The organism is Pseudomonas citrullilanati (assembly GCF_030580855.1).
GTDB classification, from domain to species: Bacteria; Pseudomonadota; Gammaproteobacteria; order Pseudomonadales; family Pseudomonadaceae; genus Aquipseudomonas; species Aquipseudomonas citrulli.
In genome coordinates, this window is record NZ_JAUQOP010000043.1 from 1 (window position 1) to 41,493 (window position 41,493).

The window sequence follows — 41,493 nt, forward strand, 5'->3', positions numbered from 1 at the left end:
AATGTGATCTTTGGTCCGGTGATCCTAGGCCACGTCAACGCCAGGGACGCTAAAAACGGCTATGTTTCAATCAAAGTGTCACCTATGTGAATGCACTTTTTTGTAACCCATGTGGTTGTCCCGTACATGCCCCACCACTCGGTGCCTCGCCTACGCTCGGCATGCCTGAACGAAGGCATCGCTCCGTGGGCCGCCGCGAAGGGCCCTCCATGGCCCAGCGCGGCTAACCCGGCATCCATGCCGGGTTACCCACTGCGCAATACCTTCGTTCAGCCATCGTGGTTGATGGGGCGTCTAAGATCAAAAGCCAAAGCAAAAGCCAAAGCAAAAGCCAAAGCAAAAGCAAAAGCAAAAGCAAAAGCAAAAGCCAAGCAAGGCGGTCTGAGAGCTGGCCTGGTTTGGGGTGATCGCGTTTCTCCTGTGGGAGCGAGCTTGCTCGCGATGGCGGAGTGTCAGCCGCCGAATGTATTGCCTGGTATATCGCTTTCGCGAGCAGGCTCGTTCCCACAGTGGGGGGGCGGTGTGTATGAGTTTGTGACTGCCTGAGATCAAAATGTGGGAACGAGCCTGCTCGCGATCGCGGTGTTTCAGTGACATGCTTGTTGGGCTTGCTGGCCTCATCGCGAGCAAGCTCGCTCCCACAGGGTTTTTTGGTGTTTATGCATTTTGTGGTTGCCGAAAATCCAGTGTGGGAGCGAGCTTGCTCGCGATAGCGGCGGTCCAGCTAAATAGATGTGTCATGTACCCCGCTCTTGCTCTTGCTCTTGCTCTTGCTCTTGCTCTTGCTCTTGCTCCGCTTTTGATCTTGCTTTTGATCTTGATCTTGATCTTGATCTTGATCTGAACGCCCCGTTAAACCACGCTGGCCGAACGCCGGTATTGTGCAGTGGGTATCCCGGCATGGATGCCGGGATAGCCGCGCTGGGCCATGGATGGCCCTTCGCGGCGGGCCCACGGAGCAATGCCGGCGTTCGGGCACACCGAGCCATAGGCGAGGTGCCGAGTGGTGGGGCACAGACCTTTTGGTTACTTTTGGGGCGTCTGCCAAAAGTAACCCGCCGTAAGGGCGGAACCATAAGTGGCCGTTACACAAAAAAACGAATACACACACAAGCAAGCGACAACTCGGGAAACCCATGGCTCAAGCCCTAACCCCCCATCACCCCGTCCCAGCCCTCCCCCCCGAAGGCCTGATCGCCGTGATCGCCCCCGCCGGCCCCGCCCCGCTGGACACGGAAAAGGCCATCCAATGGATGCGCGCCCAGGGCCATGAGCTGCGAATATTCCCCGGCGTCCACGAAAAGGACGGCTACCTCGCCGGCAGCGACGAGGTAAGGCTGACCGACCTGCACGCCGCCTTCGCCGACCCGCAAGTCAAGGCGATCATCTGCCTGCGCGGCGGCTACGGCACGCCGCGCCTGCTGGATCGCCTCGATTTCGACCTCCTACGCCGCAATCCCAAGCCCTTTGTCGGCTACAGCGACATCACCGCCCTGCACCTGGCCATCAGCCGCTACGCAGGCTTCGTGACCTTTCACGGACCATTGCTCAACGCCGACCTGCTGGGCGACAAAGCGCCCCCGACGGTCGCTTCATTGTTCAGCCTGCTGCGCGGGCAGTTGAAGGCCGGCAGTGGGCTGAGCCATCCCGCGGCCTATCCCTTGACCACCGTTGAGCCGGGCATCGCCCACGGCCGTCTGCTGGGGGGCAATCTGTCGATCATTGCCGCGACCATGGGCACGCCTTACCAGATCGATGCAGACGGCGTGATCCTGTTCATTGAAGACGTCAACGAGCCGCTGTATCGCATCGACCGGCTGCTGACCCAGCTGCGGCTGGCCGGCACGTTGCAGAAGCTGCGTGGCGTGTTGGTGGGCGATGTGGCAGGGGTGGATGTCGAGGCGTTGAACCGGTTGCTCAAGCAGACGTTCGAGCCTCTGCGCATCCCGGTGTTGTCCGGCTGGCGCAGCGGGCATTGCGATCCGAACCTGACCTTGCCGATGGGCGCGTTGGTGACGCTGGATGCGGGGGAGAAGCGGTTGGTGCTGGAGCAGGATGTGGTGGTCGGTCGCTAGTTTTTCGTCGCCTGACAGGCCGTCATCGCGAGCAAGCTCGCTCCCACAGGTTGATAAACATGATCACCCTGTGGGAGCGAGCCTGCTCGCGAAGGCGATAGCCGCCACAATCTGATTCAGTGGCTACGCAACGCGTCGAGCAACTGATGCGTCGGATAGCCGTCCGCCGGCCAGCCGAACGATTGCTGGGCGCTGCGGATCGCCTTGCGAGTGTTGGCGCCGATGATGCCGTCGGGGTTGCCCGCGTCGTAGTTGTGGGTGCTGAGCAGGGTCTGCAATTCGATGCGTTCGCTGCGGCTCAGGGGCAGGTCTTCCTTTGGCCATTGGCCGAAGACCAATCCCCCACCGGTGAAGCGCTTCGACAACAACCCGACCGCCAGCGCGTAGGACGATGAGTTGTTGTACTTGAGGATGGCGCGGAAGTTATCGAATATCAGGAACGCCGGGCCGCGGTGCCCAGCCGGCAGGAGCAGGGACGCCGACAGTTGCTTGTCATCGGGAGCGATCGGCAGGCCGCCATATTCTGAAACGCCCAGCCGCTCCCACTCGGAGACGGGCTTGCGGATCGTGCCATCGGCCAGTGTGTAGTCGAAGCCTTCGCTGAGCGAGACCTCGAACCCCCACGGTTGGCCCCGTTGCCAGCCGGAGCTCTGCAGGTAATGGGCGGTCGAGGCCAGGGCGTCGGTGGAGCTGCCCCAGATGTCCCGGCGGCCGTCTCCATCGAAGTCCACTGCATGGGTGTTGTAGGTGGTGGGGATGAACTGGGTCTGGCCCATGGCGCCGGCCCAGGAGCCAAGCATTTTTTCCGGTGCGATATCACCCTGTTGCAGGATTTGCAGGGCGGCGATCAGCTGCGCGTGGGCGAAGCCCGGACGTCGCCCCTCATAGGCCAGGGTGGCCAGGGAATTGATCACGGACTTGCTGCCCTGGAACTGGCCGAAGTTGCTTTCCATGCCCCACACCGCCACCAGCGCCTCGCGATCGACGCCGTAGCGCTGCTCGATGCTTTGCAGGACCTGGGCGTTCTGCTGGATCAACGCCTTGCCTTTGCTGACCCGCAACGGCGACAGCGCGCCATCGAGGTACTCCCACACCGGGCGGGTGAATTCCGGCTGGCTGCGATCGGCCTTGATCACGCTCATGTCCGGGCTGACACCGATAAACGCCCGGTCGAACAGGTCGGCACGGATCCCGGCGGCCAGGGCGTCCTTGCGAAACCCGGCCTGCCATTCGGCGAAGGTCTGGGTGGGCACGATGTCCAGGTTCTCGCCGCTCGGCACCACAGGCGGCACCACGGCCGGCGCGGTCACGGCAGGCACGGTCTGGAGCGGTTGGGCGTCGGCGGCGGTAGGTTTTTCAGCGCAGGCGACAAGCAGGGCGATGCTTGTGGCGACGATCAGCTGGCGCAGGGGCAAACGACGGGAAAGACAGAAGGGCATGCACGGGTCCAGAAATACAAGATCAGGTGCTGACCTTAACATGCGAAAGGGCTGTAGGGCTTGTCCAGGTGTTTCAAGCCGCCAGAAAGCAAGAAGCCTCCCAGTTGTCAGACTGGAAGGCTTCGCGGCGGTAGCTGCCCTTGCCCTTGGCGGGTCGTTCCTGGCGGCTGCGGAACAGGGGTTGGGCGACGATGGACTTGGCCTTGTTGGGGCCATGCCTGGATGGCTTTTTGCTCATGTCTGGATCTCTCATGGGGTGGTTTTAGCGGGGCAAATCATGGGACAGCGTCGAGGGCTTGTCCAGTCCCCGCATCGGTACAAAAAACATCAGCTAATGAGTGCGCAATTGTGGCGAGGGGATAAATCCCCGTTGGGCTGCGAAGCGGCCCCAAGAGAGGCGGATGCGATTCGCCCGGTACACCAAGGCGCCTGGTTCAGGGCCGCTTCGCAGCCCAGCGGGGATAAATCCCCTCGCCACAGGTACTGCGGTGAGCTTTCAAGGAAGGTTTATTCGGCAGGCAAGGCCAACCGCTGGCCGGCCATCAGCAACGACAACCGACTGAGGCTCATCCAGGGCGAGCCGGCCGCCTGGCCCTTGATCTGCGCGTCGATGCGCTGGGCTTCGAGCAGCAGTTGCGCCCAGCGCGGCGCCGAATAGCGTTGCAGGGCCTTGCTCATCAGCGGCTTGCGCTTGTCCCACACAGGCGGGCGGGCCTGGCTGAAGGCCTTGTCCAGCGGTACGCCCTGGCTGTACTGCAACGACAGGTTGGCCAGCAGGCGCAATTCCCGGGACAGGGCCCAGAGGATCACCGGTGGCTCGACGCCTTCGCCGCGCAGGCCTTCCAGCATGCGCAGGGCGTGGGCGGCCTCGCCGTTGAGGATCGCATCGGTCAGTCCGAAGACATCGAAACGGGCGCTGTCGGCCACGGCGGCCTGCACCGTTTCCACGGTGATCTGCCCGCCTTCGGCCATCAGCTTGAGCTTTTCGATTTCCTGGGCCGCGGCCAGCAGGTTGCCTTCGACCCGAGCGGCGATCAGTTCCACGGCGTCCTGGCTGGCTGACAGGCCGGCCTGGGACAGCCGTTGGCGGATCCAGCTCGGCAGCTGGCTGACGTCCACTGGCCAGATTTGCACGAACTGGGTCTGCTGGCCTTCCACCAGGGCCTTGCCCCATTTGGTCTTCTGCGCAATGCCATCGAGTTTCGGCAGGCTGATGAGCAGGACCGTGTCTTCGGCAGGCCGCGAGCAATACTCGATCAGCGCGGCGGCGCCCTTGTCCCCCGGCTTGCCGGACGGCAGACGCAGTTCGAGCAGGCGTTTTTCGGCGAACAGGGACATGCTCGCCCCGGCCAGCAGCAGCGTGCCCCAATCGAAATTGGCGTCGGCGGCGAATACCTGGCGTTCGTCGAACCCTTGCTGGCGAGCGGCGCTGCGAATGGCGTCGGCGGCTTCCTGGCACAGCAGCGGGTCATCGCCGCTGATGATGTAGACCGGCGCAAGGGCACCTTGCAGGTGCTTGCCGAGTTGGGCGGGGGCCAGTTTCATGGAACGCAGCTCATGGGCGCAGGTGAGCGGGGCGCCGGAGCGCCCCGCACGGCTTATTCAGCCGGGACTTCCAGCGGCGACTGTTGCGGAGTCTCCGCCTCGGCCTTGCGTGCCGCTTCCAGCGCGTCGGCTTCGGCCTTGGCGCGGGCGTTGGCGGTCTGTTGCAATTGCTCCAACTGGGCAGGGCTCAGTTGTTGCAGGCGCAGCATCATGCGCTGAACCATCTCGCGACGCATTTCGCTACGCACTTCGATGGATTCCTGGTCGGAACCGGTGATGTTGTTGCCATCGTGCAGGTAGACCTTCTGCACTTGCAGCTTGTCGTTCAGCAGCGACAGGTCGTTCTGGCCACGGATTTCGTAGCTCAGCACGTTGGTCAGCTCGTACTCGGCCGAACGCCCGGCGCCGGCATAGCTCAGGCTGCGCTGGCTTTGCTGCTCGTTGGTCAGCACAAGCTTGTAAGGCGCGCCACTGGCGATCCTTACGCCGCTGTTCTCCAGTGTCTGGCGCAGCGCCTTCACGGTTTCGCCGTAGGCGTCCCGCGCGCTGAGGTCCAGCTCCTTGATAGCCAGCTCGGTGGTGCCGGTGCCGCGCAGCTGGAAGCCGCAGGCGCTCAACAGGACCGCCAGGCCCACGACCAGCAGATTACGTTTGATCATCTTGTTGCTCCCCTTGAAACCCCATGGGCCGACAAGGCGGCCCCGCAGGTCATATTCGGCGCCCGGCCCGCGGCCAGGCGCCCGATCCAATTAGCTTGCGACGATGTTGACCAGTTTGCCGGGCACGACGATCACTTTGCGAATCGTCAGGCCATCGACGAAGCGCAGCACGTTCTCGTTGGCCCGTGCGGCGGCTTCGACTTCCTCGCGCGTCGCGGTGGCCGGCATGTCGATCTGGCCGCGCAGCTTGCCGTTGACCTGGATGACCAGGGTCAGGCTGTCCTGCACCAGCGCGGTTTCGTCCACCACCGGCCAGCGAGCGTCGATCACCGGGTCGGCGTGACCCAGTCGATTCCACAGCTCGTGGCTGATGTGCGGTGTGATCGGCGCCAGCAGCAGCGTCACGGCTTCCAGGCCTTCGTGGATCAAGGCGCGATCCTGCTCGGTGCCTTGCGCGGCTTTTTCCAGGACATTCATCAGCGTCATCACCTGGGCAATGGCGGTGTTGAATTTATGGTTCTGGCCGACGTCATGGCTGGCCTGCTTGATGGCCAGGTGGATCGAGCGGCGCACGGCTTTCTGTTCGTCGTTCAGGCCGCTGACGTCCAGCTTGCCCGGCAGGCCCTGGGTCACGTGGGCCTGGGCCAGGCGCCAGACGCGCTTGAGGAAGCGGTGCGAGCCTTCGACGCCGGAGTCGGACCATTCCGCGCTCATTTCCGGTGGCGAGGCGAACATCATGAACAGGCGGCAGGTGTCGGCGCCGAACTGGTCGATCATCGACTGTGGGTCGACGCCGTTGTTCTTCGACTTGGCCATCTTCTCGGTGCCGCCGATTTCCACCGGCAGGCCATCCGCGATCAGCTTGGCGCTGATGACCTTGGCCTTGCTGTCGCGTTCGAGCTCGACGTCGGCCGGGTTGAACCAGGTGTAGGCCCCGTTGGCTTCGCGACGATAATACGTCTCGGCGACCACCATGCCCTGGGTCAGCAGGTTCTTGAAGGGCTCGTTGGAGCTCACCAGGCCTTCGTCACGCATCAGCTTGTGGAAGAAGCGCGCGTAGAGCAGGTGGAGAATGGCGTGCTCGATACCGCCGATGTACTGGTCCACCGGCAGCCAGTGGTCGGCGGCGGATTTTTCCACCAGGCCGCCGGTGTAGTGCGGCGAGGCGTAGCGGGCGTAGTACCACGAGGACTCGACGAAGGTGTCCATGGTGTCGGTTTCACGCTTGGCCGGGGCGCCGCATTTCGGGCAGTTGCACTCGTAGAACTCGGGCATGCGGGCCAGGGGCGAGCCGGCGCCGTCGGGTACGACGTCTTCCGGCAGGACCACGGGCAACTGGTCTTCCGGCACCGGTACGTCGCCGCAGGTCGCGCAATGCACGATCGGGATCGGGCAGCCCCAGTAGCGCTGGCGGCTGATGCCCCAGTCGCGCAGGCGGAACTGGGTGCGCGAGGCGCCGAGGTTCTTCTTGATCAGGGCCACTTCGATGGCGTCGAACGCCCCTGCGAAGTCCAGGCCGCTGAATTCGCCGGAGTTGATCAGCTCGCCGTGTTCGCCGTAGGCGTCCTGCCAAGGCGCCGGGGTCTGGTCACCGGCGCTGGTGCGCACCACGGGCTTGACCGGCAGGTTGTACTTGTGGGCGAACTCGAAATCGCGCTCGTCGTGGGCCGGCACGGCCATGACGGCCCCGTCGCCGTAGTGCATCAGCACGTAGTTGGCGACCCACACCGGGAGTTTCTCGCCGGTCAGCGGGTGCTCGACGAACAGCGAGGTCGGCAGGCCTTTCTTCTCTTGGGTGGCGACGTCGGCTTCGGCAACGCTGCCGCCCTTGCATTCGGCGATGAACGCCTGCAGGTCCGGGTTGTTGCGGGCAGCCAGGGTCGCCAGCGGGTGCTCGGCGGCCACGGCCACGTAGGTGGCGCCCATCAGGGTGTCCGGACGGGTGGTGAAGACCTTCAGCGTGCCGGCTTCGCCGATCGAGGCGACGTCGTAGGGGAACTGGACTTCCATGCCCCGGGACTTGCCGATCCAGTTGCGCTGCATGGTCTTGACCTGCTCGGGCCAGCCGGTCAGCTCGTCGAGACTCTCCAGGAGCTCATCCGCGTAGGCGGTGATCTTGAAGTAGTACATCGGGATCTCGCGCTTCTCGATCAGCGCCCCCGAGCGCCAGCCGCGACCGTCGATCACCTGTTCGTTGGCCAGCACGGTCTGGTCCACCGGGTCCCAGTTCACGGTGCCGTTCTTGCGATAGATCACGCCTTTTTCGAACAGGCGGGTGAACAGCCATTGTTCCCAGCGGTAGTAGTCGGGCTTGCAGGTGGTGACTTCGCGGGACCAATCCACCGCCAGGCCCAGGCTGCGCAGCTGGGACTTCATGTAGGCGATGTTCTCGTAGGTCCACTTGGCGGGCGCCACGTTGTTCTTCATCGCGGCGTTTTCCGCCGGCATGCCGAAGGCGTCCCAACCCATGGGTTGCAGGACGTTCTTGCCTTGCATGCGCTGGTAGCGGGAAATCACGTCGCCGATGGTGTAGTTGCGCACGTGCCCCATGTGTAGCTTGCCGCTGGGGTAAGGGAACATCGACAGGCAGTAGTAGGTCTCCTTGCCTGGCTGTTCACTGACTTCAAAGGACTTTTGCGCGTCCCAGAACGACTGGGCGGCGGCTTCGATCTCACGGGGCTGGTAGTGTTCGTGCATGGCTACTTTTGTACTGAATGGGGTGGCCCAATCCTCTTCATTGCCATGCTGGACGCAGACGACGCCGGATGCGGCGTTTTCGATGCCCAGCCAAGCTGGAAGTGGAGTTACAGGAAGCGCCGTAGCATACATGACCGTGCTCTGCCGAGGGAAACCCTGATTGCATGCCGGGCATTGCCGACCACCGCCAGGTCCGGGCGTTCAGGGCCGTTGGTCGCGGCGGCCTGCCGGTTTGCCAAGCGAAGCTAAGCTTCTCAATGGGGAGTGAGTCTTATCTTCAATGAGGTGAGGGATGGTTGAATCACAGCGAAAAGTAACGACACCTGAGTTGTACGAAAAACTGATCGATCGTCTCGGGGTGGCCCTGGACGCTGCAAGAACCGCCGGTCGTTTGCGCGACGAGCGCCCGGCAGAGCTGGAACTGCGCGGCCTGAGCCCCGCAGAGTTCGAACTGGTCAAGGCTTACCTCGAACAGGTCGGGCATCCGGCCCGCCTGAGCGGAGCCCAGGTACCCCAGCGTCACGATGCGCCCCGTTCGGCCAAGGTGGTATGGCTCAAGGACCGGACGCCGGACAAGGAAGCCGCCAGGCGCCGGTCAATGTAGTTGAACCTAGAACCGGACCCACCCAGGTCGCTCTTTTGATTCAAGGTCCTTTCGAATCTGTTGTCGCTTTGCGTCAACCCACTTAGGCTTCGGGCATCTATGGAGATGCCCGATGCCGTTTCGCTATTTCATCAAACAACTGCTCATGCCGCCGGGCATCCTGCTGGTGCTGCTGGCGCTCGCCTGGTGGCTACGCAATTCCCGGCCACGCCTGGCTCGCCTGTGCTTCATCATCGGGCTGGGCGGTTTCTGGTTGCTGAGCCTGCCGGTGGTGGTGCAATGGAGCGCCAAGGCCCTGGAGCAGGAACCGCCGCTGGCGCCCGGCGAATGGGCGAGCCTGGCCCAGCGCGCCGACGCCATCGTGGTGCTCGGTTCCGGCCGCGAGCGCGGCGACCTGGCCTGGGGGGCCGACCAGCCCACCGGCGTCGGGCTCGAGCGCCAGCGTTATGCCGCCCGGCTAGCCAAGGCGTCGGGGTTGCCGGTGCTGACCTCCGGTGGCTTGCACTACGGCACTCCGCCCAGCGAGGCCAAGCTGATGGCCGATTCGATGCTGGATGATTTCGGGGTCACCGTACGCTGGCAGGAGGGGCGCAGCCGCACCACCTGGGAAAACGCCCGGATGAGCGCCGAGATCCTCCTGCCGGAAGGCGTCCGCCGGGTCGTGGTGGTGACGCAGTCCTGGCATATGCCGCGGGCGGTCATGAGTTTCGAGCGGTCGGGGTTTGAAGTGGTGCCGGCGCCGGTGGGTTTCCTGGGAACGGACAACGCCCGGCCCCTGGGCGGCTGGATGCCGGAGTTCAAGTCGATCTGGCAGTCGGGGCAATTGATGAACGAGGCGGTGGGGCTGGTGGGGTATTGGTTGTTCTACCGCTGAGCATCGAGGATGTGGATGAGTTGTGGGAGCAAGGCTTGCCCGCGATGAGGTCAACGCGGTCCTGCCTTGGAAGTCAGGGCGCCTGCATCGCGGGCAAGCCTTGCTCCCACAAGAAGCTCGTTGACCTCAAGGTCGTTCACCCGCCCGTGGTATCAAACGGTCTTGGCCATCCGCCCCGCCATCAACGCCCAGCCCAGCAGCAACACGCACAGGATGATCAGCGGCCACGAGCGCCATTGCAGGTAAGGCGTCAGGTCGTGCATCGGCACCACTTCGCCATACAGGATGCCGCGCTCGAACTGCGGGATCTGCGCGGTGATCTGGCCGAAAGGGTTGATCAGGCCAGTGACGCCGTTGTTGGTGGCGCGGATCATCCAGCGTCCGGCTTCGAGGGCGCGCATCTGCGCCATCTGCAGGTGCTGCAACGGGCCGATCGACGTGCCGAACCAGGTGTCGTTGCTGATGGTCAGCAGCAGGTCGCTGCGCGCCGAAAGGCCGGCGGCGAACTCCGGGTAGACCACTTCATAGCAGATGAACGGCGCGATCTGGTAACCCTTGGCCTGCAGCAATGGTTGGTCGGCCGGGCCCCGGGCGAAGTCCGACATGGGCAGGTCGAAGAACGCGATCAGGCCGCGCAGGAGATCCTGCAGGGGCACGTATTCGCCGAACGGCACGAGTTTCTGCTTGAGGTAGGTGCCGTCGCCTTCGCCGGTGACGGTGATGCCGTTGAAGTAACGCTTTTCATGACGCACCAGTTGGCGGATCGGCACCCCGGTGATCAGCGCCGAATGCCGCTCGGCGGCGAAGCTGCCCATCATGTCGAGGTAGCCCTGGGCCGATTCCTTTAGCACCGGCACGGCGGTTTCCGGCCAGATCAGCAGGTCGACGCGCTTGGAGGTGAAGCTCATGTCGCGGTACAGCGCCAACTGCGCGTTGAGCTGCTCCGGGTCCCATTTCATGCTTTGTTCGATGTTGCCCTGGATCGCCGCGACGCTCAGCGGGTCACCCGAAGGGCTGGTCCAGGCGTGGCCCTTGAGCGCCATGCCGGCCACCCAGGGGCCGACCAGCAACACCGCGCCGGCCGCGATGAAGCCCTTGCGGCCGGTGCCCACCAGGCGGCGCGCGTTGTACAGCAGCGCGGCGGTCAGGGCCAGGGTGAAGGAAATCAGCCACATCCCGCCCAGTGGCGCGAGACCGGCCAAGGGACCGTCGAGCTGGCTGTAGCCGGAATAGAGCCAGGGGAAACCCGTGAGGAACCAGCCGCGAAAGGCTTCCTGGCCCAACCACAGCGCCGCGAACGCCAGGGCATCGGCCAGCGGGGCTTCGTTGCGCCTTAGCCAGCGTGCCCACAGCCAGGCGGGCAGGGCGAAGAACCAGGCAATGGCGGCGATGAACAGCAGCATCAGGAAACCGGCCAGCAGCACCGAGGCGCCGCCGAAGTTGTGGATGCTGACGTAGATCCAGCTGGTGCCGGCGCCGAACAGGCCAAAGCCGAAGCACCAGCCCCGGCCCAGGGCCTGGCGTGGCGACAGCTCGCGCAAGCCGGCGTAGAACAAGCCGACCGCCAGCAATGCCAGCGGCCAGATGTCGAAGGGTGCCAGGGCCAGGGTGGTGATCGCGCCGGCCGCCACGGCCAGCAGGTTACCGGGCCAGCCGGGGCGGTTTATCCAGCGCATGTGTGTCCTTAGCGGGGCTCGCAGGGGTTATCGGGCAATGGGCGTCAGGCGCAGCAGGTGAATCCGGCGGCTGTCGGCGTTCAGGATGCGAAAGCGCCAGGCGCCGATCTCCGTGGTTTCGTTGCGCTTGGGCAGGTGCCCGAACGCGCTCATCACCAAACCGCCAACGGTGTCGAACTCATCGTCGGAGAATTGGCTGTCGAAGAATTCGTTGAAGTTCTCGATCGGCGTCAGCGCCTTGATCAGGAAGTCGCCGCTGGGCAGGGGCTTGATGTAGCTGTCTTCCTCGACGTCGTGCTCGTCCTCGATGTCGCCGACGATCTGCTCGAGCACGTCCTCGATGGTGACCAGCCCGGCCACGCCGCCGTATTCGTCGATGACGATGGCCATGTGGTTGTGGTTGGCGCGGAATTCACGCAGCAGCACGTTCAGGCGCTTGGACTCAGGCACGAAGGTGGCCGGACGCAGCAGGTCCTTGATGTTGAAGCTGTCGCCGTTCTCCTGGAGGATCAGCGGCAGCAGGTCCTTGGCCAGCAGCACACCCATGACGTCGTCATGGCTTTCACCGACGACCGGGTAGCGCGAGTGAGCGGAGTCGACCACGGCGGGCAGGAACTCGCGGGGTGTCTGGGTCGCCTTGATGCTGACCATCTGCGAGCGCGGGACCATGATGTCCCGGACTTGCAGGTCAGCGACCTGGATGGCGCCTTCGACGATGGCCAGCGCTTCGCTGTCCAACAGTTTGTTCTGGTGTGCGTCGCGCAGCAGCTCCAGCAGCTCCTGGCGGTTTTTCGGCTCATGGGCAAAAGCCTGGGTGAGCTTGCCCAGCCATGACTTCTGCCCGTTGCTCGATCGATCTTCGCTCATAGCGATTACTCTGAATCCTTTGTCGTTACAGGTTGATGTATCAGTGTTCGTCGCCGGCGTAGGGGTCGGGATGACCCAACTCTGCAAGCAACGTTCGTTCCAGTGCTTCCATTTCCTCGGCTTCGTCATCTTCCATATGGTCGTAACCCAGCAGATGCAAGCAGCCGTGAATCACCAGATGGGCCCAGTGGGCCTCGGACGATTTGCCTTGTTCGAGCGCTTCGCGCTCCACCACGGGGACGCAGATCACCAGGTCGCCCAGCAGCGGGATGTCGAGCAACTCGTCGGGCACGTCGGCGGGGAACGACAACACGTTGGTGGCGTAGTCTTTGTGGCGCCAGGTGTGGTTCAGTTCGCGGCCTTCGGGCTCGTCCACCAGGCGGATCGTCAGCTCCGAATCGGCGCTGCGCTGGCGTAAGGCCAGTTCGCACCATTGGCGGAACCGGGCTTCGCTGGGGGCCGGCGAGTCGCTGGCCAGTTGCAGGTCAAGTTCAAGCATTGTGGCGATTGCCCTTGCCTTCGGCCGTGTCTTCCTCGGCGCGGCTCTCGAAACGCTCGTAGGCTTCGACGATGCGCTGCACCAGCGGATGACGCACCACGTCCTTGGGCAGGAAGTGCGTGAAGCTGATGCCCGGCACATCCTTGAGCACCTGGATCACGTGGTTCAAGCCGGACTTGGTGCCCCGGGGCAGGTCGACCTGGGTGATGTCGCCGGTGATGACGGCCGTGGAACCGAAGCCGATCCGGGTCAGGAACATCTTCATCTGCTCGACCGTGGTGTTCTGGCTCTCGTCGAGGATGATGAAGCTGTTGTTCAGGGTGCGACCGCGCATGTAGGCCAGCGGCGCGACCTCGATGACCTGGCGTTCGATCAGCTTGGCGACGTATTCGAAGCCGAGCATTTCATACAGCGCGTCATAGAGCGGGCGCAGGTACGGGTCGATCTTCTGGGTCAGGTCGCCAGGCAGGAAACCGAGCTTTTCCCCGGCTTCGACCGCCGGGCGCACCAGCAGGATGCGGCGCACCTGTTCGCGCTCCAGCGCGTCGACGGCGCAGGCCACGGCCAGGTAGGTCTTGCCGGTGCCGGCCGGGCCGATGCCGAAATTGATGTCGTTGCCCAGGATTTCCTTCACGTAGCGCTGCTGGTTCAGGCCGCGCGGGCGAATCATGCCCTTTTTCGTGCGCAGGGCGACCGCCGGTTCCGAAGGCGCAGGGTTGTCCAGCTCCTCGACCGCCGATTCCTGGAGGAACAGGTGCACGGTGTCCGGCGACAACTCGCTCCCCTTGGTTTCCCGGTAGAGGCGGCGCAGCAGGTTTTCCGCGGAGGTGGTGTGCTTGGGTTCGCCGATCAGCTCGAATTGGTTTCCGCGGTTGCGGATCTCGATGGCCAGGCGCTGTTCGATCAAGCGCAGGTGCTCGTCGAATTGCCCGCACAGATTGGCGAAGCGGCGAGCCTCAAAGGGCTCGAGGATGAAGCGATGAGGTTCGATGGGTGCGTTCAAGGTCGTTTTTAGCCGCCCAGGGGCAATTGAGATGAAACCAAGGATAGCGCCAGTAGGCTGGGTGCGAAAGCTCTTAAACAGGCGAATCTGATGACAGGGTTGGCACACCCCCTGTGGGAGCAAGGCTTGCCCGCGATCAAGGCGCCGCGGTCCTTCAGTAAGATTGCGGTGCTTCCATCGCGGGCAAGCCTTGCTCCCACAGGTCTTGCTTTCACAGGCAATGGTGCTTTTGAGCAGGTTACTGGACCAGCGAACCCCGCAGGGAGTGCGGTTGCGCGGCGTCGATGTGCACGTCGGCGAACTGGCCGATCAGGGCCGGGGTGTCGCAGCGGAAGTTGACGATGCGGTTGTTTTCCGTGCGTCCCTGCAATTCGCCGGGGTCTTTCTTCGAATAATCGGTCACCAGGATCCGCTGGATGGAGCCGACCATTTGTCGGCTGATCTCGAAGCCTTGTTGATTCAAGCGGTGCTGCAAGGCGTTGAGCCGTTCCTTTTTCAGCTCCTCGGGGGTGTCGTCCGCCAGGTCGGCCGCCGGGGTGCCGGGGCGCTGGCTGTAGACGAAGGAGTAGGAGAAGTCGAAGCCGACATCCTCGATCAGCTTCATGGTCTGCTGGAAATCCTTCTCGGTTTCGCCGGGGAAGCCGACGATGAAGTCCGAACTGATGCAGATGCCCGGCACGGCGGCGCGCAACTTGCGCAGCTTGGACTTGTATTCCAGGGCCGTGTGGTTGCGCTTCATGGCGGCGAGAATCCGGTCGGAGCCCGATTGGACCGGCAGGTGCAGGTGCTTGACCAGCTCCGGGACCTCGGCATGGGCCTGGATCAGGCTGTCGGAGAATTCCAGCGGGTGCGAGGTGGTGTAGCGGATGCGGTCGATGCCGTCCACGGCGGCCACGACGCGGATCAGCTCGGCGAGGTCCGCCAGGCGGCCGTCATGGGTCAGGCCGCGATAGCCGTTGACGTTCTGGCCCAGCAGGGTCACTTCGCGCACGCCGTTTTCCGCCAGGTGGATGATCTCGGCGATCACGTCGTCGAACGGCCGGCTGACTTCTTCGCCGCGGGTGTAGGGCACCACGCAGAACGTGCAGTACTTGCTGCAACCTTCCATCACCGAGACGTAGGCGCTCGGGCCGTCGATGCGGGGTTCGGGCAGGTGGTCGAACTTTTCGATTTCCGGGAACGAAACGTCCACCTGCGGCAGCTTGGTCACGCGCGCGGCGTCGATCATCTCGGGCAGGCGGTGCAGGGTCTGCGGGCCGAAGACCACGTCCACGTATGGCGCGCGATCGCGAATGGCGGCGCCTTCCTGGCTGGCCACGCAACCGCCCACGGCAATGACCATGTCCGGGTTGGCCAGCTTCAGTTCGCGCCAGCGGCCGAGCTGGGAATACACCCGGTCCTGGGCGCGCTCACGGATCGAGCAGGTGTTGAGCAGGATCACGTCCGCGTCCTCGGCGCGGGCGGTGACTTCCAGGGCCTGGTGATCGCCCAGCAGATCGACCATGCGCGAGCTGTCGTACTCGTTCATCTGGCAACCGTGGGTTTCGATGTAAAGCTTCTTGGCCATGGACGGATCATCACGTGATTCAAAGAACCGCGCATTATAGGGAACAAGTCACTGGCTTCCTACCGTTGCCCGAGCAGTGGCTATGCTATAGTTTGCGCCCTCATTTTTACCCGCCGATGTCTCTCGCCAGCCATGACCAAACGTGAAGCTCCAATCTACAAGGTGATTTTCCTCAACCAGGGCCAGGTGTTCGAAATGTACGCCAAGCAGATCTACCAGAGCGATCTGTGGGGCTTCCTGGAGGTGGAGGAATTCGTCTTTGGCGAGCGCACGCAAGTGGTCGTCGATCCGAGCGAGGAAAAGCTCAAGGCCCAGTTCGAGGGCGTGGTCCGCAGTTTCGTACCCATGCACTCGATCGTGCGTATCGACGAGGTCGAACGCCTGGGCACCCCGAAAATCAGCGAAGCCCGCGGCACGGTCGGCAACGTGATGCCGTTTCCGATGCCGATGCCTGAGAAGTAACTGACTGTCACTTGAGGAATAAAGCCGAGCACAGTTCCTGTGGCGAGGGGATTCATCCCCGCTGGGGCGCGAAGCGGCCCTGAAACCTGGCACCTCGGTATCAGAGATTGATTAGGTTGACTGCTTTGGGGCCGCTTCGCAGCCCAACGGGGATAAATCCCCTCGCCACAGGGACCTGCGGTGGCTTCAGGGCAGCGGCGAGAACGGCGTGCGGCCGTCGGCGTTCTGCAGTTCCATCAGGTATTTGCGGAAGATCTGCCCGAGCACCTGGGTCGCGACTTCAAGTTCGTCACGGGGCATTTGTTCGGCGACTTCGTCGGCGGTGTCCAGGGCATCTTCGGCACCGTTGACCGCGGCCATCTTCAGCACGATGTAGGCCTGGACATTGTTGGCAGGTACGCCTTCGCCATGGAAGAACATGCCACCGAGCTTGAATTGCGCCTGGGCATGGCCTTGCAGCGAGGCTTTTTCGAAATAGTCGAGGGCTTGCTTGAGGTCGCGCGGCGCAGCCTTGCCTTCGTAGTAGAACTCGCCCAACTCGTATTGTGCTTGTGCATCGCCTGCATCCGCCGCTTTTTGACAGGCGTCGAGTGCCGGTGCGAGATCTTGTGGCTGGGTGTTGAGCGTGCAACGGCCCAGCGCCGGGATCAACAACGAGTTGCCGCCTGCCTGGGCATTCGCCAGCAGGGGCTGAAGGAGCAACAGGCAGCCCAAGGCAAGGGTGCGGCCGGTGCGGTTCATGGGAATCGACTTACCTCTGAGGGGCGCGCGGACCCTCCGGGGGATCCAATAAGCGCGCATTATGAAATAAGCGGGGCCATCCTTACAAAGTCTTTACTCGTTTTTCTGCTGCGAGGGAATGCCAACGGCGACTTCGCGGCGAAATCCGTAGGAAAAGGCTAGGAGGTTGTCGGCGATCACTGACGCCGGCGTCAGCCAGCGTCAGTTATCCACAGGCTTATTTCAAGGCCGCGAACGCCCGCTCGGCCGCATCGAGGGTGATCTTCAACTCCGCCTCGCCATGGGCGATGGAGGTGAAGCCGGCTTCGAACGCGCTTGGCGCCAGGTACACGCCGCCTTCGAGCATCAGGTGGAAGAAACGCTTGAAGCGGTCGGCGTCGCTGGCCATGACGTCTTCGAACGTGACGATGTCATCGGCGCCACTGAAATACAGGCCGAACATGCCGCCGGCCTGGGTGGTGACGAACGGGATGCCGGCCGCGTCGGCGCGCACCTGCAAGCCGTCGAGCAGGCGGGTGGTGTAGTCGGTCAGTTCGGCATGGAAGCCTGGCCGGCTGATCAGGCGCAGGGTGGTCAGGCCGGCGGCCATGGCCAGCGGGTTGCCCGACAGCGTGCCGGCCTGGTAGACCGGGCCCAGCGGGGCGATGCATTCCATGATGGCGCGCTTGCCGCCGAAGCAGCCCACTGGCATGCCGCCGCCGATGATCTTGCCGAAAGTGCTCAGGTCCGGCGTCACGCCGTAGTGGGCCTGGGCACCGCCGAGGGCGACGCGGAAACCGGTCATCACTTCGTCGAAGATCAGCACCACGCCATGCTGGTCGCACAGGCGGCGCAGGCCTTCGAGAAAGCCTGGCGCCGGTGGTACGCAGTTCATGTTGCCGGCCACCGGCTCGACGATGATGCAGGCCACTTCCTGGCCGACCTCGGCGAGCATCTTCTCGACTTCTTCGAGGTCGTTGAAGGGCAGGGTCAGGGTGTGCTTGGCGAATGCCGCCGGCACGCCGGCCGAGCTCGGGACGCCTTGGGTCAGGGCGCCGGAACCGGCCTTCACCAGCAGGCTGTCGGAATGACCGTGGTAGCAGCCTTCGAACTTGATGATGCTGTCGCGGCCGGTGAAACCCCGCGCCAGGCGGATCGCGCTCATGGTGGCCTCGGTGCCGGAACTGACCATGCGCACCATTTCCATCGACGGCACGATGGAGCAGACCAGGTCGGCCATTTCGGTTTCCATCGCGGTCGGCGCACCGTAGGACAGGCCGTGGACCAGCTGCTGGCGCACCGCGTCGAGCACCTCCGGGTGGCTGTGGCCGAGGATCATCGGCCCCCACGAACCGACGTAGTCGACATAGCGCTTGTCGTCTTCGTCGGTCACGTACGCGCCTTCGGCGTGCTTGAAGAACAACGGCGTGCCGCCGACGCTCTTGAACGCCCGGACGGGGGAGTTCACGCCGCCGGGAATGTGTTTCTGGGCGCTGGCAAACAGGGTTTCGGAACGGGACATGGTTGGGCTCTCGAAATCGAAAAATGGATTATTGGATCTGCAGCAGGGCGTTGAAGGCGCGGGCGCGGCGCGTCACTTCTGCACTGCTGTCGGCGCCGAACAGGCCATGGACCACGGCCAACAGGTCGACACCGTGGGCCACCAGCGGGGCGGCGTTGTCCAGGGTGATGCCACCAATGGCGCAGACCGGGACGTGCAGCCGGGCATGGGCCTGTTCGAGCAGCTCAAGCGGTGCGCCAGGGGCGCCGGGCTTGGTGCTGGAGTTGAAGAAGCGCCCGAACGCCACGTAGCTGGCGCCTTCGGCGGCGGCCTGTTCGGCCAGCGCCAGGCTGGCATGGCAGGTGGAACCGATGATCGCCTTGCTGCCCAGCAGTGCGCGCACGGGGGCCAGCGGGCCGTCGGTCTGCCCCAGGTGCACGCCGACGCCCAGGCGCGCGGCCAGTTCGGCGTCATCGTTGATGATCAGCTGGGTGTTGTAGCGCTCGCACAGGTTGCGCAGCGCCTCGGCTTCGCGCAGGCGCCGGGCCTCGTCGCTGCTCTTGTCGCGGTATTGCAGCAGGGTGACGCCACCTTCCAGCGCCGCTTCGACATACGCGAGGAACTTGCCGGCCAGCAACTGGCTGTCGGTGATGGCGTAAAGGCCACGTAATTTCATTGCACAGGCCTCCGGAACTATGAGCAGAAATCCAGCGGCAGGCGACGCGGTACGAACTGGCCTTGGCCCAGTCGTTCGGCATCGCGCAAGGTGCGCCAGGTGTAATCCAGTGCGCTCTTCACGGCGCTGGCCAGTTGTTCGCCCTGGGCCAGGCGGCCGGCCAGGGCGCTGGCGAGGGTGCAGCCGGAACCGTGGTAACTGCCGGGCAGGCGCTGGCAGGTGAAGGTGTCGCGGCGGCCATCGCGGCTGTACAGGCGATTATGGACTTCATGTTCATCGCCATGGCCGCCGGTGATCAACAGGTGCTTGACGAAAGGCAGCAGTTTTTCGGCGCACTCATCGGCGCTGCCCTCGGGCAGTTCGGCGAGGATGCGTGCCTCGGGCAGGTTGGGCGTGGCGATGATTGCCAGGGGCAGCAGGCGTTCGCGCATGGCGTAGCCGACCTCGTCCTTGCCCAGGCGACCGCCACCGCCGGCGCGCAGCACCGGGTCGCAGACCATTGGCAGGTGCGGATGCGCCTGGAGCAGTTCGACCACGGTGTCGACCATGTCCAGCGAGCCGAGCATGCCCAGCTTGACCGCCGCCACCGGAGAATCGTTGAGCACGGCGTTGGCTTGCGCCAACACCCACTCCCGGTCGAGCACGCGGAAATCGCTGACGTTGACCGTGTCTTGTACGGTCAGCGCGGTAACCGCCGGAGCGGCGTGACAGCCCTGGGCGAGCAGGGCTTCGATATCTGCCTGCAAGCCGGCGCCACCACTGGGGTCGTGGCCGGAGAGACAGAGGACAACGGGACGAGAGCTGTAGATATTCATGGTGCGCGAGCTTACCACCAAACCTTTCGGTCGGCGCGTACCTGTGACGCGGCCCCGAGGGTTGTCCGCTAATCTGACCGAAGCAACAGCTCTATCTCAATGCTTTCCCCTGAAACGCCCGTTCTAGAGCCTTCTGTGGGAAAAATTTCAATGGTGCATATTGGCCATCAACGGCTATGCTAGGCATGGATCCAACTCATAACAGGTAATGCCGGTTTTACGTCTACTCAGGGAATGGGGGGCTTCCTGACTCAACCGGACAAGCCATGCTGGGGCTTAAATGCGCTATTTGTTGATGTTGCTACTGTGCTTGTCCCCCTTGGCAAGTGCCCTTGAATTCGATGAGTTCACCCAAAGCCTGCCGTTGGGCCAGGCCCTGCAAGTGTTCGAGGACGCGAGCGGCAATGCCAGCCTCGATGACGTCCTCGCCCAGGCCGCGGCCGGTGGCTTCAAGTCCCATGACAAGGCCACGCTGAATGCCGGCTATTCGCGCTCGGCATTCTGGTTGAAAGTCGATCTGCAGTACCGCCCCGCGAACCCGGACGCCCAGCGCACCTGGCTGCTGGAGTTGGCGTACCCACCGCTGGACCACCTCGACCTGTACCTGCCCGATGCCGCCGGGACCTACCAACGGGTGCGCCGGACCGGCGATGCATTGCCCTTCGCGAGCCGCGAGATCCGCCAGAACAACTACCTGTTCAGCATCGATTTCAAGCCTGGACAACAGCGCACCGTCTACTTGCGCCTGCAAAGCGAAGGCTCGATCCAGGCACCGCTGACGCTGTGGTCGAGCACCGCCTACCTGGAGCAGCAGCCGGTGCGCTTGTACGTGCTGGGAATCATTTATGGCGTGCTGCTGGGGATGCTGGTCTACAACCTGTTCATCTACCTGAGCGTGCGCGACACCAGCTACCTCTATTACATCGTCTACATCGCCTCGTTCGGCCTCTACCAATTGTCGGTCAACGGCGCGGCCGTGGAGTATTTCTGGCCGGACAACCCCTGGTGGACCAACGCCGCGACGCCGTTCTTCATTGGCTGCGCGGGCCTGTTTGGCAGCCAGTTCGCCCGCAGCTTCCTGCAGACCGCCCAACACAGCCGCTGGCTCGATCGCTTGCTGTTGGCCCTGGTCGCCTACAGCGCCGTGGTGATCGGCCTGTCGTTGATGGCCAGCTATGCCTTGGCGCTGCGCCTGGCGACGGCGCTGGCCTTGGTGTTCACCGTGGTGATCTTTACCGCCGGGCTGTTTGCCTGGTGGCGTGGCCTGCGGGTGGCGCGGTATTTCATCATCGCCTGGTCGGCGTTCCTGCTGGGGGGCGTGGTCAATACGCTGATGGTGCTCGGCTACCTGCCCAACGTGTTCCTGACCATGTACGCCAGCCAGATCGGCTCGGCCATCGAAGTGGCGCTGCTGTCCCTGGCCCTGGCGGACCGCATCAACGCCATGCGCGAGCAGCAGGCCCAGATCCTGCTCGACGCCGGGCAGAAGCTGGAGGTCCTCAACCAGCAACTGGCCCAGGGCAACAAGCTCAAGGATGAATTCCTCGCGACCCTGACCCATGAGCTGCGCACGCCGATGAATGGCGTGATCGGTTCGCTGGAATTGATGGAAACCGTCGAGATGGACGAGGAATTGACCCAGTACCAGCAGACCGCCGCCGGTTCGGCGCGGGACATGATGCGCATGGTCAACGGCATCCTCACCCTCACCGAGTTGCAGGCCGGCAAGCTCAAGGCCAGTTCGACGCCCTTCAGCCTGCGCGAGGTGATCGACGCGCTGCAAGTGCAATTCGGCGCCAATGCGGCGGCCAAGGGCCTGGACTTCAAGGTCGATGTGGCGCCAAGCCTGGCGGACCGGCTGCTGGGCGACCGTTGCAAGCTGGTCCAGTGCCTGGAATGCCTGCTGGACAACGCCATCAAGTTCACCCGGGTAGGCGGGCTGGCGCTGCGGGTCAGTGGCCGGACGACGGAGCTCGAACGGCAGGTGTTGTCGTTCGCGGTGATCGACACCGGTATCGGCTTTACCGACCTGGGGGAAGCGACGCTGTACCAGCGGTTCTTCCAACTGGACGGCTCCATGACCCGCGAGTACGGCGGCCTCGGCGTAGGCCTGGCGATCTGCCGGCAACTGGTGGAGTTGCTCGGCGGGCGCCTGACCCACACCTCGGAGCCGGGTCGCGGCAGTCGTTTCCAGTTGGACGTCGAGTTTGACATCGCCTTGCCCATGCCTGGCCCGGCGTCGCTGTCGTTCGCGCGCCAGGATGCACGCCTGCCCCAGGACTGCACCGTGCTGCTGGCGGATGACGACAGCATCGATCAACTGGTGATGCGCGGCATGTTGCTCAAGCTCGGCTATCGGGTGCGCACGGCCGACAGCGGTCGCGCGGCGCTGGAGGTGTTGCAGGGTGAAAGTTTCGACGCCGTGTTGCTCGACTGCCAATCGCCGCCCTTCGATGGCGTGTCGGTCTGCTGCCAGATTCGCTCGCTGCCCGGTTGCGAGGAACTGCCGGTGCTGGTGGCCAGCCCGAACCTGGCACATGAGCGCTGCGCGTCGGGCGCCCTGGTCGATTACCTGGCCAAACCGGTGAAATTCGAGGCGTTGCAGGCCGTTCTCCAGCGCCGGGTGCTGTGTCCCAAGCAGGGTGAAAGCGCCGACATTTAGGCGTTTATGACACTTTGTTCGGCCGGGAGGCGGTGCTTAACTGAGCGTCTGCTGGCTGACCGAGGAGCCCCGTCATGAACCTGCACCAGTTCGCCGAAACCCACGACGTGACCAACCAGCCGCCGTCCCTGGATGGCGTCAACCTGTATCGCATCGACTTGCCATTGCAGCAGTGGGCCCAGCGTTTCGGCGCCGGTTGGGCGCAGGCGCGCATCGATGCCTATGGCGCGCTGGCCGGCGGGCCGCTGATGGAAGCGGGGTTCCTGGCCAACCAGAACAAGCCGGTCTTCGCCAGCCATGACCGCTACGGTCACCGCATCGACCTGGTGGAATTCCATCCCGCCTATCACCAATTGATGCGCACCGCCGTCGAGCATGGGCTGCCCAGTTTGCCCTGGGCCCATCCGCAACCGGGCGCCCACGTGGCGCGGGCGGCGATGACCTATCTGCACAGCCAGGCCGAGGCCGGCACCGGCTGTCCGCTGACCATGACGTTCGCCAGCGTCCCGGCGCTGCGCTTGCAGCCCGACCTGGCCGAGCGTTGGCTGCCGAAGGTGCTTGCCACCGAGTACGACCCGCGCAACGTCGGCATGGCCCACAAGGCCGGAGTCACCCTGGGCATGGCGATGACCGAGAAGCAGGGCGGCACCGATGTGCGGGCCAACACCACCAAGGCTTACCCGGTCGGCGCCAGCGGACCTGGCCAGGCCTATGAACTGGTGGGCCACAAGTGGTTCTGTTCGGCACCGATGTGCGACGCGTTCCTGACCCTGGCCCAGACCGACAAGGGCCTGACCTGCTTCCTGCTGCCGCGGCATCGCCCGGACGACACTCGCAACCAGTTCTACATCCAGCGGTTGAAGAACAAGCTGGGCAATTGCTCCAACGCCTCCAGCGAAGTCGAATTCCGTGGGGCGCTGGCCTGGATGATCGGCGAAGAAGGGCGCGGTGTGCCGACGATCATCGAGATGGTCGCCATGACCCGCTTCGATTGCATGGTCGGCTCCAGCGCGCTGATGCGCCAGGCGCTGACCCAGGCCAGCCACCATTGCGCGCACCGCAAGGTCGGCGGCAAGCCGTTGAGCGAACAACCGCTGATGCAGAACGTACTGGCCGACCTGGCGCTGGAAAGCGAGGCCGCGCTGGCCTTGAGCATGCGCATGGGCCGGGCGCTGGATCACCTGAGTGACGAGCATGAGGCCCGGTTCGCCCGGCTGGTGACGGCGGTGGGCAAGTACTGGATCTGCAAGCGGGCCCCGGCGATGATCAACGAGGCCGCCGAATGCATGGGCGGCGCCGGCTACGTGGAGGACAGCATCTTGCCGCGCCTGTACCGGGAGGCGCCGGTCAATTCGACGTGGGAAGGTTCCGGCAACGTGCAGTGCCTCGACGTACTGCGGGCCTTGTCCAAGGAGCCGGGGGTGCTGCAAGTGCTGTTCAACGAGCTGGGCGACGGCCACGGCGACCGGCGCCTGGCGGACCATATCGCCCGGTTGCAGGCGGCGTTCAAGGACACCGGCGACATCCAGTACCGCGCCCGGCAGCTGACCGAGGACATCGCCGTCGGGCTGCAAGCCAAGCTGTTGCTCGAAGCGGGCAACAGCGAGGTCAGCGATGCCTTCATCGCCAGCCGCCTGGGTTCGGCCGGCCGGGTGTACGGTGCCTTGCCCCGGGGCTTGGAGGTCGAGGCGATCGTGACGCGCTCCACTCCGCAGGGTTGCTAGCTGCACCGAATCCTTGTGGGAGCGGGCTTGCCCGCGAAGGCGTTGGCACATCCGGCATCTGTGACTGATACCCCGCTTTCGCGAGCAAGCCCGCTCCCACAGGGAATCGATCGAGTCCATTACGCCACTGTTCCCGTCGGGCGGCGATGCAGGCAAGATGAAGGCCTGCAAGTCAGAACACAGGAAGCTGATCGTGACCGAAGCGTTTATTGTCGTTCAAACCGCCGAGCAAGCCGTGGATCGCCTGGCGGCCCTGCACGAGCGTGCAACCACTGCGCTGAACCAGGCGCTGATGCGCTACCTCAAGGACCGCATCGAGCCGGATGCCGAGCAACGTGCGCTGTTTCGCTACCCCGCCCTGCGCCTGACCTATCACTGCCACGGTGAAGTGCCGCAAACCACCCGCGCCTACGCCAAGGTCCAGTTGCCGGGCACCTACAGCGTCACCGTCACCCACCCTGCCGCGTTCCGTAAATACCTGCTGGAGCAACTGGTTCCGCTGATGCACGACTTCACCGTCACCGTCGAAGTGGGCGTCAGCGAGCAGAACATCCCCTATCCCTATGTGGTGGAGCATGGCGACGAGCTGGCCGGGTCCGGCGTGACCGCCGCGGTGCTGGCGCGGGTGTTCCCCAGCACCGACCTGTCGGCCGCCACCGATGGCATCGCCGATGGCCTGTACGATTGGGAAAACACCGACCCGTTGCCCCTGGCGCTGTTCGACGCCGCCCGGGTGGATTTTTCCCTGCGCCGGCTGGTGCACTACACCGGCAGCGATTGGCGCCATGTGCAGCCTTGGATCCTGCTGACCAACTATCACCGCTATGTCGACCAGTTCATCGTCCATGGCCTTGAGCAACTGCGCAGCGACCCGCGTTTCGTGCGCATGGTGCTGCCGGGCAACGTGATCATCGACAAGCACATGGACCACAGCGAAGCGTCGGCCATCGCCGCCGGCGTGGTCTGGCACCGCTACCAGATGCCCGCCTATCACTTGCAGGCCAGCGATGGCCACGGCGTCACGCTGGTGAACATCGGCGTCGGTCCGTCCAACGCCAAGAACATCACCGACCACCTCGCGGTGCTGCGCCCTCATTGCTGGCTGATGATCGGCCACTGTGGCGGCTTGCGGCAGTCCCAGACCATCGGCGACTACGTGCTGGCCCACGCCTACATGCGCCGCGATGGCATCCTCGACCGGGTGGTGCCGCCGAACATCCCGATCCCGGCCCTGGCGGAGGTGCAGCTGGCGCTCCAGCAGGCCGCGGCGAACATCACCGGGGAAAAGGGCGACGAGCTGAAGAAGCGCCTGCGCACCGGCACCGTGCTGACTTACGACGACCGCAACTGGGAGCTGCGCTGGGCCCAGGAACGGCCCTTGATCAACCTGTCCCGCGCCGTGGCGGTGGACATGGAAAGCGGCACCATCGCCGCCCAGGGGTATCGCCTGCGGGTGCCCTATGGCACCTTGCTCTGTGTCTCGGACAAGCCGTTGCACAGCGAGATCAAGCTGCCGGGCTCGGCCAACGCGTTCTATGAGCGGGCGGTCAACCAGCACTTGAAGATCGGGATCGCGGCGCTGGACCTGCTGCGCACGGAACTCAATTCGCTGCATTCGCGCAAGTTGCGCAGCTTCGACGAGCCGCCGTTCCGCTGATTCGACGGTGGTCATTTGCCGGTCGGGCCACTAGCATGGGTGGCCCTGACCGCTAGATGTTGTATTCGCCATGCCCCGTCCGCCACGCCCCGTTTCCCGCCGCCCGGGCGCGAAGCATTCCGCCAGTGCCCCGCGCCGTGTCGCCAAGGCGCCACCGGCCGAGCCGAAGCTGATCCTGTTCAACAAACCCTTCGATGTGCTGACGCAGTTCAGCGACGGTGAAGGGCGGGCGACGCTCAAGGATTTTATCGACGTGCCGGGCATCTATCCGGCCGGGCGGCTGGATCGCGACAGCGAAGGCTTGCTGTTGCTGACCAACGATGGGCAACTGCAGGCGCGCATCGCCGACCCCCGGCACAAGCTGGCCAAGACCTATTGGGTACAGGTGGAGGGCGAGCCGAGCGCCGAGCAATTGCAGCGTTTGCGCGATGGGGTGGTGTTGAACGACGGCATGACGTTGCCCGCCGAGGCGCGCCTGCTGGACGAGCCTCAATTGTGGCCGCGCAACCCGCCGGTGCGCTTTCGCCTGAGTGTGCCGACGCGTTGGCTGGAACTGGTGATTCGCGAAGGGCGCAATCGCCAGGTGCGCCGGATGACGGCGGCGGTAGGCTTGCCGACGTTGCGCCTGGTGCGGGTCAGGATCGGCGACTGGACGCTCGAAGGGCTCGATCAGGGCCAGTGGAAGGAAGTGCTGGCGCGGTTATAGCGCGCCGGTTTCGATCAGGCCGATGACCACGCTCTTGATGACGAAGGCCGCCACGCCGAGCCCGAGCACGAAGAACAGGATGAACGAGCCGAAACGCCCGGCCTTGGATTTCTTCGCCAGGTCCCAGACGATGAAGCCCATGAAAATGATCAGGATGCTGACCAGCCCGGTCATCATCCATTCTTCGAAAACGGCAGGATCCATCGAGACACTCCGGCGTGAGCGGGGTTGAAAAGGCGCGGCGAGTATACGGCATGGGGCGCGGGCGAGGGATTGACCTGCGGCGGTGTGTCGCAGCTATTCATCGGTTGGGCGCAATCCAATGTGGGAGCGGGCTTGCCCGCGAAGGCGTCGGCACTGCCAGCATCAGCGCCAGCTGATCCACCGCCTTCACGAGCAGGCTCGCTCCCACAGGAGATTGCGGCGTTGGCCTTCACTGCGGTTTTATAGGAGCGAGCCTGCTCGCGATGGCGGTTTCAACTGCGCAGATGGGTCAACGGCAGTTCCGTGCTGTTGAGCACCTGGTTCAGCACGAAGCTCGAACGCACGCTGGTGACGCCGTCGATCCGGGTCAGGTGCCCCAGCAGCAGTTTCTGGTAGTGGTCCATGTCCGGCACCACCACCTTGAGCTGGTAGTCCGCGTCCATGCCGGTCACCAGGCTGCACTCCAGCACCTGGGGCAGGTTGCGGATCGCCGCCTCGAAGTTTTCGAAACGCTCGGGGGTGTGGCGGTCCATGCCGATCAGCACGTAGGCCGTGAGGCTCAGGCCGAGCATCTTGCGGTCGAGCAGGGCGACCTGGCGGGTGATGTAGCCGTCGTCTTCCAACTGCTTGACCCGGCGCGAGCAGGGCGAGGGTGACAGGCCGATGCGTTCGGCCAGTTCCTGATTGGAGATGCGCGCATCGCGCTGCAATTCCGCCAGAATACTCAGGTCGTAACGGTCGAGTTTGCTCATCGGTCAGGCCTTTGTCTGGATAATTGCGGAAGATTATCTATCCAAGGGTAAAAATTGCGCAAGCCATGTTTATTTGAGCAATATTCGCAATCATCTGTCGGCGCCCCAAGCCTATCCTTATCACCAAGATCACTGCTCGGACAAACAGTCCAGTGCAGCCCGCCCAATCAGGCCGGCTGCGGCCGCAGTACCCACCGGTACTGGCAGGCCCCCGAGCTGCACACTGTCCAGAAGACGGCGTGAGGTGAGCCGACGTCAAAAGCGTCGAGCACGGACTAGATTCTCAAGGGGAGGCCGACGGGCCTCCCTTTTTTATGCCTGCGAAATAAACCCCGTGGCTGATAACCTGTCGCAGAACCGGCCTGGGGGTTTCCCAGTCTTATCATCAGGCCCCGAACCGTTGTGAGGAATAACATGAAGTCGCGCATCTGGCGTTTGGCAGGTGTTGGTCTGTTGTGGGCAAGTGTCAGTGCGCAGGGGATGGCCGATGACCAGCAAAACCGTGGTGGCCCGGACGGCGGTCGCGGCCAGAACGGGCGAGGTGGCGAGGGCCAGGGGTATCCGGGCCAGCCGCGGCCGCAGAGCAACGAGATCATACGCGGCGACAACAGTCGTCAGTTCGAGGTCCGGCCGCAGCCGCCGTACCCGGGCGGCCAGCACTATGATCGCGGGCCCCAGGACCCCAACGGCCAGGGCCGTCCGCAACCGCAGCCCGGCAACAACCTGCCGATCCAGGGCCGGCCCGACAGCGTGACCCAGACCCGCGAACCGCAACCGGGGTATTACCGCGACATTCCACGTCGCAACGACGGTTATCCGAATGGCGGCCCGCGTCCCGATCATGACAACCGTCCCGACCCGCACTGGCCCGGTCGCCCGGGCGGTCATGGCAACGGCTGGGGCCCCGGGCCGCAGTACCGCCCAGGCTATGTCATCGACCGCTTCCCGGATCGCAATTACCGCGTGCCCTACCGTGGCCAGGACTACTTCTATTCGGGCGGCTACTGGTATCGCCCGCAAGGCCCGCGTTATGTCGTGGTGCAGCCGCCAAGGGGCATCCGCACCCGCTACCTGCCCGATTACGCCAGGGAAGTGTGGATCGGCAGTTCGCTGTTCTTCCTCGCCGCCGGCGCCTATTACGTCTACGAAGCCAACAGCCAGGACTACGTCGTGGTCGACGCGCCGGTGGCCAACCCGCAGCCGCAACCCCAAGGCAACGGTTTCGATGTAGTGGCCTATCCGGCCAACGGCCAGCCACCCGAACAGGTCAACCAGGATGGCTACGACTGCTATCGCTGGGCGGTGCAGCAGAGCGGGTTCGATCCGCGCAGCTACACCTACCCGCCGGCACCGGAAGTGGTGCAGACCTATCGCCAGGCCCAGGGCAGTTGCTTGAGCAGTCGTGGGTATCAGGTGACGTATTGAAGTTCGGTAAAGATCGTGCGCAGATCGCTTTTGTGGCGAGGGGATTTATCCCCGTTGGACTGCGAAGCAGTCCCAAAGCAGCCGACCCAATCCGTCTGGTACATCGAGTCGTAAGGTATCAGGGCTGCTTCGCAGCCCAGCGGGGATAAATCCCCTCGCCACAGGGACGGTGCTCGGCAGGTCAGGCGTGGGAGCCTTTGACCACTTCCGACGGATCGGCATGCACCAGCACTTCCGCCTTCGGATAGGCGCGGTGGATGGCGTCGGCGGCCTGGTCGCTGATGCCGTGGGCCACGGACAGGGTCAGTTCCCCCGGCAGTTCCAGGTGCAGTTGCACGAACCAGTGGTTGCCGGAGATCCGCGTGCGCAGGTCATGGGCCCCCAGCACGCCGGGTACGGCGCAGGCCAGTTCCAGCATGTGCTGGCTGACGTCCGGCGGCAGCTCTTCATCCATCAGTACCGCGAAGCTTTCCCGGCCGATCTGGATCGCGCTCCACAAGATGTAGGCGGCAATCCCCAGGCCGAACCAGGCGTCGAGTTGATACCAGCCGAACCCGGCCAGCACCAGCGCGATCAGGATGCTGCCGTTGAGCAGCAGGTCGGAGCGATAGTGCAGCGAGTCGGCCCGCACGGCGTTGGAGCCGGTGGCGCGGATGACCCGATGTTGCAGCGCCAGCAGAGCCACGGTCAGTGCCAGGGAAAACACGATCACGCCAACGCTCAGCCAGGGCGCGTCCACCGGGACCGGTTGCTTCAGGCGCTCGATGGCCTGCAAGGCGATCAATACGGCGCTGCTGCCGATGAACAGCGCCTGGGCCATGCCGGCCAGGGATTCGGCCTTGCCATGTCCGTAGCGATGATCGTCGTCGGCCGGGCGCAGGGCGTAATGCACCGCCAGCAGATTGAGCAGCGAGGTGACGCCGTCCAGGGCCGAGTCGGTCAGGCCGGCGAGCATGCTCACCGACCCGCTCAGCCACCAGGCCAGCGCCTTGGCGACAATCAGGATCGACGCCACGGCCACCGAGGCGCGGGTGGCCAGGCGCAGCAGGCGTGCGTGTTCAGTCGCCGTGGTCATGAGGCCGTCGTTCCTTGGGTACCGGCCCTCATGCGGCGGGCTTGAGACCGAGCGCGGCCAGTTGCTGCGCGCTGCCCTTGTGCTGGATCAGGCGTGGGTCGTCCAGTGGGAAGCTGCGGCCCAGTTCGCTTTCGAGGATGGCTTGGAGCTTGTGGTTATCGACGCTGCCGTCGGCATTGATGGCCGGCTTGAGTTTTTCCGGCGCGACCTGGGCCGTCTTGCCCGGCTCGAAGTAAATGGCGCCGGTGGCGAAGTCCACCGCGAACGCGATCAGCCCGGGGATGATGTAGAACAGCAGGCCGACGGCATCGAGTGCGGCGATCGCCGGGTCGATCTTGCCGTCGATCTGGCCACGGCGGTCCGGGTAGAAGATCGAGCCGCAGGCGCTGAGCTGGGTCAGCAGGGTGGCGACCAGGACGCCGCCGATCACGCGAAAGGGAATACGCATCACACTCTCCTGAACAGATAAAGATGTTGCTGGTTGGAGTCCAGACCACGCGAAACAGTTCGCCGTTATACTCGGCCCTCTGTTTTGGAGCCAGCATGATTTCTCTGCCGATCGATGAAGTTTTACCCGCCCTGCGCCAAGCCTTGGCGTCACGCCACGAAGCCGTGCTCGAAGCGCCGCCCGGCGCCGGTAAAACCACCCGCGTTCCCTTGGCCTTGCTGGATGAGGCCTGGCTGGCCGGGCAGACCATCCTTATGCTCGAACCAAGGCGCCTGGCCGCCCGGGCCGCGGCCGAGCGGCTGGCCAGCGAGCTGCGGGAAAAGGTCGGCGAAACGGTTGGCTACCGCATCCGCCTGGACAGCAAGGTGGGGCCCAGGACACGCATCGAAGTGGTCACCGAGGGCATCCTCACCCGACGCCTGCAGGATGACCCGGCACTGGAAGGCGTGGGCCTGCTGATTTTCGACGAGTTCCACGAGCGTAGCCTCGACGCCGACCTGGCACTGGCCCTGAGCCTCAATGGCCGTGAGCTGTTTCGCGAAGACCAGCCGCTGAAGATCCTGCTGATGTCCGCCACCCTCGAAGGCGAGCGCCTGGCCGGGCTGCTGGGCGATGCGCCGATCCTGCGCAGCGAAGGGCGCATGTTCCCGGTCACGGTGCGTTGGGGCCGGCCGTTCCAGCCCGGCGAATACATCGAGCCGCGGCTGGTGCAGACGGTGCTGGAAGCGTTGCGCGATGAAACCGGCAGCGTGCTGGTGTTCCTGCCCGGCCAGGCGGAGATCCGCCGCGTCCATCAGCAACTGGCCGACACCTTGGGCGAGGCTGGCAACGTGTTGCTCTGCCCCTTGCACGGTGAACTCGACCTCGCGGCCCAGCGCGCCGCCATCGACCCCGCGCCAGCGGGCCAGCGCAAGGTGGTGCTGGCGACCAACATCGCCGAGACCAGCCTGACCATCAATGGCGTGCGGGTGGTGGTCGATGCCGGCCTGGCCCGTGTCCCATGCTTCGACCCGGGCAGCGGCATGACCCGTCTCGACACCCAGCGCATTTCCCGCGCCAGCGCCACCCAGCGGGCCGGCCGGGCCGGGCGCCTGGAGCCGGGGGTGTGCTATCGGCTGTGGTCCGAAGACCAGCACGAACAGTTGGCCGCTTATGGCAGCGCGGAGATTCTGTCGGCGGACCTGGCCGGGTTGGCCCTGCAATTGGGACGCTGGGGTGTGACGCCGCAGCAGTTGATCTGGCTCGACGTTCCGCCCGCCGCCGCTTACGCCCAGGCCCAGGACCTGCTGCAACGCCTGGGCGCGCTGGACGGTGAACAGCTGACTCGCCACGGCCAGGCCATGGCGGAGCTGCCCGCTCACCCTCGGATCGCGCATCTGTTGCTGCGCGGCCAGGCGCTAGGGCTGGCGGACATGGCCTGCAACGTCGCCGCACTGTTGGGCGAGCGCGATATCCTGCGTGGTGCCGGCGCGGACCTGCACAGTCGCCTGGCCTTGCTGTCCGGCGAAGAACGCGCGGCGCGTGGCGCCCAGGGTGGGGTGCAGCGGGCGCGGCAGTTGGCCCGGCAATATCGCGGTTACCTGCGGGGCAAGGCCGAAGAAGCCGTGGCCGATCCCGATCATCCCCGCTGGCTCGGCGCCTTGCTGGCGCTGGCCTACCCGGACCGCGTCGCCCAGCAGCGCCGGCCCGGTGGCGCTGAATACCGCTTGGCCAACGGCCGTGCGGCACTGTTCGCCGAGGCCGACAGCCTGATGAAACAAGCGTGGCTGGTGGTCGCCGACCTGGGCAGTCGCCAGGGCCAGCGCGAAGAACGCATCTACCTGGCGACGGATTTCGACCCAGCGCTGTTCGACTCGGTGCTGGCCGAGCAGGTGCGCACGGTGGATCAACTGGACTGGGACGAACGCGAAGGCGTGCTGCGCGCCGAGCGCCAGCGCAAGGTGGGCGAGCTGGTCCTCAGCCGCGAGCCGCTGACCGGCCTGGACGAGTCTGCCCGTAGCCAGGCGTTGGTGAACCTGGTGCGGCGCAAGGGCCTGGAACTGTTGCCCTGGACCCCGGAGCTGCGCCAATGGCAGGCGCGGGTGGCGCTGCTGCGTCGCCTGGACCTGGACGCCAAGGGCGAGAGTGAGTGGCCGGACGTCAGCGATGGCGCATTGCTGGGCAGTCTCGAGCATTGGTTGATGCCGTATCTGGGCCGCGTTTCGCGCCTCAGCCATTTCGCCAGCCTGGACGTGTCGAGCTTCGTTCATAACCTGTTGCCCTGGCCCCTGCCACAACGCTTGGATGAACTGGCGCCGCACCATTTGAGCGTGCCCTCGGGGTCGTCGATCCGCCTGGACTACAGCGAGCATCCGCCGATCCTGGCAGTGCGCTTGCAGGAACTCTTCGGCCTGGCCGACACCCCGCGCATCGCTGGGGGGCGGCAGGTGGTCAAGCTGCACCTGCTGTCCCCCGCGCGGCGGCCGGTGCAGGTCACCCAGGACCTGGCGAACTTCTGGCGCAGCACCTACGCCGAGGTGAAGAAGGACCTCAAGGGACGGTATCCCAAGCATTACTGGCCGGACGATCCGCTGGTGGCGGAGGCGACGGCGCGGGTCAAGCCGCGTAAGTGAACGGAGGAAATCCAAGATATGAAATACAAACCCTGTGGGAGCTGAGCTTGCTCGCGATAGCGGTGTGTCAGTCAATAACAGTGCTGCTGATCCGCCGCAATCGCGAGCAAGCTCGGCTCCCACAGGGGGCTAAGGCGCTGCCGGCAACAAAAATCGCGCAATCACCGGCAAATGATCCGAGATACGCAAGGTGTCGTCCTGCCTTACCTGGGCTTCGACCCGTTTGATCCGCGGGCTGTAGAACAGGTAGTCGACGGTGCGGTCGGGGCCGTTGAGGCCTGGGTCGTTCGGGTAGTGGGTCAACCAGTGCTCGCGGTCGATGCCGCTGGCTTCGTTGTTGGTGGGAATCATCGGGTATTTGTCCCACAGCAGGTGCAAGGCGCTGTCGGCGGAATAGGGCGTGCGCTGCTCGGGCGGCAGGCGACGGTACTGGCCGAGGGGCAGCAGGTTGAAGTCGCCGCCGATCAGCCACGGCGTGCCGGAGGATTCGAATTTATCCAAGGCCTTGGCAACGGCGGCCACTTGCCTGGGCAACGTTTCGTCCGGCTCGGTGGCCCGCTCCAGGTGGGTGTTGAGCACCGCCAGGCGGCCGCCGTCCTTCAGCGCCAGGTAGCTCACCAGCAGGGCATTCCTGGGTTGGAACTGGCGAGTGATGACGTTGGCGTCGGCCACCGGCAGCTGCACCCGTTCGGCGTGGTCGATGCGGTAGCGGCTCAGCGTCGCCAGCTGGCGGCCGACGCTGCCGAAGACGTGGGGATTGGGGATGAAGTCGGCCTTCCAGTCGAAGGCGCTGGTGCCACAGGGATAGAGATCGGCCAGCCGTTCCTGCAACAGCTTGAACTGATCCTGGTAGTCACTGGCCTTGGCGCCGTTGTCCAGTTCCTGGAGCAGGACGATGTCCGGTTGCTCGTCGCGGATGACTCGCGCCACTTCGTCGAGGCTGAAGGCCATGTCTTCCAGGGTCGGGCTTTCGTCGTCACCCTGGGCCAGGTCGTGCCAGAACACGTAGCGCTTGCCGGCCAGGAACTGCACGTTCCAGGTCATCACCTTCAAGGCCTGGCCGGGCATCAGCGGGGCCGCGTTGGCGGTGCAACTGACCGGCAGGGTTTCCCGGGGTTGTGGGCGCCAGGTCAAGCCGTAGATGGCCAGGGCGGCCAGGCCGAGGACCAACAGCAGGCCCAGCAGGGTGTAGCGCAGTAGACGGGTCATGGCTCAGCTTATGGGCGAACGCAAAAGTGATCCCGAGCATAACCGAGAGCGGTTCTCAAGCCCAAGCCCGGTACCGGCAAGCGGGGGTCAGCGCGCGTCGGGCCTTGCTTCGATGAGCATGAAGATGCGGAACAGCACCACGCTGGTGAACAGTTGCAGGAAGCTGTGGACGCTGTCGATCAGCAGGCTGATCACCGGGTTCTGGGGCGCCGGATAGGCCGAGACACTGGCGCCCTTGAGCAACCACAACGGCGCCATCACGCAGAGGATGCACAACAGGATCCGCCAGAAATTGCCGCGGCTCATGGCCAGGCTTTCCTTCATGGCGGCCAGCGGCGTCAGCCCCCGCAGCACCAGCAGGTATTCACTGAAGGCCAGGGTCACCATCAGCCACAGGCCGGGGAGGAAATACAAGGAAATGCCCACCAGGATCAGCAGCGTGTTGAGGGCGGTCAACAGCGCAAAGCGCGGCCACAGGGTCAGCGCCGTGGCGAGCAGGTCGCGGGGACGTGGCGCCTCGCCGCGACTGCGGGCGTCGAGAAACAGGATCAGCGCGGCGGTGTAGAGCGGATACACCAGCAGCCCGACGATCACGCTGTAGCCGGGAAAGCCTTCCGGGCCGACGGCGCTGTCCACGCCTTGCTGCAGCAGCGCCTCGAGTATGACCAAGGGCAGGCACAGCTGGGCGATCCGGCCCAGATGGCGCTTGAAGAAATACAAAGAGTCGCGCAACACGTCAAACGGATTCATGGGTCGGTATCGCAGTTCAAAAAGCGGTCCGACACTTTAACCGATCGAGTGCCCGCACGAGCAAACGTAAACATCTGGTAAAGACCGTTGAATCCTTCCAGGCAAGCCCCATTACTGAGTCGTATCGGTCTTGTGACCGGCATGGTTTTCTATCCGGCAATCTGATGAGGTCGCCATGAACAGCGAAGAACAAACCCTGATCGATGGACTGTTTTCACGGCTGCAACAGGCCGAAAAGGATTCAGCCCCGCGCGACGCCCAGGCCGAGGCGCGGATCAAGGAACACCTGGCGAGCCAGCCCGCCGCGGGCTATTTCATGGCCCAGGCGATCCTGGTGCAGGAGGCCGCGATCAAGCGTCTCGACGAGCAGAACAGGCAGTTGACCCAGCAAGTCGAGCAATTGCAGGCCGAGCTGCAACAGGCGCGCAGCCAGGCCTCGACGCCGGCCGGCGGTGGAGGTTTCCTGTCGAGCATTTTCGGTGGCAGCAACCGCGATCCACGCCCGGCAAATCCTGCACCCTCCAGCACGGGCGGCTGGCGCGAGCCACCCCGGTCGTCTTTCAATGCCCCGGCCCAGCAGGGCTTCGGCACGCCACCGGGCAATTATGGCGCACCGCCACAGCAGGCCCCGGCGGCGGGCAGCTTCCTGGGTGGTGCCTTGAAAACCGCGGCGGGCGTCGCCGGTGGGGTGATGCTGGCCCAGGGCATCAGCAGCTTATTCCACAGCGGCCAGCAGCCCCAGGAAATCGTCGAGGTGATCAAGGAAGAGCCCGCCCAACCGGTCAATGACACCGGCGACAACGGCTGGGGCGATGACCAGCGCGTGGCCGACAGCGATGGCTACGGTAACGATTCGGCTGGTTTCAGCGACGCCGACTACAGCGACGACGGCTCTTTCTTCGGGGACGACGACTCCTTCGTCTGACCTGCCATTCGTCCGGGGCGCCCTGGCGCCTCGGGCCGATTATTCGCGGAACATTCCCCTGGGCTGGCATACTGGCGACCTTTCGGGCCAGATGGCCTGCGCTGGTGCAGCCAAGAGGAAATGCGGTGAAGAAAATTGCAGTGTTCGCCGATGTCCAGAACCTCTATTACACCGTGCGCCAGGCCTACGGTTGCCACTTCAACTACGCTGCGCTGTGGGCCGATGTCAGCAAGCAGGGGCAGATTGTCGAGGCCTATGCCTATGCGATCGACCGTGGCGACAGCAAGCAGCAGCAGTTCCAGCAGATCCTGCGCAACCTGGGGTTCACCGTGAAGCTCAAGCCCTACATCCAGCGCAGCGACGGCTCGGCCAAGGGCGACTGGGACGTGGGCATCACCCTGGACATCATGGACGCCGCCGACCATGTCGACGAAGTGGTGCTGGCCTCCGGTGATGGCGATTTCGACATGCTGCTCGAACGCATCATCAGCAAGCATGGCGTGCAGGCGGTGGCCTACGGGGTGCCGGGGCTGACCGCCAATTCGTTGATCCGCGCCGCCAGCCGCTACGTGCCCATCGAAGGCGCGTTGCTGCTCAAGAATTGATTTTTACGGAGTTCAGCAGGTTTGGAACGCATCGCAGTCATCGACTTTGAAACCACCGGCATCACTCCGAGCAGCAGTTGCCGGGCCACCGAAATCGCCGTGGTGATCCTCGAACAGGGCCGGATTGTCGACCGTTACCAGAGCCTGATGAATGCCGGCGTACGCGTGCCGGCCTTCATCGAGCAGTTGACCGGCATCAGCAACGCCATGCTGCGCAGCGCACCGCCGGCCGAGAAGGTGATGAACGAGGTCAATGAGTTTGTCGGCATCACGCCGCTGCTGGCCCACAACGCCGCCTTCGACCAGAAGTTCTGGGACTTCGAGCTGGGGCGCATCAAGCGGACCCGCCTGCAGAATTTCGCCTGCTCATTGCTGCTGGCCCGGCGCCTGATGCCGGCCGCACCGAACCACAAGCTCGGCACGCTCAACAGCTTCGCCGGCCTGCCCCATACCGGCCAGGCCCACCGGGCCCTGGCCGATGCCGAAATGGCCGCCAACCTCACCGCGCACCTGGCCTCGGAGCTGCGGCAGAAGCATGGGTTGCAGGCGTTGTCCCATGATTTCCTGTGCCGCTTGCAGAAAGTGCCGGCGGCGAAGATCAATGAGCATCTCAAGCGCTATCGCGGATTCTGAGCACACTACAAAACAAAACTGATTTGTGTTGGGTCGATTATTTCCCATTGCCTTCCAGCTGCCCCAACGGCACGCGCTTTTCAATGGCGCTGGACAGCACGATCGAGGTCTTGCTGAAGCCGAACTTGGCGATGCGGTTGATCAGCGCTTCCAGTTCCGGCATCGAGCCCACCGCCGCCTGCATGATCACGCAGGGGTCGCCCGTTACCCGGTGGCACTCGGTCAACTGAGGGATCTTGCACAGGTCGTCGTAGGCCTTCTGGTTGCCGTGCTGGTTCATCCGCAGTTCAATCACGCATTGCACCGGCAGGCCGATCTTGGCCATGTCGACCTTGGCCTGGTAGCCGGTAATCACCCCGCTGGCTTCCAGCTTGCTGACGCGCTCGGCCACGGCGGGGGCCGACAGGTTCACTTTGCGGGCCAGGTCGGCGTAGGACGCGCGGCCGTTTTCCAGCAGGGCGCCGAGCAGCATGCGGTCGTATTTATCCACGGGTGGGCTTCCAAGTGACGTGACTTTCGAAAGCACGGTTTATAGCGCCGATCTCCGTGTTTTGAAAAGTGTATGGGTGCGATAAACAGGTTTTGTAACTTATTTTCCGGCTGTCGCCTTTCTAGAATAGCGGCTCTCCTTGTCCTGACTTCGAGCTGACCATGCCGGGCCTACGCCGTTTCTCTCTGCCGTTGATCGCTGCCTTCTTCGCCTTGTACGTCATCTGGGGGTCGACCTACCTGGTGATTCGCCTCGGTGTCGAGCATTGGCCGCCGTTGCTGCTGGCGGGCATTCGCTTCGTGCTGGCCGGGTCGTTGATGTACGGCTTCCTGCGCTGGCGCGGGGCGCCGGCGCCGACCTGGGCCCAATGGAAGGCCGGGGCGCTCATCGGCGTGTTGTTGCTCAGCTTCGGCAATGGCGCGGTCAGTGTGGCTGAACACACCGGCGTGGCGTCCGGCGTGGCGGCCCTGGCCGTGGCCACGGTGCCGTTGTTCACCTTGCTCTGCGGCTACTTCTGGGGCGCACGCAACACGCGCCTGGAATGGGCCGGGATCGTGCTGGGGTTGATCGGCATCGCCATGCTCAACCTGGGTTCCAACCTGCAATCGAGCCCGCTCGGGGCGACCTTGCTGTTGTTCGCGGCAGCGTCCTGGGCCTTCGGTTCGGTGCTGAGCAAGCACGTGCCGTTGCCGGCGGGGGCGATGGCCAGTGCCGTGGAAATGCTGGCGGGCGGCGTGGTGCTGTTGATCGGCAGCTTCGCCAGCGGTGAACACCTGGAGCGCATCCCGCCGCTCGAGGGCTGGTTCGCCCTGGCCTACCTGACCTGCTTCGGCTCGATCATCGCCTTCAACGCCTACATGTATCTGCTCAAGCACGTGCGTCCGGCGGCGGCCACCAGCTATGCCTACGTCAACCCGGCGGTGGCGGTGTTGCTGGGCATCGTGTTCGCCGGCGAGAGCATCGGCATCGAGGAGGCCCTGGCGATGCTGGTGATCATCAGCGCGGTGGTGTTGATCGGGCTGCCGCAGTGGCGCAAGCCCAAGCCTGCGCCGGTCGAATCCTGAATTGAGGTAAACTGCCGCGCATTGCACACCATGCGCTGACTTTTCCTACGGTATTTCCATGACTTTCGCCTCCCTTGGCCTGATCGAACCCTTGCTGCGCGCCCTCGACACGCTCGGCTACCAGACCCCGACCCCGGTGCAGGCCCAGGCCATGCCGACGGTGCTGGCCGGTCGTGACTTGATGGCCGCCGCCCAGACCGGTACCGGCAAGACCGCCGGTTTCGCCGTGCCGCTGTTGCAGTTGCTGACCACCGAAGGGCCGAAAGTGGCCGCCAACTCGGTGCGGGCGCTGATCCTGGTGCCGACCCGCGAGCTGGCCGAGCAGGTTCATGAGAGCGTGCGTGAGTACGCGCAGAACCTGCCGTTGAGCACCTACGCGGTGTACGGCGGCGTCAGCATCAACCCGCAGATGATGAAGCTGCGCAAAGGGGTCGACCTGCTGGTCGCCACGCCGGGCCGCCTGCTCGACCTGTTCCGCCAGAACGCGCTGAAGTTCAACCAGTTGCAGACCCTGGTGCTGGACGAAGCCGACCGCATGCTCGACCTGGGTTTCTCCGAGGAACTGGCGAATATCTACCGGGCGCTGCCGAAGAAGCGCCAGACGTTGCTGTTCTCGGCGACCTTTTCCGACGCGATCCGCTTGCTGGCCGGGCAGATGCTCAACGACCCGCTGAGCATCGAAGTGAGCCCGCGCAACGTGGCCGCCAATACCGTCAAGCAGTGGGTGGTGACGGTGGACAAGAAGCGCAAGCCGGAACTGTTCGTGCACCTGATGCGCAAGGACAAGTGGAAGCAGGTGCTGGTGTTTGCCAAGACCCGCAACGGCGTCGATGCGCTGGTGGAAAAACTCCAGGGCTTGGGCGTCAACGCCGACGGCATCCACGGCGACAAGCCCCAGGCCACGCGCCAGCGCGCGCTGGACCGCTTCAAGGCCGGTGAGGTGCAGATCCTGGTCGCCACCGACGTCGCCGCCCGTGGGCTGGATATCGAGGATTTGCCGCTGGTGGTGAATTTCGACCTGCCGATCGTCGCCGAGGACTACATCCACCGCATCGGCCGTACCGGTCGGGCGGGCTCGACCGGGCAAGCCATTTCCCTGGTCTGTGCCGACGAAGTGAATTTGCTGTCAGCCATCGAGACCCTGACCCGTCAGACCTTGCCCCGGCAAACGGAGCATGATTTCGAGCCGGAACACCGGGTGCCGGAAACCGATGCCAGCGGCCAGGTCATCAAGAAGCCGAAAAAGCCGAAGAAACCGAAAACCCCTGGCGGTGGCGGCAAGCGCAACCTGGGCAAGTGGGTGGACAGCGGCGACACGGCGCCGGTGGAGCCTTCGGTCAAGCCGGTGCGCAAGGTGCCGGTGTTCAATACCGGGCCGCGCAAGCGTAAGCCTTGAAGGCAGTTGTAAGCTCGAAGCTGCAAGCGGCAAGTTGATATGTGGTCTTTAGCTTGCAGCTTGTAGCTTATAACTCCCCACTGTTTCGCAAAAACTCCAGCATCCCCCATCCCGCCGCCCGACCGCTGGCAAAGCACGCCGTCAGCAGGTAGCCACCGGTCGGTGCTTCCCAGTCGAGCATCTCGCCGGCGCAGAACACGCCGGGCAGGCACTTGAGCATCAAGCGCTCGTCCAGCGCTTCGAACGCCACGCCGCCTGCGCTGCTGATGGCTTCATCCAGTGGCCGGGGCTTGACCAGGGTGATGGGCAAGGCCTTGATCGCCCGGGCCAGTCGCACCGGATCGGCGAAGGCGTCGGCGGGGGTGAGTTCGCGCAGCAGCGCAGCCTTGACGCCATCGAGTCCCAGCTGGCTGTGCAGGTGCTTGGCCATCGTGCGCGACCCCCGGGGTTTGCCCAGGGCCTGGAGGACCTTGTCCATCGGCCGGCCGGGCAGCAGGTCCAGCGCCAGCGTGGCGCTGCCGCGTTGGTTGATGGCCTCGCGAATCGGCGCCGACAGCGCATAGACCAGGCTGCCTTCGAGGCCGGTGGCGGTGATCACGCATTCGCCGAGGCGCGGTACATCGCCATCCAGGCCCAGCGCGACATTCTTCAGCGGGGCACCGGCGAATTTGCCGGCCAGCAGCTCGCTCCAGGCGTGTACGTCGAAGCCGCAGTTGCTCGGTTGCAACGGTGCCAGGGTCACGCCGCGTTGTTCCAGGGGCAGCATCCAGGCGCCGTCGGAGCCCAGGCGCGACCAACTGCCGCCACCCAGCGCCAGCAAGGTGGCCCGGGGACGCAGGTTTTTTTCACCTTCAGGGGAGGCTATTCGCAAGCTGCCATCGGGGTTCCAGCCGAGCCAGCGATGGCGCGTGTGGATCGCCACCCCTGCGTCGCGCAGGCGCTTGAGCCAGGCCCGTAGCAACGGGGCGGCCTTCATGTCGGTGGGGAAGACCCGGCCGGAACTGCCGACGAAGGTGTCGATGCCGAGCCCGTGGATCCATGTGCACAACTCATCCGCACCGAACGCCCGCAGCAACGGCGCAAGGTTCGGCGCGCGTTCGCCATAGCTGGACAGGAACGCCGGGAAGGCTTCCGAATGGGTGATGTTCATGCCGCCGACACCGGCCAGCAGGAACTTCCTGCCGACGGAGGGCATGCCGTCGTACAGGTCGACCTGCACGCCGGCCTGGCTCAACACCTCGGCCGCCATCAGGCCGGCAGGGCCGCCGCCGATGATGGTGACGTTTGGGGTGGAGGGCGTGGCGGTCGAGGTCATGATTTGAACTGTGGAGGCTGGGATAGGCGGGGCATTCTACCAGCACAGATCTCTGTGGGAGCGGGGGGGGGGGGGGGGGGGGGGGGGGGGGGGGGGGGGGGGGGGGGGGGGGGGGGGGCCGCGGCGGGGGGGGCCGGGGGGGGGCGGGGGGGGGGGGGGGTG

The 41,493-nt window shown here is 64.5% G+C and carries 37 protein-coding genes; 15 read left to right on the forward strand and 22 right to left on the reverse strand.

The features are described from left to right. The first annotated feature begins 1,136 nt into the window (after positions 1 to 1,136). Positions 1,137 to 2,075, forward strand: coding sequence for a S66 peptidase family protein (locus Q6A48_RS21795; RefSeq protein WP_304556295.1), 939 nt, complete (start codon positions 1,137 to 1,139; stop codon positions 2,073 to 2,075). Positions 2,076 to 2,191: 116 nt separating this feature from the next. Here the strand turns inward: Q6A48_RS21795 and Q6A48_RS21800 are convergent, their stop codons facing one another. From Q6A48_RS21800 to leuS, 5 genes are all read right to left on the reverse strand, one after another. After that, a complete protein-coding gene (locus Q6A48_RS21800) occupies positions 2,192 to 3,514 on the reverse strand; it encodes a lytic murein transglycosylase (protein WP_304556296.1) in 1,323 nt (440 codons plus the stop codon). A 73-nt stretch (positions 3,515 to 3,587) separates the two neighbouring features. Then, complete coding sequence (gene arfA / locus Q6A48_RS21805) at positions 3,588 to 3,752, reverse strand: alternative ribosome rescue factor ArfA (protein WP_030140368.1); 165 nt, start codon at positions 3,750 to 3,752, stop codon at positions 3,588 to 3,590. 269 nt (positions 3,753 to 4,021) lie between these two features. Next, positions 4,022 to 5,059 (reverse strand): DNA polymerase III subunit delta, encoded by a 1,038-nt coding sequence (holA, locus tag Q6A48_RS21810; protein WP_304556297.1) that lies wholly within the window; start codon positions 5,057 to 5,059, stop codon positions 4,022 to 4,024. Positions 5,060 to 5,112: 53 nt separating this feature from the next. Beyond that, positions 5,113 to 5,718: an LPS-assembly lipoprotein LptE gene (locus Q6A48_RS21815; protein WP_304556298.1), complete on the reverse strand. Its 606-nt coding sequence runs from the start codon at positions 5,716 to 5,718 to the stop codon at positions 5,113 to 5,115. A gap of 90 nt (positions 5,719 to 5,808) precedes the next feature. After that, positions 5,809 to 8,415: a leucine--tRNA ligase gene (gene leuS, locus Q6A48_RS21820; RefSeq protein ID WP_304556299.1), complete on the reverse strand. Its 2,607-nt coding sequence runs from the start codon at positions 8,413 to 8,415 to the stop codon at positions 5,809 to 5,811. 292 nt (positions 8,416 to 8,707) lie between these two features. On the opposite strand from leuS, the gene Q6A48_RS21825 reads away from it, so the two are divergent. Both Q6A48_RS21825 and Q6A48_RS21830 read left to right on the forward strand, forming a co-directional pair. Beyond that, positions 8,708 to 9,019, forward strand: a complete 312-nt coding sequence (locus tag Q6A48_RS21825; RefSeq protein ID WP_304556300.1) for a hypothetical protein — start codon at positions 8,708 to 8,710, stop codon at positions 9,017 to 9,019. Positions 9,020 to 9,131: 112 nt separating this feature from the next. Further along, positions 9,132 to 9,893, forward strand: coding sequence for a YdcF family protein (locus Q6A48_RS21830; RefSeq protein ID WP_304556301.1), 762 nt, complete (start codon positions 9,132 to 9,134; stop codon positions 9,891 to 9,893). A 152-nt stretch (positions 9,894 to 10,045) separates the two neighbouring features. Here Q6A48_RS21830 and lnt read toward each other — a convergent pair whose 3' ends face one another. The 5 genes from lnt to miaB all read right to left on the reverse strand — a co-directional run bounded on the left by lnt (position 10,046) and on the right by miaB (position 15,505). Next, complete coding sequence (gene lnt, locus Q6A48_RS21835) at positions 10,046 to 11,569, reverse strand: apolipoprotein N-acyltransferase (RefSeq protein WP_304556302.1); 1,524 nt, start codon at positions 11,567 to 11,569, stop codon at positions 10,046 to 10,048. 27 nt (positions 11,570 to 11,596) lie between these two features. After that, positions 11,597 to 12,436 carry a CorC family transporter gene (locus Q6A48_RS21840; protein WP_304556303.1) on the reverse strand — a complete coding sequence of 280 codons (840 nt, stop codon included), beginning with the start codon at positions 12,434 to 12,436 and terminating at the stop codon, positions 11,597 to 11,599. A 40-nt stretch (positions 12,437 to 12,476) separates the two neighbouring features. Next, positions 12,477 to 12,935, reverse strand: coding sequence for an rRNA maturation RNase YbeY (gene ybeY / locus Q6A48_RS21845; RefSeq protein WP_304556304.1), 459 nt, complete (start codon positions 12,933 to 12,935; stop codon positions 12,477 to 12,479). Continuing rightward, positions 12,928 to 13,938: a PhoH family protein gene (locus Q6A48_RS21850; protein ID WP_304556305.1), complete on the reverse strand. Its 1,011-nt coding sequence runs from the start codon at positions 13,936 to 13,938 to the stop codon at positions 12,928 to 12,930. Before Q6A48_RS21850 ends, ybeY begins: the two co-directional genes overlap by 8 nt. 238 nt (positions 13,939 to 14,176) lie before the next feature. Continuing rightward, positions 14,177 to 15,505 (reverse strand): tRNA (N6-isopentenyl adenosine(37)-C2)-methylthiotransferase MiaB, encoded by a 1,329-nt coding sequence (gene miaB / locus Q6A48_RS21855; RefSeq protein WP_304556306.1) that lies wholly within the window; start codon positions 15,503 to 15,505, stop codon positions 14,177 to 14,179. Positions 15,506 to 15,637: 132 nt separating this feature from the next. Between miaB and Q6A48_RS21860 the strand changes: the two genes are divergently transcribed. Then, on the forward strand, positions 15,638 to 15,967 hold the full coding sequence (locus Q6A48_RS21860) for a DUF1820 family protein (RefSeq protein ID WP_024780849.1): 330 nt from the start codon (positions 15,638 to 15,640) through the stop codon (positions 15,965 to 15,967). A gap of 186 nt (positions 15,968 to 16,153) precedes the next feature. Here Q6A48_RS21860 and Q6A48_RS21865 read toward each other — a convergent pair whose 3' ends face one another. The 4 genes from Q6A48_RS21865 to Q6A48_RS21880 form a co-directional block, all read right to left on the reverse strand. Next, positions 16,154 to 16,708: a tetratricopeptide repeat protein gene (locus Q6A48_RS21865; RefSeq protein WP_042732295.1), complete on the reverse strand. Its 555-nt coding sequence runs from the start codon at positions 16,706 to 16,708 to the stop codon at positions 16,154 to 16,156. Between the two features lie 217 nt (positions 16,709 to 16,925). Further along, a complete protein-coding gene (gene hemL, locus Q6A48_RS21870) occupies positions 16,926 to 18,209 on the reverse strand; it encodes a glutamate-1-semialdehyde 2,1-aminomutase (protein ID WP_304556307.1) in 1,284 nt (427 codons plus the stop codon). Positions 18,210 to 18,237: 28 nt separating this feature from the next. Beyond that, positions 18,238 to 18,864 (reverse strand): thiamine phosphate synthase, encoded by a 627-nt coding sequence (thiE, locus tag Q6A48_RS21875; protein WP_304556308.1) that lies wholly within the window; start codon positions 18,862 to 18,864, stop codon positions 18,238 to 18,240. Between the two features lie 17 nt (positions 18,865 to 18,881). Further along, positions 18,882 to 19,679 carry a hydroxymethylpyrimidine/phosphomethylpyrimidine kinase gene (locus tag Q6A48_RS21880; protein ID WP_304556309.1) on the reverse strand — a complete coding sequence of 266 codons (798 nt, stop codon included), beginning with the start codon at positions 19,677 to 19,679 and terminating at the stop codon, positions 18,882 to 18,884. Between the two features lie 280 nt (positions 19,680 to 19,959). Between Q6A48_RS21880 and Q6A48_RS21885 the strand changes: the two genes are divergently transcribed. From Q6A48_RS21885 to Q6A48_RS21900, 4 genes are all read left to right on the forward strand, one after another. Continuing rightward, positions 19,960 to 22,341: a hybrid sensor histidine kinase/response regulator gene (locus Q6A48_RS21885; protein WP_304556310.1), complete on the forward strand. Its 2,382-nt coding sequence runs from the start codon at positions 19,960 to 19,962 to the stop codon at positions 22,339 to 22,341. A gap of 74 nt (positions 22,342 to 22,415) precedes the next feature. Next, complete coding sequence (locus tag Q6A48_RS21890) at positions 22,416 to 24,065, forward strand: acyl-CoA dehydrogenase family protein (RefSeq protein WP_304556311.1); 1,650 nt, start codon at positions 22,416 to 22,418, stop codon at positions 24,063 to 24,065. Between the two features lie 157 nt (positions 24,066 to 24,222). Then, a complete protein-coding gene (gene amn, locus Q6A48_RS21895; RefSeq protein WP_304556312.1) occupies positions 24,223 to 25,722 on the forward strand; it encodes an AMP nucleosidase in 1,500 nt (499 codons plus the stop codon). 70 nt (positions 25,723 to 25,792) lie between these two features. Further along, complete coding sequence (locus tag Q6A48_RS21900) at positions 25,793 to 26,428, forward strand: pseudouridine synthase (RefSeq protein WP_304556313.1); 636 nt, start codon at positions 25,793 to 25,795, stop codon at positions 26,426 to 26,428. On the opposite strand, the gene Q6A48_RS21905 is transcribed toward Q6A48_RS21900, so the two are convergent. Further along, positions 26,423 to 26,632, reverse strand: coding sequence for a DUF2788 domain-containing protein (locus tag Q6A48_RS21905; protein WP_042732667.1), 210 nt, complete (start codon positions 26,630 to 26,632; stop codon positions 26,423 to 26,425). The genes Q6A48_RS21900 and Q6A48_RS21905 overlap by 6 nt on opposite strands. 272 nt (positions 26,633 to 26,904) lie before the next feature. After that, the gene (locus Q6A48_RS21910; protein ID WP_025215622.1) at positions 26,905 to 27,384 is read right to left on the reverse strand and encodes an Lrp/AsnC family transcriptional regulator; all 480 of its coding nucleotides are present in this window, start codon (positions 27,382 to 27,384) and stop codon (positions 26,905 to 26,907) included. Positions 27,385 to 27,798: 414 nt separating this feature from the next. On the opposite strand from Q6A48_RS21910, the gene Q6A48_RS21915 reads away from it, so the two are divergent. After that, positions 27,799 to 28,809, forward strand: a complete 1,011-nt coding sequence (locus Q6A48_RS21915) for a DUF6515 family protein (RefSeq protein WP_304556314.1) — start codon at positions 27,799 to 27,801, stop codon at positions 28,807 to 28,809. A gap of 181 nt (positions 28,810 to 28,990) precedes the next feature. On the opposite strand, the gene Q6A48_RS21920 is transcribed toward Q6A48_RS21915, so the two are convergent. Both Q6A48_RS21920 and pmcY read right to left on the reverse strand, forming a co-directional pair. Continuing rightward, positions 28,991 to 29,884 carry a cation diffusion facilitator family transporter gene (locus Q6A48_RS21920; RefSeq protein WP_304556315.1) on the reverse strand — a complete coding sequence of 298 codons (894 nt, stop codon included), beginning with the start codon at positions 29,882 to 29,884 and terminating at the stop codon, positions 28,991 to 28,993. Between the two features lie 28 nt (positions 29,885 to 29,912). Next, positions 29,913 to 30,332: a periplasmic Zn2+ metallochaperone PmcY gene (pmcY, locus tag Q6A48_RS21925; RefSeq protein WP_304556316.1), complete on the reverse strand. Its 420-nt coding sequence runs from the start codon at positions 30,330 to 30,332 to the stop codon at positions 29,913 to 29,915. A gap of 95 nt (positions 30,333 to 30,427) precedes the next feature. On the opposite strand from pmcY, the gene hrpB reads away from it, so the two are divergent. Beyond that, positions 30,428 to 32,944 (forward strand): ATP-dependent helicase HrpB, encoded by a 2,517-nt coding sequence (gene hrpB / locus Q6A48_RS21930; RefSeq protein ID WP_304556317.1) that lies wholly within the window; start codon positions 30,428 to 30,430, stop codon positions 32,942 to 32,944. A gap of 129 nt (positions 32,945 to 33,073) precedes the next feature. Here hrpB and Q6A48_RS21935 read toward each other — a convergent pair whose 3' ends face one another. After that, on the reverse strand, positions 33,074 to 34,153 hold the full coding sequence (locus Q6A48_RS21935; protein ID WP_304556318.1) for an endonuclease/exonuclease/phosphatase family protein: 1,080 nt from the start codon (positions 34,151 to 34,153) through the stop codon (positions 33,074 to 33,076). A gap of 87 nt (positions 34,154 to 34,240) precedes the next feature. Continuing rightward, complete coding sequence (locus tag Q6A48_RS21940) at positions 34,241 to 34,903, reverse strand: DUF7847 domain-containing protein (RefSeq protein ID WP_304556319.1); 663 nt, start codon at positions 34,901 to 34,903, stop codon at positions 34,241 to 34,243. Between the two features lie 175 nt (positions 34,904 to 35,078). On the opposite strand from Q6A48_RS21940, the gene Q6A48_RS21945 reads away from it, so the two are divergent. The 3 genes from Q6A48_RS21945 (at position 35,079) to Q6A48_RS21955 (ending at position 37,066) form a co-directional block, all read left to right on the forward strand. After that, positions 35,079 to 35,828, forward strand: a complete 750-nt coding sequence (locus Q6A48_RS21945) for a DUF2076 domain-containing protein (RefSeq protein ID WP_304556320.1) — start codon at positions 35,079 to 35,081, stop codon at positions 35,826 to 35,828. Positions 35,829 to 35,953: 125 nt separating this feature from the next. Next, positions 35,954 to 36,433 carry a LabA-like NYN domain-containing protein gene (locus tag Q6A48_RS21950; protein WP_030140338.1) on the forward strand — a complete coding sequence of 160 codons (480 nt, stop codon included), beginning with the start codon at positions 35,954 to 35,956 and terminating at the stop codon, positions 36,431 to 36,433. 21 nt (positions 36,434 to 36,454) lie between these two features. Beyond that, entirely contained in the window at positions 36,455 to 37,066 is a 612-nt protein-coding gene (locus Q6A48_RS21955; RefSeq protein WP_304556321.1) for a 3'-5' exonuclease, read from the forward strand. 37 nt (positions 37,067 to 37,103) lie between these two features. Here the strand turns inward: Q6A48_RS21955 and Q6A48_RS21960 are convergent, their stop codons facing one another. After that, positions 37,104 to 37,556, reverse strand: coding sequence for an Lrp/AsnC family transcriptional regulator (locus tag Q6A48_RS21960; RefSeq protein WP_304556322.1), 453 nt, complete (start codon positions 37,554 to 37,556; stop codon positions 37,104 to 37,106). A gap of 161 nt (positions 37,557 to 37,717) precedes the next feature. Between Q6A48_RS21960 and yedA the strand changes: the two genes are divergently transcribed. Together yedA and rhlE1 are read left to right on the forward strand one after the other, a co-directional pair. Beyond that, the gene (yedA, locus tag Q6A48_RS21965; protein WP_304556323.1) at positions 37,718 to 38,620 is read left to right on the forward strand and encodes a drug/metabolite exporter YedA; all 903 of its coding nucleotides are present in this window, start codon (positions 37,718 to 37,720) and stop codon (positions 38,618 to 38,620) included. Positions 38,621 to 38,678: 58 nt separating this feature from the next. Then, positions 38,679 to 40,016 carry an RNA helicase RhlE1 gene (gene rhlE1 / locus Q6A48_RS21970; protein WP_304556324.1) on the forward strand — a complete coding sequence of 446 codons (1,338 nt, stop codon included), beginning with the start codon at positions 38,679 to 38,681 and terminating at the stop codon, positions 40,014 to 40,016. 67 nt (positions 40,017 to 40,083) lie between these two features. On the opposite strand, the gene Q6A48_RS21975 is transcribed toward rhlE1, so the two are convergent. Further along, positions 40,084 to 41,331, reverse strand: coding sequence for a TIGR03862 family flavoprotein (locus Q6A48_RS21975; protein WP_304556325.1), 1,248 nt, complete (start codon positions 41,329 to 41,331; stop codon positions 40,084 to 40,086). Between the last annotated feature and the right edge of the window lie 162 nt (positions 41,332 to 41,493).

Excerpts from the sequence above, each read along its gene's own strand:
- Q6A48_RS21795 (WP_304556295.1), top strand. The coding sequence starts at position 1,137 with ATGGCTCAAGCCCTAACCCCCCATCACCCCGTCCCAGCCCTCCCCCCC.
- Q6A48_RS21800 (WP_304556296.1), bottom strand. The coding sequence starts at position 3,514 with ATGCCCTTCTGTCTTTCCCGTCGTTTGCCCCTGCGCCAGCTGATCGTC.
- arfA (WP_030140368.1), bottom strand. The coding sequence starts at position 3,752 with ATGAGCAAAAAGCCATCCAGGCATGGCCCCAACAAGGCCAAGTCCATC.
- holA (WP_304556297.1), bottom strand. The coding sequence starts at position 5,059 with ATGAAACTGGCCCCCGCCCAACTCGGCAAGCACCTGCAAGGTGCCCTT.
- Q6A48_RS21815 (WP_304556298.1), bottom strand. The coding sequence starts at position 5,718 with ATGATCAAACGTAATCTGCTGGTCGTGGGCCTGGCGGTCCTGTTGAGC.
- leuS (WP_304556299.1), bottom strand. The coding sequence starts at position 8,415 with ATGCACGAACACTACCAGCCCCGTGAGATCGAAGCCGCCGCCCAGTCG.
- Q6A48_RS21825 (WP_304556300.1), top strand. The coding sequence starts at position 8,708 with ATGGTTGAATCACAGCGAAAAGTAACGACACCTGAGTTGTACGAAAAA.
- Q6A48_RS21830 (WP_304556301.1), top strand. The coding sequence starts at position 9,132 with ATGCCGTTTCGCTATTTCATCAAACAACTGCTCATGCCGCCGGGCATC.
- lnt (WP_304556302.1), bottom strand. The coding sequence starts at position 11,569 with ATGCGCTGGATAAACCGCCCCGGCTGGCCCGGTAACCTGCTGGCCGTG.
- Q6A48_RS21840 (WP_304556303.1), bottom strand. The coding sequence starts at position 12,436 with ATGAGCGAAGATCGATCGAGCAACGGGCAGAAGTCATGGCTGGGCAAG.
- ybeY (WP_304556304.1), bottom strand. The coding sequence starts at position 12,935 with ATGCTTGAACTTGACCTGCAACTGGCCAGCGACTCGCCGGCCCCCAGC.
- miaB (WP_304556306.1), bottom strand. The coding sequence starts at position 15,505 with ATGGCCAAGAAGCTTTACATCGAAACCCACGGTTGCCAGATGAACGAG.
- Q6A48_RS21860 (WP_024780849.1), top strand. The coding sequence starts at position 15,638 with ATGACCAAACGTGAAGCTCCAATCTACAAGGTGATTTTCCTCAACCAG.
- Q6A48_RS21865 (WP_042732295.1), bottom strand. The coding sequence starts at position 16,708 with ATGAACCGCACCGGCCGCACCCTTGCCTTGGGCTGCCTGTTGCTCCTT.
- hemL (WP_304556307.1), bottom strand. The coding sequence starts at position 18,209 with ATGTCCCGTTCCGAAACCCTGTTTGCCAGCGCCCAGAAACACATTCCC.
- thiE (WP_304556308.1), bottom strand. The coding sequence starts at position 18,864 with ATGAAATTACGTGGCCTTTACGCCATCACCGACAGCCAGTTGCTGGCC.
- Q6A48_RS21880 (WP_304556309.1), bottom strand. The coding sequence starts at position 19,679 with ATGAATATCTACAGCTCTCGTCCCGTTGTCCTCTGTCTCTCCGGCCAC.
- Q6A48_RS21885 (WP_304556310.1), top strand. The coding sequence starts at position 19,960 with ATGCGCTATTTGTTGATGTTGCTACTGTGCTTGTCCCCCTTGGCAAGT.
- Q6A48_RS21890 (WP_304556311.1), top strand. The coding sequence starts at position 22,416 with ATGAACCTGCACCAGTTCGCCGAAACCCACGACGTGACCAACCAGCCG.
- amn (WP_304556312.1), top strand. The coding sequence starts at position 24,223 with ATGAAGGCCTGCAAGTCAGAACACAGGAAGCTGATCGTGACCGAAGCG.
- Q6A48_RS21900 (WP_304556313.1), top strand. The coding sequence starts at position 25,793 with ATGCCCCGTCCGCCACGCCCCGTTTCCCGCCGCCCGGGCGCGAAGCAT.
- Q6A48_RS21905 (WP_042732667.1), bottom strand. The coding sequence starts at position 26,632 with ATGGATCCTGCCGTTTTCGAAGAATGGATGATGACCGGGCTGGTCAGC.
- Q6A48_RS21910 (WP_025215622.1), bottom strand. The coding sequence starts at position 27,384 with ATGAGCAAACTCGACCGTTACGACCTGAGTATTCTGGCGGAATTGCAG.
- Q6A48_RS21915 (WP_304556314.1), top strand. The coding sequence starts at position 27,799 with ATGAAGTCGCGCATCTGGCGTTTGGCAGGTGTTGGTCTGTTGTGGGCA.
- Q6A48_RS21920 (WP_304556315.1), bottom strand. The coding sequence starts at position 29,884 with ATGACCACGGCGACTGAACACGCACGCCTGCTGCGCCTGGCCACCCGC.
- pmcY (WP_304556316.1), bottom strand. The coding sequence starts at position 30,332 with ATGCGTATTCCCTTTCGCGTGATCGGCGGCGTCCTGGTCGCCACCCTG.
- hrpB (WP_304556317.1), top strand. The coding sequence starts at position 30,428 with ATGATTTCTCTGCCGATCGATGAAGTTTTACCCGCCCTGCGCCAAGCC.
- Q6A48_RS21935 (WP_304556318.1), bottom strand. The coding sequence starts at position 34,153 with ATGACCCGTCTACTGCGCTACACCCTGCTGGGCCTGCTGTTGGTCCTC.
- Q6A48_RS21940 (WP_304556319.1), bottom strand. The coding sequence starts at position 34,903 with ATGAATCCGTTTGACGTGTTGCGCGACTCTTTGTATTTCTTCAAGCGC.
- Q6A48_RS21945 (WP_304556320.1), top strand. The coding sequence starts at position 35,079 with ATGAACAGCGAAGAACAAACCCTGATCGATGGACTGTTTTCACGGCTG.
- yedA (WP_304556323.1), top strand. The coding sequence starts at position 37,718 with ATGCCGGGCCTACGCCGTTTCTCTCTGCCGTTGATCGCTGCCTTCTTC.
- rhlE1 (WP_304556324.1), top strand. The coding sequence starts at position 38,679 with ATGACTTTCGCCTCCCTTGGCCTGATCGAACCCTTGCTGCGCGCCCTC.
- Q6A48_RS21975 (WP_304556325.1), bottom strand. The coding sequence starts at position 41,331 with ATGACCTCGACCGCCACGCCCTCCACCCCAAACGTCACCATCATCGGC.